Raw genomic sequence first — 57,671 nt, 5'->3', positions numbered from 1 at the left:
CGCCCTGTTTTCTTACTTAGTTTGCCCAGCAAGTCCGAAACAATATCTCCGCTCAGATCCAGCCCCTCCCTCTTCTTCGGGTTCTATCCAATGTATGTCTAATGCACGGAAAAGGTTTTTAAATCAGGCTATGATGACATTCAAATTAATTTATTCATCGTCTATTGACAATATTGCTCCACCGTTTTAGTATTCAACATGTACTGAATAGTCCTCGTTAGGTGAGGCTCCTATACAAACATAGGCCACTGCCCAGAAATATCGAAAGATGCCCATGGGTAGAACAGGGATTGCCGGATTAAGGCTTTTCATAAGGTGGCTAAGAGCTCTGAATCTCTTTACGTTGTATAGTGCCAAAACTCGACTAGGGGGAGCCCGAATGTTTATTTTTGTATGCATTCATGAAACCCTCTAGTGTTCTCTGGAGGGTTTTTTCATTTGCAAAAAAAGGGGGGACACCCACATGGAAGGCAGTCCAGGTAGTAGTCGAATGTACAGCAAGCAAAAACGAACTGTAAATCGGGAGAACCATGTTCTCTATGCTCTCATTTGTTATTTATGCTCTTTTTTCCGCCCATCACCTCTAAAAACGTGGGTGTATTTAAGTATGCGTAATTGACGTTTCGAGTCATGGAGAAAAATAGGTTCGAGCATAAAGCTCTCCCGATTACAGGGGGAGCTTTTCTATTTTTCTCACTCGGGAGGTACCCACCATGAAAATGAAAAAAACAATGAAACCAAACACTACGATTTTGAACAGCAACAATGCGACTCGACTGATCGGAGCCTCAACGTCCCAATTGGATTACGTGTTGAAGGATTACGATACTTCACACCAAGGACTCTCTGAAGCAGAGGCTGCCAAAAGGCTCGAAACATGCGGAAAAAATCAAGTCGCCCAAGAAAAACCGCCAGCTTGGTACATGCAATTGCTTCTCTGCTTCAAAAATCCTTTTATTCTGATTTTGCTTGGTCTTGATGTATTTTCTTATTTTACGGATGATATCGAGGCCTCCATCATCATCACTACCATGGTGTCGATCAGTGTACTGATTACCTTTACACAGGAATTCCGCTCCATGAAAACGGCTGAAAAGCTAAAAGAAATGGTGAAAACGACTGTATCTGTCATTCGACAGTCCCCCGCAAAGGAAATAGACATGGAGCAATTAGTTCCAGGAGATGTTATTCACCTATCAGCAGGAGACCTGGTGCCAGCAGACGTGCGAATTATCTCGTCCAAAGATTTGTTTGTCAGTGAATCGGCATTGACCGGAGAAGCTCTTCCTGTAGAAAAGCAGGACTCAACAGATCAAACATCGACCAATGTCCTTGAACTGGAGAACATTTGCTACATGGGAACAAACGTAATCAGCGGAACAGCAACTGCAGTAGTCATCTCCACTGGTGCTTCCACTTATTTCGGTTCCATGGCTAAAACTTTAACAGGGAAGCGTCCACTAACCAGCTTTGATCGGGGAGTAAACAGCGTCACTTTTGTGCTCATCCGCTTTATGATGATCATGGTTCCCGTCATTTTCTTTATCAACGGGTTTACCAAGGGTGATTGGATTGAAGCATTCTTCTTTGGTCTGTCTGTGGCTGTCGGGTTAACACCTGAGATGCTCCCTGTGATTGTAACTGCAAACCTGGCGAAAGGCGCCATCACCATGGCCCGTAACAAGGTTGTCGTAAAAAAACTGAATGCCATCCAGAACTTTGGGGCAATGGACATCTTATGTACAGACAAAACAGGAACGCTGACACAAGATAAAATCATTTTGGAAAAATACCTGGACATTCACGGAAATCAGGATGAATCCGTTTTGAAGTACGCATACTTGAACAGCTATCATCAAACCGGCTTGAAAAACCTCATGGATATTGCAGTATTGACTCATGCCGAGCTGACTGGTGTACTAGGTGCGGAAAAAAACTTCAAAAAAATCGATGAGATTCCTTTCGATTTTGATCGGCGGCGGATGTCGGTCGTCTTGGAGGAAAAAGGCGGCGAGCATCTTCTCATTTGCAAAGGGGCAATGGAAGAGCTTTTGAGCATCTCCACCCATTTGTCTGAAAACGGCCAAATCGTTCCACTCACATCGCAAATGACAGAAAAGATTCAACAAATCGTAAATGAGCTTAATAAGGATGGACTCCGCGTCGTCGCTGTAGCGGTTAAAAAATCAGAAGCGCTGGACAAAGCCTATAGCGTGAAAGACGAAAGCGACATGATACTGGTTGGCTACATCGGTTTCCTCGATCCGCCGAAGGATAGCGCTGCTACTGCGATTAAAGCTTTAAGGGAAAACGGGATTAACGTTAAGGTATTGACCGGTGATAATGCCGCAGTAACCCGCAAGGTTTGTAGAGATGTCGGCCTGGAAGTAAATGAAATCGTGCTTGGCAGTGAAATAGACAAACTGACAGATAGCGAACTCGCTTATCTGGCTGAAAAAACTACTGTCTTTGCCAAATTGAATCCACTGCAAAAATCAAGAATCGTTCAGGCGCTGCAAAGCAAAGGACACACCGTCGGATTCATGGGTGACGGAATCAATGACGCTGCCTCCCTGCGCCAGGCAGATGTGGGAATATCCGTTGATACAGCCGTTGATATCGCAAAGGAATCCGCTGATATTATTCTTTTGGAAAAAAGCCTGATGGTATTGGAAAAAGGCGTCATTGAGGGCAGAAAAACCTTCGGCAATATCATTAAGTACATTAAAATGACAGCCAGCTCGAACTTTGGCAACACATTCAGTGTATTGGGTGCAAGCGCATTTCTTCCCTTTTTGCCTATGCTTCCGATTCATCTTTTGATTCAAAATCTATTCTACGATATTTCACAGCTTTCCATTCCATGGGACAACATGGATCGAAAATTTCTGAGCACCCCGCAAAAATGGGATGCCAAATCTGTTGGTCGGTTTATGCTTTTTATTGGACCCATCAGCTCCATTTTTGACTACGCTACCTACCTGCTCATGTATTTCGTATTTGCAGCCAACACGGTAGCTGAGCAATCCCTGTTCCAATCTGGATGGTTCATTGAAGGACTTCTGTCGCAAACGCTAATTGTACACATGATTCGCACAGAAAAAATTCCTTTTATTCAGAGCAGAGCGAGCTTGCCAGTCATGCTCCTAACGGGTGCCATTATGCTAGTCGGTATTTACATTCCATTCTCGGCGTTTGGCTCAAGCATAGGCTTACAGCCATTGCCACTGGAGTACTTCCCATGGTTAGTAGCTATCCTGCTCGCGTATGCCCTGTTGACTCATTTGGTTAAAAAATGGTACATTCGCAAATTTAACGAGTGGCTGTAATCTTTATTCATTTTTTCGGAGGTGACACAGATGATCCTGGAAATGGTTCTGAAATTGAGTCTTGCCCTATTGTTCGGGTTATTGATTGGAATTGATCGTCAGTTAAAAAATAAAAAATTAGGCTTAGAGACCAGTATGGTCATCTGTGTCGCTAGTTGTTTGGTGACGATTGTTTCCATCGAAGCTTTCGCCAAATTTTCCGGCCCATCCCATCCGAATATGGACCCGATGAGACTTGCTGCACAGATTGTAAGCGGGGTCGGTTTTCTCGGAGCAGGGGTCATTTTGCGCAGAAATAACGAAGTCATCTCCGGTTTAACCTCCGCCGCACTCATTTGGGCAGCATCCGGTCTGGGAATCGCAATCGGAGGAGGCTTCTACGCAGAAGCAGTCTGTGCGGTAGTTCTGCTGATGCTCGCAGTGAACGTGATTCCTCAATTAATGAAGCTGCTTGCACCAAACACGCTAAAGAAACGAGACATTGGATTAAAAATAATTGTAGAGTCGAATAACCGCATGACGGATTTGATCAAAATGATCGAACGAAAAGGTCAAGATCAAGCGGAAAACAAAAAGGGCGAACATAAAATTCGTCATATGAGGATAAAAGATTTAGAAAATAACAATCAACAAATCAACCTAATCCTGTCTTCACCTGAAAACCGCTACACAACGGAGATTTATTACTACATCAAAAAAATTGATCATGTGCTCTCCGTTGAGATCGAACAATTATAGCAATTCCTATTCAACAAAAAGGCAGTGGTTGCGTTGGACCAGATCAAAAGGTCCCAAACAACCACTGCTTTCTTTACACGCCTTTCATCTGCTTGGCCAGCTCAAAGATGGTTTTGCTCCCTAGCGACTGCTCCATTTGTCTCTCTGCGTCCATCACAATCTGTTGAATCAGGCACTCGCTGCCATGATTAAAACTACATTCAAAAAGAGAGGTCGTTCCCTCGATCGCATGAATGACGTCCAGAAAAGAAATTTCCTCATAGTTGCGCTTGAGTCGGTATCCGCCATTTGCGCCTGATACGGAGTGAATCAATCCAGCCTTGACCAGCTTGGTCAGCATTTTGGAAAGATAGGTCTGCGAAACGCCCAGCTTTTCTGCTAAAATCTGCACACTCACGGGTTTGTCTGGAGCCTCAGCTACCAAATAAAGCATCACATGAAGCGCATAGTCGGTTGCCTGTGTGAACTTCATAAGACACCTCGATTATAGACTTTACAAATCCATAATAAGGTTCATTCAAGCAGATAGCAAGTGCAAGGTATGCCTTGACACCGATAAAATAACGGATATTATAGATACTATAAATCTTTAATAGAAGAGCGCTCTTACGATTAGTGATAGTTGATTCTGCTTGATCTTCATTAAGATGAAGCTTTTCTTTCATTTTAATCACGGATATAAAACGTCTTTAATATCTCGGAAGGGAGTTACTGTTATGATTTACGATTGCGCGATTGTTGGTGGAGGGTCAGCCGGGTTGAATGCCGCTCTGGTACTCGGCAGAACACGGAGAAATGTCGCCTTGCTCGACACCAATCAGCCCCGAAATGCCGTCACCCATGCCTCCCACGGTTATCTGACGAGAGACGGAGTGACGCCTGCCGAGTTTCGCCGCATCGCCTATGAAGAAGTGCTCCGCTATCCATCTGTTCATCATCTCCATACAGAAGTCGTTTCCATTACAAGGCTCGACTCAGGATTTGAGGTGCATGATTCATCGGGCGCTCGGATTCAAGCACGAAAGCTGATCCTGGCTACAGGCTTAAAGGAAATCTTTCCTGAGATCGATGGCCTCCACTCTTTATATGGAAAAAGTCTGTTTAATTGCCCGTTTTGTGATGGCTGGGAGCTGCAAGATCAACCTCTTGTCGTGGTTTCCGAAGATCCGTCCGTTTTCCATACTACCAAGCTGCTTTTGAATTGGACCCGCGATTTAGTCGTCTGCACCAATGGTCAACATCCACTTTCAGATGAACAAAAAGAACAGCTTCTTTCCAAAGGAATCGTGGTGATCGAGCAGCCTGTCGCCGCCTTCCTCGGAGAAAACGGGCAACTATCGCATGTACGTTTTGCGGATGGAACAACGATCGCCAGGACAGGCGGATTCGTAGCTCCTAAATTTATTCACAGCGCGCCATTTATCGAGAGCTTGGACTGCGAAAAAACTCCATTGGGCGGAATCAAGACAGATCAACTAGGTAAAACCTCCATCCCTGGTTTGTTCGCCGCAGGGGACACATCGTATGTCGCGCCTTCTCAACTGATTTATGCTGCTGCCACCGGAAGTAAAGCAGCTATGAGTGTAGTCAAGGAATTAACGGAAGAAGATTTCCATGACAAATGATAAAAGTCGAGTCTCATTCACGATCTTGGCGTTAGTCCAATCGACTTTAATCTTCACGATCGCGCTGATTATGATTCCAATGCCAAAGATTGCAAACGATTTCGCCTTGAGCTCGTCACAGCTACTACTGCTTCAAGTTGCTTACGGCCTGCCCTTTAGCGGTCTGCTGCTGTTTGGCGGTCGACTGGCGGATAGATACCGTGGCCTGCGGATGTTCGTAATCGGGCTGATTGTTTTCGGAGCCTCTTCTCTTTTCGCAGCATTCTCCCCCAGCTTCGAGATTCTGGTCAGCATGCGCTTCTTACAGGGTATCGGAGGGGGTGGGGCCTCTTTGCTGGGATTGATCACGACACTGCCTATGCTTCAGGTCTTTTGCCTGGACAGATTATTCTGGGTGCCAGTATATCGCTGATTTTCTCTGGAGCCGCCGTGCTCTCGACAGTAAATGTACCAGAGCACCAAACGGGGCTTGCCGGCGGCGTCATGAACACGGCTATGGAACTCGGTCCGACCGTGGGGCTGGCAATCCTGATGTCCGTGGAATCCATACAGGCCGAAGTTGTAAGAGGCTACGCCTCGGCATTCGGAACGGCTGGCGTGTTTTTTGTGGTGGCGGCGGTAATCACAATCGTACTGTTCAGGAGATCTCCGGTTGTGGCTGAGAAATCGACAAACAGTCGAAGTTATTTATCCCCACTTGCTTTTATGAGTGAAATTGAATCGAACTGAATTCGGGAGGGATTTGAAATGGAATTAAGAATGATTCACAACGAAGTAAACCCTGCTGCTTACGAGGCCATGAAGAGCCTTGAATCTTTTGTACTTCAATCCAGTTTGGATGAGGCTATCCTTGATCTAATCCAGCTAAGAGTGTCTCAAATAAATGGTTGTTCCTTTCATATGAATGTAAACGGAAAAGCCCTGTACGACAAAGGAGATCAATTTGAGCGTATTTTACTCCTGAACGTATGGCGTGATGTACCGAACTTCAGCAAGAAGGAAAAAGCAGCACTTGAGCTCGCAGAGCATCTTACTAAGGTTTCCAAGCTCGGAGTACCAGAGCAAGTATACAAGCAAGTCCGCGAACACTTCAATGAGCAACAGTATATCGACCTGGTGATGGCGATCAATGTGAGCAACTGCTGGAATCGACTCACAATTGCTACCGGTATGACGCCGGGTTGTTCATTGGAGAAGTAAATACGTAGTTTCATTCTGAAAGATATTAATAAAGGAGAGATTCAAAATGGCGATTTTCCATGTAACAGATGCTGCATTTAAGAACCAAATGCAAGCGAAAGGACTCACTTTAGTCAATTTTTGGGCGCCTTGGTGCGGACCGTGCCGGATGTTTGCGACCGTCCTTGAAGCATACGTAGCCGAAGGAAACCATGATGTCAAAATCCTCAAGCTCAATGTAGATGAAGAAACCGAGGTTGCCAATCAATTTGGAGTCATGAGCCTGCCCACTAGCATCCTGTTTAAAGATGGCCAACCAATCGACAAAGTAATCGGTGCCCTTCCTCTCAGTGATCTGAAAAAATTCGTTACCAGATAAAAGCAGCAAGACAGATGAAAGCCGACACATTCGCTGTGTCGGTTTTGCTGTTTATATATTCACCAGCTTTCGTATGCGTATGTCTGCGAGTTCTTGTTATTAAAAAGACATTATCATTTTTGATAGATCGTGTGCTTCTTCGATTGCTCGTATACCCACTCATCTAGAGCTCGTTTGGAAAACCGATATATGCTGTTGATCTGCAGAGCAGGAATATCCTTACTATCCAAAAGTTTGGCGAGAATCTGCTCAGCAATGCCTAAGTATTCAGCCGCCTCTGCTGCATCAAATATTTGTTTGTCTTCTGAGGCTTTCTTGTCGTTCAAACCATTTAATTCATTGCTTATCGTCACGAGGATGCTGGCAATCTGTGCCGTATTGTGCGTTGCTGAATCACCATATGCGGCTATGCTCTTTGTTACATCAGAGATCATCCATGACCCTATTAGCAAAACGACGCATAAGCAAAACATCCAAACGTTTTTCATGTCTCTCATATCACCATTCTTCCGTTAGATTAACATACCAGAAAAAGGAAAAACCGACACGATTTTTCGCGTCGGTTTCTCTGTTCTCTCTGTTCTCTATGTCAGCTGGACAAGCCGTCCTTCCAGCTTTACGCGATCATTCACCAGCATGCCAATGACCTCTACCAGAAGCCCGTGCTCTACTTCATGAATGCGCGCTGCCAATGTTTCTTTTGTATCTGTCTCTTGCACGGCTACAGGGAGCTGGGCGATGATTGGACCCGTATCGAGACCAGCATCAACCACATGCACCGTTACCCCCGTAATCTTTACCCCGTAGTCCAGTGCCTGACCAATGGCATCTTTCCCGGGAAACGCTGGCAAAAGGGACGGGTGTAGATTGATTATTTTTCCTTCGTAGGCAGACAATAGCGTCTCGCCAACCAATCGCATGTACCCCGCCAGCACAACCAAGGATATTTCGAGTTTTTGCAGCTCTGCCACAATCTCTGATTCAAAGGCAGCCTTGTCGGCATACTCCTTTGGCTGAAAAACAAAAGCAGGAATCCCTAAACGTTCTGCCCGCTTCAGTACCTTGGCACCCGGCTTATCGCAAACGAGAAGCGCGACCTCGACACCATCAAGTCGACCAGCCTGTACGGCTTGCACGATGGCTTCGAAGTTCGAACCGCTACCCGAAGCGAAAATGGCTAGCCTTCTCACCATTCCACCCCGTTGTATACGACTTTGCGCTCGCCAGCCGCAATGCTTCCGATCACATACGGCTCTTCGCCAAGGTCTTTCAGCTTTGCTACAACTGCATCAGCATCATCTGCTTTAACAACCAGCATCATACCAATTCCCATGTTAAACGTTTTGTACATGTCAGGATAAGAAATGTTGCCAGCTTCCTGAACTAGTTGGAAAATCGGAAGAACAGGCCAAGAACCTACTTCAATAATCGCTTGTGTACCTTCAGGCAGCACACGCGGGATGTTTTCTGTGAATCCGCCGCCTGTAATATGCGCCAGCGCTTTGATCTCATGAGATTCCAGTACAGACAGCACTTGTTTTACATAGATGCGAGTCGGAGTCAAGAGCTCCTCTCCGAGCTTTTTGCCAAGCACATCTACATGATCGTGCAGCGACATGCCTTTGTCAGCCAAAAGCACTTTGCGTACGAGTGAAAAGCCATTGCTGTGTACACCGCTGGAAACAAGCCCGATCAATACATCGCCAGCCGCTACAGAGGCACCCGTGATCATTTTACTCTCATCGACGACACCTACGGTAAAGCCAGCAATGTCGTATTCACCCTCTGCGTACATCCCTGGCATCTCAGCTGTTTCTCCACCAATCAGGGAGCAGCCTGCCTGCGAGCAGCCTTCTGCAATTCCTTTGACAATGGCTTCAATTTTGCCAGGAATGACCTTGTCGACTGCCAAGTAATCGAGGAAAAAGAGCGGCTCTGCCCCTTGTACAACCACATCATTGACGCACATCGCTACGGCATCAATCCCGATCGTATCGTGCTTATCCATCGCAAAGGCAAGCTTCAGCTTGGTACCTACCCCATCTGTACCAGAGACGAGGATCGGCTTTTCATACTTGGTTGTATCCAGACGGAACAAGGCACCGAAGCCGCCCAAATCCGTCATTACCTCTGGACGGAACGTGCGCTTCACGTGTTTTTTCATGCGTTCGACTGCTTCGTTCCCCGCATCGATGTCGACGCCTGCTTGTTTATATGCTTCACTCATCGTTTCTCCCCCTACCAGAGGTTCCTTGTATTAGCATTTGAGCGCAGGTAGCGCCTCTTCAAATTCAATTTCAGTCGGATATTCCCCGGTAAAGCATGCGAGGCAGTGTCCTTTATTCGGAGCCGAATCCTGACGCCCGATTGCTTCGATCATGCCTTCCACAGACAAGAAGGTCAAAGAATCTGCTTCAATGATTTGGCGGATTTCCTCAATGGATTTGGTTGCCGCGATCAGTTCATCACGGGTCGAGGTGTCAATGCCATAGAAGCAGGAGTTCATGACTGGTGGAGAGCTGATGCGTACGTGAACTTCCTTGGCTCCCGCCTCTCGCAGCATGCGCACAATCCGATTGCTGGTCGTGCCGCGAACGATCGAGTCGTCAATCATGACCACGCGTTTGCCTTCTACGACCTTGCGTACAGCCGAGAGCTTGAGGTAAACAGCACGCTCACGCAGCTCCTGGCTCGGTTGGATAAACGTGCGACCGACATAGCGATTCTTGATCAAGCCGATCTCATACGGAATCCCTGTCGCTTCCGCAAAGCCAATCGCCGCGGAAATACTGGAGTCAGGTACACCCGTCACAACATCTGCCTCAATCGCCGATTCCAAAGCCAGCTGTTTGCCGAGACGCTTGCGTGCCATGTGTACGTTGATTCCATCAATATCGCTGTCAGGACGTGCAAAGTAAATGTATTCAAAGGTACAGATCGAGCGTTGTGTAGTCTCGGTGAACTTTGATTCGCTCACGCCGTTTTTATCAATGACAATCAACTCGCCTGGCTGAACATCACGCCAGTACTGCGCTCCGATAATGTCAAAAGCACAGGTCTCGGAAGCAACGGTAATTGCGTCTCCCAATCGTCCCAAAGACAGCGGACGCAATCCATTCGGATCAAGGGCGATAACGAGTTGATTTTCGTTCATAACGAGAAGCGCATACGCACCTTTAATGTGCTGCAGGGCATCTTTTACAGCCCCAGGCAAGTCACGGCTTTCGGAGCGCGCGATCAGGTGGGCAATTACTTCGGTGTCGCTGGTCGTTTGGAAAATGGAGCCTTTTGCTTCCAGCTCTTTTCTGAGAACAGCAGCGTTCACCAGGTTACCGTTGTGAGCGACAGCCATGCTGCCTTGCGCATAACGGAAAAATAAAGGTTGTGCATTTTCGATCTTGCTGGACCCGGCCGTTGTGTACCGAGTATGACCAATGGCGATATGACCACGAAATTTCTCCAGATCACCCTTACCAAAAGCTTCAGATACGAGTCCCATTCCGCGATGCTTATACCACTTCTCGCCGTCGGAGGCGCAGATACCTGCGCTCTCCTGACCGCGATGCTGAAGGGCATGAAGCCCCAGATATGTTAATTGGGAAGCTTCCTGATGGTTGTAAATGCCAAAGACGCCACATTCTTCGTTCAGTTTATCCCAGATTAACCGATCAAACATGGAATCGCATCCTTCCAGGCTGCTTTCACCTCTTGAATAGAAGCATTGATCGCTTCACTTCCGTTCACATTCACTACCAGACGCTCGCCACCGATTGTTCCGATCTCTTTTGCCGGTACGCCATGCTCACCTGCCAATGCGAGAATCGCTGCTACCTGCTCTTTGGATGCACTGAGCAAAATGCGAGACTGTGATTCACTGAACAAGAGAACATCATGACGCAGCTCGGAGTCCAGCGATACTTGCGCACCTACGTTTTTGCCAAAGCAAGACTCTGCCAAAGCAACACCCAAACCGCCCTCGGACAGATCGTGAGCCGAGCTGACCAGACCTTTGCGGATAGCAGCCAAAACGAGCTTTTGAACAGCCGCTTCCTTGTTCAGATCAATTTGTGGCGGACGACCGGAGATCGAGCCTGTAGCCAGCTTTTGATACTCAGAGCCACCCAGCTCTGCGAATGTTTCGCCGAGCAAGATGATGACATCGCCTTCGTTTTTGAAATCTTGCGTTGTAATATGGTCAACATCTGTGATCAAACCAACCATGCCGACAGTTGGAGTCGGATAGATGGCGTCACCGCTGCGTTCATTATAGAAAGAAACGTTTCCGCCAATAACTGGTGCGTCCAGTGCTACGCACGCTTCGCTCATGCCCTCGCACGATTTCTCGAACTGCCAGAATACCTCCGGCTTTTCCGGGCTTCCGAAGTTGAGGCAGTCTGTAATCGCAAGCGGTTCTGCACCTGAGCAAACAACGTTGCGCGCAGATTCTGCTACAGCGATAGCTCCGCCTACTTTTGGATCCAGGTATACGTAGCGTCCGTTGCAATCGGTGGACATCGCGAGTGCTTTGCGTGTACCACGCACCATCACGACAGCAGCATCAGAGCCTGGTTTTACGGCTGTATTGGCACGAACGATATGGTCATACTGCTCATAGACCCATGCTTTGTTTGCTACAGTCGGTTGAGCGAGCAAGCTTTTCAAGGCTCCGTTCAAGTCTGCTGGCTCAGTGATTCCTGCAATAACATCTACGTTTGCGTTTGCTTCATAGTAAGCAGGTACCGCAGATGGACGATGGTATACAGGAGCATCATCAGCCAAGCTGTCTACGGGTACTTCCGCTACGACCTCGCCTTTATGCAGCAGACGCAGCTTGCTGTCTTCTGTTACTTTACCCACGACAGCAGACGCCAAGCCCCATTTGTCAAAAATCGCAATGGCTTCTGCTTCCTTGCCTTTTTCCACGACCACGAGCATACGCTCTTGGGATTCGGAGAGCATCATTTCGTAGGCAGACATACCAGCTTCACGCTGTGGCACCAAATCCAGATTCATTTCGATACCGTTGCCTGCTTTGGAAGCCATTTCGGAGCTGGAGCTAGTCAAGCCGGCAGCTCCCATGTCCTGAATTCCTACGACAATACCGGTGTCGATCAGCTCCAGGCATGCTTCAAGAAGCAGCTTTTCCATAAATGGATCGCCTACTTGTACAGCAGGACGTTTTTTCTCGGATTCTTCAGTCAGCTCTTCAGAAGCAAAGGTCGCTCCGTGAATACCATCGCGTCCAGTGCTGGAACCAACGTAAATCACTGGGTTGCCAATACCGGAGGCTACGCCTTTTTGAATCTTTTCGTGGTCAATCAGACCCACACACATCGCGTTGACGAGAGGATTTCCTTCATAAGTAGGGTCAAAGTTGACTTCGCCGCCTACGGTAGGAATCCCGATGCAGTTTCCATAGCCAGCGATACCGGCAACTACATGCTCAAACAAATATTTTACGCGAGGAGTAGTCAGCTCCCCGAAGCGAAGCGAGTTCAGTACAGCAATCGGACGAGCACCCATGGAGAAAACGTCACGGATGATTCCGCCTACACCTGTAGCAGCACCTTGGTACGGCTCAATTGCAGATGGGTGGTTATGGCTTTCGATTTTGAAAACAACGGCTTGGTTATCGCCGATGTCTACAATACCAGCACCTTCGCCCGGTCCTTGCAAAACGCGAGGTCCCTTAGTCGGGAAGCGGCGCAGAACAGGCTTGGAGTTTTTATAGGAGCAGTGCTCAGACCACATGACGCTGTAAAGACCTGTCTCCGTCCAGTTCGGTTTGCGGCCGAGGATATCGACTACACGCTTATATTCTTCCTCTGTCAGACCAATTTCACGGTAGATCTTTTGCTGCTCAATTTGTTCGGCTGTCGGTTCTTTATGCGTGAGTTGTGACACTGCTTTTTTCCCTCCACGTCTTCAGGATCGAGGTGAACATGCGGCGGCCGTCATCAGAAGTCATCCATGTATGCACAGCGCGCTCTGGGTGAGGCATCATGCCCAGCACATTGCCCTCTTCGTTGCAAATTCCTGCAATATCTTCAAGAGAGCCATTCGGATTTTCGCCATGGTAGCGGAATACAATCTGATTGCCCGCTTTGAGCTTTTCCAGTGTCTCTTCGTCACAGTAGTAGTTTCCTTCGCCATGCGCGATCGGAATATGAATTTCTTCCCCTGCCGCGTAATCACGAGTAAACGCGGTTTGGTTATTTTCTACACGCAGTCCCGACAGCTTGCAACGGAACTTGAGTGAAGTGTTGCGCAAGAGAACGCCTGGCAATAGGCCTACTTCGGTCAGGATTTGGAATCCGTTACAGATTCCCATAACCAGTTTGCCTTCTTCTGCAGCCTTCACCACTTGCTCCATCACTGGAGAAAAGCGAGCGACTGCACCACAGCGCAGGTAGTCGCCATACGAGAAGCCACCTGGCAACAGAATCGCATCATACTGGGAAAGATCGGTATCAGAGTGCCACACATAATCAACCGGCACACCCATTACATCTTCAACTGCGTTGTACAAGTCGATGTCAGCATTGGAACCTGGAAAAACGATAACCGCTACTCGCATCTATTAGCCCTCCACGATCTCAAAGCGATAGTCTTCAACCACCGTGTTGGCCAGCAGCTTTTCGCACATTTCACGTACACGTTCTTCTGCCTGAGCACGGTCAGCTGTATCCAGCGTGAGCTCCATATATTTACCGATGCGAGCATTGTTTACTTCATCAAATCCGAGTGTGTGCAAAGCACCTTTTACCGCATGGCCTTGTGGATCAAGCACGCTCTCGCGCAAAGTTACATAAACAACAGCTTTAAACATGTACGTCTCCTCCCAGTCTCTTAAGCATTTCTTGATACGCATCTTCTACGTTGCCCAAATCCCGACGGAAGCGGTCTTTATCCAGCTTCTCGTTCGTTTCTGAATCCCAGAACCGGCATGTGTCCGGCGATATTTCATCGGCGAGGAGAATTTCCCCATCCGCAGTTTTGCCAAATTCAAGCTTAAAGTCGACCAGTGTAATGCCTCGCTCACGTAAATAAGGACGAAGGACTTCATTGACTTCAAGTCCCATGCGCTCAAGAGTCGCTTGGTCGCTTTCGCTAGCGATGCCGAGCACCTTGATGTGAGAAGCATTCACCAGCGGATCACCTAGTGCGTCATCCTTGTAGTAAAACTCAACAACCGGCTGTGGAAGAGCAGTCCCTTCTTCCATTCCCAGGCGTTTGGCGAGTGAGCCAGCCGCGATATTGCGCACGACTACCTCCAAAGGAATAATCTCCACTTTTCGTACGACCTGCTCGTTTGCAGACAACAGGCGAACAAAATGGTTGTCGATGCCACTCTCTTTCAGCATCGTGAAGAAAATAGCGGTGATGCGATTGTTCAGCTCACCTTTTCCGGTGATTTGCGCCCGTTTCTCTCCATTGAATGCCGTTGCGTCGTCTTTATACTCCACCCAGTATTGATCAGGCACTGATGTCCGATAAATACGTTTCGCCTTGCCTTCGTAGAGTTGTTCTTGTTTTTCCACTGTAGGAGTCACCTTCCTAGGTAAAAAGGTTAAGTTACGGTAAATACACGAACGTTTCAAATACATTAAAACACAATCATACGCATTTATCAACGAAAAAAGAGGAAACACACTTCGACAAACGTTCGGTTTTTGACGTAAATTATATTGTGTTTTATTTGTAAACATTCGTTTACATACCCTCCACACTAGCTCTACACTTTCTCCTTACAATAGTCCCTAGTAGCATTGTTATTTTGATTAGGGGGATTTTTCTTGAAGACTCAGACATTATTTTCTACTCTTCTTTCACCTTTTTTCCAGCTCAATAGACGTACCAGGCTCCGCACGAAAATGATTCTCCCACTCCTTGCCATTCTCCTTACTGCTTCCGGTATTATCGGAGGAACCTTTTACTTTCAAGTGAAGCAGATGATCATCACCCAAATGGAAGGAAGGCTCGATTCAGAAACCGATAAAATCATCGAAAAGATTTCCCTCATGAAATTCATGTTTTCTGCAGATGAAGAAACCTATCAAAAGCGTCTGGAATTCGAGCTAGGGCAGCAGCGGCAAAGTCTCGCTCAAGAAGGTCTTTCCGTTCAGCAGTTTATGGTACATGGTGGCGCGTTTCACCCCATTGATAACGTAACGATCGGACCGATCACAATACCCAAGGAAGTAGCCCCTCAACTGGAAGCTGAGCGCTTTGGTGTCCTTCACTTGCCTGTTGACGGCGTCATACATACATTGGCTTTTACCCATTCGCCTGAAGAAAATATGGTTTATGTACTGGATGTCTTGCAGGATCAATACTTGGGACCACTGCATCAAACAACCCGACTCATCCTGCTGACGGTAGCTGGCAGTCTCCTCGTCTCTGCCGTCATTTGCTGGTTTATCACCAAAGGAATCACCGCTCCCTTTTCCGTCATGATCAAAAGCATGCAGCAGGTAAGCTTTGGAGATTTGTCGCAGCGATTGGACATGCAGCATGAGGGACCAGAAATCCGCGCTATCTCAGACAGCTTCAATCATATGATCACGCAGATGGCTCAGATGATTCGGGAAATGCAGAAGATGATGGTTGAGCTAGGGCAAGGCGGGGTACAAATCCAGCAAAATGCCGACGATACGAGCCAGCTGTCCTCTCTTCTGGCAGTTCGACTTGAATCCGTAAATAAGGGTGTCGAGCAAACGGCTGTCTCCACAGAAATAGCTAACAACACCTTTCATGAAATGAAAAAGGGCTTGGATGAGCTTTTCTTTCGAATTAACTCCATTTTGCAAGCAGGTGTACAGATGGAGCAGGCAACGAAAACCGGGCATGAGCGAATTTCCAACCTAACCTCAACGATCGCAGTCTTTGCCGAGACCTATGCCCAGTTGGATAATCGGATGACACATCTTCGCCTGCAATCAGAATCAATCGGTCAGATCATTTTATTAATACAAGCGATTGCCAAACAGACCAAGCTGCTTGCGATGAACGCAGCGATCGAAGCGGCACGTGCAGGAGAGTATGGAAGAGGCTTTGCTGTGGTGGCTGATGAAGTAGCCAAGCTGGCTAACGAATCGGAAAAGGCGACCATTCGGATTACTAGTATCATGACGCAGGTGCAAACCGAGACCGATACAATCTCTAGTGAAAGTATTCTGGCTAGTACCCAGCTTCAGAAAAGTAAAAGGAAGCTTTCCGAAGCAGAGCAGTCTTTCCGGCAAATGAGAGAAGCTGTAGATCAGACAACTGGCGAGCTTCACGCTGCCCATGCAGAACTTGAATTGATCTCGATTGGCCTGAAAGAAGTGGATCAATCGCTGGAAACCTTCGTCGCCATCTCCCAGGAGACAAAAAGCAGCACAGAGGAGATGTGGCAGGCATCGTGCGAGCAGCTTTCTTCTATAGAAAGATCGCGTCAGCTAGCTGATGATTTGCAGGTATTATCAAAGCGTCTTCATGAGATTAGCGAAAAGTTTCGGGTAGCATGACTGACGTAAGCTCGTGAGCTCGTACCCTTTTATTTGTGATACACTAAGGTTCGGTGTAAACCTTTACGCGAAAGAAGGAATAAAAGATGTTTCCGTTTGAGGTATCTTTTCCTACCCTTATCTACTTTGGCATGGGCGAAATTCAACGTTTGGGGCAGGAAGCCAAAACGCTGGGTCAAAAAGCCCTGCTTGTCACGGGCGGAAGTGCTGCTAAGCGTACCGGTCTTCTGGACCGCGTGCAGATTCTACTAGAAGAAGCACAAGTAGAATTTGTCTTGTTTGACAAAATCGAGCCTAATCCGCGGACTGCTACCGTAGATGCTGGTGCAGCACTGGCACGTGAGCACAGATGTGACTTCGTGCTGGCAGTTGGAGGCGGATCTGTATTGGATGCGTCCAAAGCGATTGCAGCTGCTGCCAAGTCCGGTCGCCCAATCTATGACTACATGCGCGGAAACCCTACTGGATCAAACCAAATGCTCGTACCTGTACAGGATGCACTGCCACTACTGACAGTACCTACCGTCGCTGCTACAGGCTCTGAAGCAAACAACATCAGTGTTCTGACTCACTGGGATACGCATGAAAAATCTTCGATCAACGGACCAGCTCTTTATCCGAAAATCGCAATTCTCGATCCTTCTATCACTTTCACGGTTCCGGCTCGTGTCACCGCTGAATCATGTGCAGATATTTTTTCCCATCTATTTGAAAGCTATTTGATCAGCGCTGACAAAACGAATGTGCAGGATGGCATTTCCGAAACATTGATTCGCCTCGTAGTGGAGCATTCGCTTACTGCTATCGAGCAGCCGAACCATGAAGAAGCGAGATCGACCCTTTTATGGGCAAGCACGCTTGGGATCAGTCCGTTCGCAGCAGGAGGTCGCGGTGCTGGCATGCCTCTGCACGGGATTGAGCACCCGCTGAGCGGAATTTTTGACATGGCGCATGGTCGTGGACTAGCCATCCTGTCCCTCCCGTATTTCGAGCAGGTCATTTTGCCTGATCGCCCGGAACGACTGGCACGCATGGGACGAAGCTGCTTTGGTGTCATGGAAGAAGACACGCGAGCTGCTGCTCGTGCTACTATCGATGCTGTTCGTCACTGGTATGAGAATATGGGCATTACCGAGAAGCTCTCAGACTTTGGGGTGACACGTGAGGTCATGCCGCATATGGCTGCCGAAGCAGTCCACATCGGTGGAAGAGGCGTCGGCCACTTGCCAAGCTCACGAAAGCTGAATGCAGAAGACATCATCGCGATCTACGAAGCTTGCTTGTAAGCCCTTGCATTATTCACTGGCGAGCCTGTAGGCAGATATGCCATAATAGCAGTAAAAAAACTTCTATCGATGTATACTCTAGGTGGAGCGACCGCGTTTAGTGGAAAGTTTGTATGCGTTCCAGAAAGTTTAAACATGATTGCTTTCATACGGTGAAGAACTTAAACTTTCTTGCACGTGAAAAAAACTTCTATCGACGACACTGCTTCACACGATGGAGTTATAGAACTATCTTACTCGCTACATATTTTCTAATTATGGAGGTTGCGTAAAAAATGGCAGATCCACGCATTAATGAATTAGCCAGTCGTCTTGTCCGTTATTCACTCCATTTGCAAAAAGGAGAAAAAGTGCTGATTGAAAATACAGGTCTGCAGCCTGAATTAGTACGCGCACTCGTCCGCGAGTCGTTTGCGGTTGGCGCTCTCCCGTTGGTCACTCTGAAAGATCAGGAAATTCTTCGCGCGCTCTACCAAGGAACAAGCGAAGAGCATATGACTCTCATGGCTAAATACGAGTATGACCGGATGAAGGACATGGACGCATACATTGCAATTCGCGCCTACGACAACATCAATGAGCTTGCAGATGTTCCAGAAGACAAAATGGGCATTTACTCGCGCATCCTCTACCAGCCAGTACATACGAATGAGCGCGTGCCGAACAAACGCTGGGTAGTGCTTCGCTATCCGAACAAATCCATGGCTCAGCTGTCTGGCATGAGTCTGGAGAACTTCGAAGACTTCTACTTCTCTGTCTGCAATCTGGACTATGAAAAAATGTCCAAGGCGATGACACCATTAAAAGAATTGATGGATCGCACCGACCGTGTGCGTATCGTCGGTCCAAACACAGACCTGCGCTTCTCCATTAAAGGCATCAACGCTGTAAAATGTGATGGGAAACGCAACATTCCAGACGGTGAGGTATACACCGCTCCTGTGCGTGACTCTGTAGAAGGAACGATCTTTTACAACGCAGCAACGAACTATCACGGCATCTCCTTCACGGATGTTCAGTTCACATTCAAAGAAGGAAAAATCGTGGAGGCAACAAGCTCGAATACAAAAGCACTGAACGAGATTCTCGATACAGATGACGGAGCGCGCTACATCGGTGAATTTGCGATTGGCTTTAATCCGCACATCCTGCACCCAATGCTGGATATCCTGTTCGATGAAAAAATCGCAGGCAGCTTCCACTTCACGCCTGGTAATGCGTATACAGTAGCCGATAACGGTAACCGTTCCTCTGTTCACTGGGATCTGGTGCAAATCCAACGCCCTGAATACGGCGGCGGCGAAATCTGGTTTGACGATGTACTGATCCGCAAAGACGGACGCTTTGTACTGCCAGAGCTAGAAGGCTTGAACCCAGAAAATCTCGTGTAAATTATCCTTAACTACAAGCAAAAGCTACCCACTTGATTGATGTGGGTAGCTTTTTGCATATAGTAGCATTTAGGCTTGAATAAATGCATCCAGCTTTTCCTTTTGACGCAAATGATGGACAAAATGCATAAAAATCAGCTGGTACCATTCGGCAGCATTCAAATACCCCAATGCGGGATGTGGCATTCTTTGATCAGGCGAAATCGTTGCCAGAGTCGGTTCAAGCTCACGCACCTGATTGATCAGTTGAAGCAAATTATGTTTTACTTCTTCTGTTGATTCAGCGTTAGCTGGCGTGTACTCCGGTGAATCAGGAACCTTAATCGCGATTGGCGGAAATTTCCCAGCCTCGATAATCTTTTCACCATTCTCTGTTTTGCCTTCTCCCACTACACCATTCCCGGATGCACATTGCTCAATTGCTCGGATTTGCATATGAACAGCCGATTGTATCAGGTGATTGTACAGCTGCCCGAGCGACCATTCATCTGCTGCAGGCTTTTTCGTGAACTGCTCAGCAGAATATCCTTCCAAAGCTTTTACATATTGCTCGGCAACCTCTTCAAACTGGCTCAACATTTCCACTGTATTCATCTAGGAACACCCTTTCTCATTTCAGCTCATCCGTCTATAGGGCTATCATATCGCAGCGCTACTGACAGCATCATGTCAGTAGCATTTGCAGACATGTAAACAATTTGATCTGGTCATGTGTTCAGAATCGGATAAACTTGGATTATATCACCCCGGCAAAAGGAGGTATCCTCTCGTGAATAAAACGGACCGGCTGCTGGCCATCGTACTCGAGCTCCAATGCAAGCAATTGCTTCGGGCAGAAGATCTGGCCGAAACCTTTGAGACCAGTGTCCGAACCATTTATCGTGATATGCAGGCGCTGAGCGAGGCTGGCGTCCCCATCGTCGGCTCCCCTGGCCTCGGCTATTCCCTGATGGAGGGCTACTTTTTGCCTCCTGTGAGTTTTTCGATTGAAGAAGCCGTCACCCTCTTGATCGGCACAGGACTTGTGGAGCAAGCATTTGATCCTTCATACGGGGAGCATGCCAAATCCTCTCAACGCAAGCTGGAGTCGCTCCTGTCAGATCCGGTACGTCAAGAGACCGCTCGTGTCCGCTCCACCTTTCGCCTGCTGGGCAACTGCGGATACATGGCAAAAGGGCAAACGCATGATTATATGGAAACGCTCAGGCAAGCGATCTTAAACCGCCAAAAGGTACGCTTCCGCTACAAAAAAAACATCCCGGAGGCAGATGGCAACCGGGATAGCGTACGGGACGTTGCTCCTTATGGACTCGTCCTCATGCGTGGCTCATGGATACTCCTCGCTCAATGTGATTTGCGTCAGGACATCCGTAACTTTCGGCTGTCACGAATGAGCGGGCTTATCGTTTTGAACGAACATTTTACGTGCCCCGCGGATTTTGATTTGGAGTCGTATAGGCCAAAGGATGATCGGAAACTGCTCGTACGAATACAAATAAGCAGCGCAATCGTCGACAAGGTAAAAGAATCCAATCAATTTTTTATCGAAGAAATCGCGGAGCATCAGGAAGCAGTAATCGTCACACTGCGTGTGCGGCAAATCGAGGAAATCATTCCCTGGGTACTCGGCTGGGGAGCACAAGTCGCCGTTCTGGAACCAGATTCACTACGTACACGCATTCGTGAGGAAGCAGAAAAAATGCTGAACCACTACTTCCCTTCCCCAAACAATCCCGCGAGCTTTTGATACGTCGGAGGAAATTCTGCCTGATAGCGCAAAAAGGACGGGATCGGGTAGCGCACTCCCCCTTTTTGTGTCCCAGCCAGGCCTTCTACCAACTCAGTCGCATCGCGGAAATGAAAACTGAATGCCATCTCATGGTCTTGCGTCTGGGCAAACAATCGATCTCCATAACACGGAACAATGACCTGCGGCTCGCCTGTTTGCAACGGCTTGATAGCGATATCGGCACAATCAGCCCGGGCAGAAAACGTCGATGGAATGGAGCCGCCCCGCTTGTAGAGCATCCCTGCTACCAGACGCATAACCTGCGCTGCATTCCCGTAAATCACAACCACGTCTGGATCGACCTCTGCTCGCTCCAGCGGATACGATACATAGAAGCCGCTTTCCTCTGCGGAGAATTTCGGTACGTCCAGTTCACTTTTCGCACCTGCCTCAAGCGTATCCGTATACATTCCACAGGCGAGATTGCCTTCTGCATAAAATGCCGGCTGCTCTTCATACCCAAAGGCAACCTGCGCGATCGGACAGGACAAATCAGCCCCATTCATCGCAATACTCCAGCCATAGCGGCGCGAAAAACTGACGGACTGGCAAATCGTAATCTGATAGCCCAGGTCTCGCTGCGGCCGTTTTGCTCTGGCTGGCAGCGCTGCTTCTTCTTTTATAATTTTAACCCCAACTGGAAAAGTCTCTGTTCGCACATACGATTGAATCGCCTGATTCAGCTCTTTTGCATTCATGTTCTTACCTCCCCCAAATGGCTGTACTCCGAATTTTTCGTCTTCTCCAGAGTGAATCCCTGCTCACTCAACTTTTTTTGTTAGCCCAGCTTACAAAAACGTAAGGTTCGGGAAAGGTAAATCCATTTCGACTTGATCCATTCCTTGCTAGGATATATATAACTACAGGAACGGCTTGGAGGATCGAAATGAAAAAGCTCGTGTATGTCAGCTTGTTCGTATTCTGCTGTCTACTGGTGGGATGCACCACACAAAAACCATTGGAACAAGTCCAAGGTCTTGGCAGAGAAGAAGCTGCACAAATTGCCGCTGCCGCTGTCAGAAAGTACTATCATCTGCAGGTAGATACTCAGGACCGTGAAATCACGCTCGAGGACCCATCCAAATTAGTAGATTCCGCTACAGGGAAGCCCATTTACAAAGGCATTCCCGTACATGCCATATTGAAGAACAAGCCAGTCGAAGGAGATATTTACGGCTTCCACGCGATCATCGAGCCACAGACAAAACAGGTTTTATCACTTTCTGTTGATGTCATCGGATCAAATGGTGAAAAAGCGACACAAGCGATCGCAGAAGCAGATTTGGAGAAAGCTGCTGCCGATTTTATCCGAACGCAAAAGCTCCTCGCCCCTACTTCTTTTGAACTCGTCAAAACATCTGATACGAGTACACACAATTCCAAGCGCTACTTCTACTATTCTGATGGCCAAAATGCTGTAGCCATCGGTGTCGATACAGACCTCCAGCAGGTCGTTACTTTCAGCTACGATTAAATCAAGCTTCCTCCTGAGTAATCATTTTCCTGCAAGGGAAAAGTAATGATGAAATGGAGGTGAGAAAATGGCAGATATTAAAGTGCTGGATAACGGCCCTCTGCTTGTCACTGGCGAAGTTACACTGCTGGATGGTGAAGGGAATCCGATGGAGTCAAAAAACCAGATGTATCTCTGTAGATGCGGTCTATCCACCAATAAGCCTTTCTGTAACGGCGCCCACAAAGGCAAGTTTGAAAGTACGGTACGCGCGTAGTGAAAATGACTTACTCGGGATAGACCTGTTTGTGACAACTGTTAGGAGTAAGAAAAAGTGGTTGAGCAGAAATGTTGACTCTGTTCAGCCACTTTTTTATGGTTGAAACCTATGGAATCTCAAGTGTCATCATCATATAACGAGTACCCGATTCACAATTCTTCCAATAATCAACGTTTGGACAACTGGAAAAATAATGATAGAGTAGATAGGAGGGAGGGATCACTCGATGAAAGCAATATTGGTTGATGATGAACAGCTACCTTTACTGCATCTGCAAAAAGTGCTGGAACGCGACATAGCTGGCATTGAGGTGATCGGAACGTATTCAGATCCTCTTATGGCTCTCGAAATGGTGAAAAACCTCAAACCAAACGTCGTGTTCCTCGATATTAACATGCCTGGCATCAGCGGCCTTGAAATCGGAGAGCAGCTTCAGGCTTATGATTCTCCCCCTGAGATTGTCTTCGTGACGGGCTATGATAAATATGCAGTTGAAGCATTTGAGCTTTGCGCACTGGACTACATCATGAAGCCTGTGCAGCTCAATCGCCTGCAAAAAACGATAGAGCGCCTGAGAAAGCGTCTGAAAAGTGATCACGAGGTAAATGTCGAACCGAAGCCTTTGATTACGATAAAATGCTTTAATCATCTTCAGTTTCAATACCAGGATCAAGAACCGCGCGTCATAAAATGGCGTACGGCTAAAGCACGAGAACTATTTATTTACCTCTTGCATCACCGCAATCGGATGATAGACAAAGACACACTGATTGAGCTGTTGTGGCCGGAATGCGATCTGTCCAAAGGCGTAACACAGCTTTATACAACGATCTATCTCATCCGTCAAACGCTGAAGCAGCACGGACTCGAAGGTATTACGATCACCAAAGGAAACTTGGAGAACGGGTACAAGCTCAGTGTAGACTCCGTTCAAATCGATGTAGAGGAATGGGAAAATCACGCTTCCCAGTTAAGTCCCCCCTCGCTACATAATGCCCAAGTGTATGAGCGCATTTTGGAGATGTATCATGGTGACTACTTGGGAGAGCATGAGTACTTATGGGCTGAGTACGAGCGTGAGCGGCTGCGTAGATTATGGCTGCAGCTGGCGAAAAATTTAAGTAATTTTTACTTTGAGCAAGAGATGATACATGCGGCTGTAAAAGTAAATCTGCTCATGCAATCTCTCCATCCGCTCATGGATGACAGCTACTTCCAGCTAATGCGGCTGTATGCAATGACAGGTAATCATGCTGCTGTAGAGGAACAATACGATCTGCTCGCCTCCAGATGGGAACAGGAGCTGGACTCTCCTGTTCACCCCGATATCACTGCCTGGTACGTCGCTTGGAAGCGATCTTGATGCAAAGTAATATCGCAGCCGACCAACCCAAAAACCCTTCTCTCGACATCACGTCAAAGAAGGGTTTTTTCTACTTTCTCAAAGCACAAAATCTTCCAACTACAAATAAGCCTATGAAATCATAGCCTCTAGCGACAATATCTTCATTTGTTACTGTGCTATTTGACCTTTATTGTCGTTTTTCTGTCCTGGCCTATTGCAGGTACATATCCGTCCCGAAGACATTTTGGATCGCCCATTCAATCCGCTCCGTCTGAAGTGGCTTTGCGATAAAATCTCTTGCGCCAGCCTGAATGGCCTTAATGACCGTTTCGCGGTGCACGAGTGCAGAACAGATAATAATCTTCGCTTCACTGTCTATCTCCATAATTTTGCGCGAGGCATTCAAGCCGTTCATTCCTGGCATGGAGATATCCATAAATACGAGCTCGGGCTTAAACAAGCAATAGTTTTTGACCGCATCCTCGCCTGTATCGGCTTCGGCAATCACAACAAACCCCAAAGACTCAAATATGTTTCGCAGCACAAGACGTGTAAACGCTGTATCATCTACAATCATAATACTCCTCATGGAATAGCTTCTCCTCTGGCATTTAGGTTATCGTAATACTTGTCGGTAATCATCCTTAAAGGAAAATAAGCTCCTTTCTTTATTCTACTCCCCCCATCTCAACCATTTCTGAACAAGTAAGACTTGGCTCTGAAAACCATCCAGGAAAGAGGTGTCACCATGAGAGAATACACGAGGCTAGCTGAGCTAAAAGAAGAAATCGAGCGTCACGCGATCTGTCTGCTGTTTATTAAAATGGCAAACTGCGGTGTATGTGATGCGACCTATGAAAAAACAACGAAGCTGTTGGAAAGCTATCCGCAAGTAGTCGGGGCTGCTGCATCTATCGAGAAGATTCCGAGTATATCTGGCGAGTTCCTCGTATTTACAGCGCCAACCGTTCTCCTATTTATAGAAGGAAAGGAAGTGTTCCGCCAATCCCGGATTGTCGCATTCCAGCCATTTGAGAAAGTAGTGAAGCAGGCTGTTGAAGCATCTACGAGACCGTCTAGCTGGCTATGATCCAGCCGCACAAAAAAAGATCGTACACCCCCAATTGGTGTACGATCTTTCTCTTGCAAATAAAGCTTTGTTCTACCCTACCACGCCGCAATAGCGCTGTCAGTCCGCATATCGGTTCCGCCGCTCAGCACGCCATTTTCATCGCGCCAAATAATCTGTCCACGGCCAAAGTAGTTTCCAAGCTGTGCCCACTTGATAGTGTGACCCTTGCGCTCCAATGCCAACGCCAGATGCTCTGGGAAATGACGCTCCAGCTCCACTGTCTTTCCTTCTGTCCATTGCCAGCGCGGTGCATCCAGCGAGGCTTGTGGATTGAGGTGGAAATCGATTGTATTCATTACTACCTGCACATGTCCTTGTGGCTGCATAAAGCCGCCCATTACCCCGAATGGTCCTACTGCTTTTCCATCCTTGGTCAAGAAGCCTGGAATAATAGTGTGGAATGTTTTTTTGCCAGGCTCCAGGCAGTTGTCGTGCTCAGGATCCAGCGAGAAATTGTGACCGCGGTTTTGCATAGCAATACCTGTCCCTGGAATCACAACTCCAGAACCAAAGCCCATGTAGTTGCTCTGGATAAAGGAGACCATGTTACCCTCGCCATCAGCAGTCGCCAAGTAGATGGTACCGCTTGATTTCGGCTGTCCTGGCTCTGGTGTCAGTGCTTCGTCGCCAATCAGGGCACGGCGAGTATTCGCGTATTCTTCGGAGAGCAAATCCGCTACCGATACTTTCATCTTACTTTCTTCTGTGATGTATTTCAGTCCATCTGCAAATGCCAGCTTCATCGCTTCGATCTGTTTATGGTACGTATCTACTGTTTCTTTTGCGGCAAAATCATAGCCCTTCAGAATGTTCAGTGCCATCAAACCGATCATGCCTTGACCATTCGGTGGGATCTCCCATACATCGTAGCCACGGTAATGAACACCTACTGGCTTCACCCATTCAGGCTGGTACGCTGCCAGGTCTTCCTTGCGCAAATAGCCACCGCACTCACGAGAGAAGGCATCAATCTTATCCGCCAGCTCTCCACGATAAAAGCTTTCTGCGTTAGTCTGTGCGATTTGGCGCAGCGTCTGGGCATGACCTGGTGATTTCCAGATGTCCCCTGCCTTCGGTACTTTGCCGTCAGGCGTGAATGTTTTGAACCAGTGAGCGTACTCCTCGCCTGTGCACAGCTGCGAGAACTTTTTATGCGCTACCTTCCAGTAGTGAGCCAAGGTCGGGGATAGCGGGTATCCATTTTCCGCATAGTCGATCGCTGGTTGCAATACTTCTGTCAGAGGCAGACGGCCAAAACGTTTGGACAGCTCAGCCCACGCTGCCGGTGCACCCGGTACAGTTACAGGAGTCCAGCCGTATGTTGGCATTTCCTCGAGACCTTTTGCTTTGAGCGCTTCAATCGAGATGCCCTGTGGAGCCGGACCGCTCGCGTTCAGCCCGTGTAATTCATCCTTGATCCATACAAGAGCGAATGCGTCTCCGCCAATGCCATTCGAGGTCGGCTCAACTACAGTCAAGCACGCAGCCGTAGCAATTGCTGCGTCAACCGCATTTCCGCCTTTTTTCAAAATATCGAGGCCAGCCTGTGCTGCCAATGGCTGCGAAGTAGCTACCATGCCATTTTTTGCATAGGTGGTCACACGCTTAGATGCGTAGGGATAATCCATTGCGTCGTAGTTAACCATCGTTCATTGCTCCCTTTTCCAAAGAGGAAATTCAAAAAGTCCGGGAAACCTGCTTCTTTTTGAACATTCTCAGTTAGTAGATTCTATCCGATGAAAATGAACCCGTATACCATCGCTGCTACCATCACAATAGCAGGATGCACCTTCCATGTTTCGAGCAGAAGATAGGAAGCAACAGTCAAAATACCTGTTTGCATCCAGCCAATTCCTTCGACTGCGCCCATGAGAAATTGATAGGTCATCGTTCCCAGCAATACGGTCACGATCGGCCGAACTGATTGGGTCATCGCTTTTACCTGTGGTGCATTGCGGAACAGATTAATAAATTGAAGCAGCAGAATCATCGCAATCGCCGTTGGCGCTACCGTAGCAAACAGGGCCACAGTTGCACCCGGAACTCCCGCTACTTGATAACCAATGTAGCCCGCTAATTTCGTTGCGATCGGACTTGGTAGTGCATTTCCTACTGCGAGTACTTCACCGAATTCCTTGATCGTCATCCATCCATAATGATCGACCACTTCGTTCTGAATCAACGGAATGCTTGGAGGGCCGCCTCCGTACCCCAAGATGTTAGAGATAAAAAAGGCCCAAAACAGTTGCAAGTAAATCATGCTGCTCCCTCCTTGCCGTCCTTCTTCTTACGCTTGCGGACAGACCAGGTAGAGTAGCCAAACGAAAGAATGAGGGCTATCCCTACCACGATGCCAGGATGCCAATCGAGGAAGAGCAGCGCGATCAAAGACAAGCCGAGTGAAATACCCACGCCTGTTTTGCTGGATGCACCCTTCCACCCTTTGGAAAGAAACTCCCACGTCAGAACACCCGTCATGACAGCAATAACTGGCCCGATCGCCTGTATCATGCCATATACACCCGGAGCGTCCTTCCATTGATAGATCACCTGCAACAAACCAATCATCACGAGAACGACAGGCATCACTACGGCGATATTCGCCACGAGTGCACCTGTCCAGCCTTTCACCCGATAGCCGATAAATGCTGCCAGCTTGGTCGCAATCGGCCCAGGAAGCGCATTTCCAAGCGCCAGGTTATCCGAAAAATCCTCGTCGGTAACCCATTTATACTTTTTCACGCACTCGGTGTAAAACAGGGGGACCATAGTTGGCCCTCCCCCGAAACCAAAGATGCCGATACGGAAAAAAGCGATAAACAAATGCCAGTAAACCATATTTGTACCTCCGTCCTTGCCTAGCGGAAGATCTCACCTGATTGCACAAGATGGCAGGAGACCAGTTGTCCGTCACCGATGTCTGACAGGCTCGGCACCTGAGACTTGCACATATCCGTCGCATAAGGACAGCGAGGGTGGAATGTACAGCCACTTGGTGGATTCGCCGGACTTGGCAAATCTCCTGTCAACAGAATTCGTTCCCGCTTTTGGCGTGGCTTGGCGAGGGGTACCGCCGAAAGCAAAGCGCGTGTATACGGGTGACTCGGATTTTCAAATAACGTCCGCTTATCAGCAATTTCTACTACACGGCCCAAGTACATGACCGCAATTCGGTCGCACAAATGTTTGACTACCGACAAATCATGCGAGATGAACATCAGGGTAAGATTGAACTCTTTTTTCAAATCCTTCAGGAGATTGAGCACCTGCGACTGAATCGATACGTCCAGTGCTGATACCGGTTCGTCGGCAATAATCAGCTTTGGCTTCACAACCAGTGCGCGTGCGATTCCAATCCGCTGACGTTGTCCACCAGAGAAGTCATGTGGATGGCGGTTCAAATGCTCTTTACGCAAGCCCACTACCTGAATGATTTCTTCAATCGTGCGCTCCCGCTCCTCCTTGGTGCCGATATTGTGCACCATCAGAGACTCCATCAAAATTTGTTTAATCGTCATGCGTGGATTCAAGGAAGCGTACGGATCCTGGAAAATCATTTGCAGGTCTTTGCGCATCTGTCGCATTTCTTCTTTTGGCAGCTTGGCCAGATCCTTGCCATCAAACCATACTTCACCTGCAGTCGGCTCCAATAGCCTTAGAATCGTCCGACCTGTCGTCGACTTTCCGCAGCCTGATTCTCCTACGATGCCGAGCGTCTCACCAGGGTAAACGGTCAGATCAATGCCATCGACTGCCTTCACATGTCCTGTCGTCCGCTTTAAAAATCCGGCTTTGATCGGAAAATGCTGTTGCAATCCTTTTACTTCTAGCAGAGGTGTTGTCATGCCTCTTCCCCCTTATCCGCGTACAACCAGCAGCGGCATTTTTGCCCGTCCAGTTGCAAGAGTTCAGGCGGCTGTTCGTGACAGATAGGCAGCACCTTCGTGCAGCGCGGGGCAAAACGGCAGCCGACCGGCATTTGATGCGGCAATGGAACCGCTCCTGGAATGGTTTCCAGATACTCTCGTTCCTCATCCAGCTCAGGGATCGAGTTTATGAGCCCGATTGTATATGGATGCTTTGGACTTTCAAACAATGTATCGACATCTGTTTCTTCCACCACCTGCCCCGCGTACATGACGATGACACGGTCGCACATTTCGGCAACAACGCCCAAGTCGTGCGTAATCAGCATGATCGAAGTTCCAGTCTTTTCTTTCAAATCACGCATGAGATCAAGAATCTGCGCCTGGATCGTCACGTCCAGCGCTGTTGTCGGTTCATCGGCGATAATCAGCTTTGGATCACAAGACATAGCCATAGCAATCATGACACGCTGGCGCATCCCGCCGGATAGTTGATGAGGAAACTCTCCGTAAATATCTTCCGCTCGCGGCATTCCAACCGCTTTGAGCATGGCAATTGCCCGCTCTTTTGCCTGTGCTTTGCTTACCTTCATATGCAGCATGACTGCTTCTTCAATCTGCTTGCCTACCGTATGCAGTGGATTGAGGGAAGTCATTGGCTCCTGAAAAATCATGGCGATTTCGTTGCCCCGAACGCCCTGCATTTCCTTTTCCGACAGCTCCAATACGTTTTTTCCGTTGAAACGAATGGTTCCGCCTGTGCTTCCGTTCGGCGGCAAAAGGCGCATGATCGACAGGCTGGTTACGCTTTTGCCACAGCCTGATTCACCCACGACGCCAAGCGTTTCGCCGGCACGGATGGAGAAGTCGACACCGTCAACAACACTGACGACACCGCTGTCCGTACGAAACCGGGTTCTCAGTTGTTCTACTTCCAAGATGGTCGTCATCTGCTCCACTCCTTTTATCCCGTGTTAGGACATTTATTATTTGCGTGCGCGTGGATCTAGAACCTGCTGCAGGCCATCCCCTAACAAGTTAAAGCCGAGCACGACTAAAAAGATTGCAATACCTGGATAAAACGTTGCATACGGTGCGACAGACATGAGTGTTTGCGCTTGGTTCAACATGCTTCCCCACGATGGAGTCGGCGGTTGAACACCTAATCCAAGATAAGACAGTGACGCTTCGGCAATAATACCGGACGCCATTGCCAGCGTAGCTTGAATTACGATCGGATTCAGCGCATTCGGCAGGATATGGCGGAAAATAATTCGCGCATCCTTCACCCCAACAGAACGTGCCGCATGAATGTACTCCATATTTCGCAAAGAGAGCACCTGACCACGTGTGATACGGACAAAAGCTGGTGCAAACCCGATTCCGATCGCCAGCATGGCATTGCCGAATCCGGAGCCAAGCACCGCCGAGATTGCGAGTGCCAGAATCAAAAACGGAAAGGCTTGCATGGCATCCACACTGCGCATGACGACCCACTCATCCCAGAAACCGCGGTAATACCCAGACAATAGACCAATCGGTACGCCAATCAGCATGGCAATCCCGACAGAAATGAGTGCGGCTTCAATCGAGATGCGTGCGCCATAAACGACGCGGGAAAATATATCGCGCCCCAGATCATCTGTGCCAAAGTAATGCTCACCATCTGGAGCAATCAGGATTTTGTTATAGTCTTGTGCATTTGGGTCAAATGGAGCGATTTGTGGTGCAAAGATAGCCACAATAATCAATCCGAGGATAATCACCGCTCCGATGACGCCCAACCCATTTCGGAGAAACTTGCGTACGGTTTTCATCACTCACCTGCTCCTTTCCCAGCCTTGATGCGCGGATCAATTACAGCGTACAAAATGTCAACAGCCAGGTTCACGACTACTACGAGAACCGCAGATACCAGAATGGCACCTTGCACAGTTACATAGTCGCGTTTAAACACGGACTCAACGATCAAACGGCCAAAGCCAGGAATCGAAAAGATAGATTCTGTAATGACCAAACCACCAAGTAAGCCTGCAATCATCAAGCCGGAAGTCGTCACCACAGGAACCATCGCATTACGCAATGCGTGTCCCAGGATCGTTCTTGCTTCGTTCAATCCCTTCGCTTTCGCTGTCCGAATAAAGTCCATGCTCACTACATCAAGCAAAGAAGAACGCAGCATTCTCATCAATACCGCCGACTCCCTAAGGCCTGTCGCCAAACAAGGCAGTACCATCGCCAGCAGGTTTTGCGTCGGATTTTCCATGAAAGGTACATATCCCGAAGAAGGAAGCCATTGATTATTTACTGCAAAAAAGATAATCAGCATCATTGCCAGCCAAAAGCTCGGGATACTCATACCGCCCAGGGCAGTAAAGGTGCTTGTGTAGTCAATCCAGGTGCCGCGGCGAACAGCCGCCAGAATTCCCGCCGGAAAAGCGATCAGAATCGCTACGAGAAACGTTCCAATCGTAAGCTCCACCGTTGCGGGTAACCTCTGCATAATTAATTGTGAGACCGGCACACGGTCTGTAATGGAAATTCCCAAATCACCCTGTATCACTTTTCCCAGCCAGGAAAAATATTGCACTACGATCGGCTGATCTAATCCCAGCTCGCTTCGCAGTGCCTGATATGCTTCCGGTGTCGCTTCTTGTCCTAAAATGACCCGGGCAGGATCGCCCGGGATCATATGGATCAAAGAAAATGTCATGATCGACACCAGCAGGAGAATCGGGATTGTCAGCAGTAGGCGTCTGAACACGAACATCATGACAATTCCTCCTAGCTCTTGCTGTTATAGTGTAACGGCTTTATTGCTTGTCCATTGTTGCTGTACGGATGATACCATCTGGTACAAATGTAAATCCGGTTACCTTTTTGTTCATACCAAGAAGCACGTATTGATGGTACATGTATGCATATCCAGCTTCATCTTGGAGAAGCTTTGCTGCTTCATCATACAGTGCCTTACGTTTTGCCTCATCCAGCTCTCCGCGAGCTTTCAAAATAAGCTCATCCAGTTGTGGATTCGCGATACGTCCATTATTATTGGGAGCGCCAGTTACAACGAAGTCATGGATGTTCAGGTCTGGGTCCAAACGGCCGGACCAACCAAGCTGCAGAGCATCGAATTCGCCTTTGTCGCCTGTTTCAATCAATTGACCGTATTCCAATTTTTCCAGAGTTACGTTGATGTTGTATTGCTTCAGCATGTTTTGCAGTACAGCACCCAGCTGTTCGTTCTCAGGAGAAGTCGAGATGTAGAGCTTGAAGCCAAATCCATCCGGCTTGCCACCTTGTGCCAACAGATTCTTGATCTCATCCGCGTTAGGAGCAACAGGTGTGTTCAGTTGTTCATTGTATGCCAAGCTGCCTTTTGAGAATGCAGTATGTGCTGGTGCAGCGTAGCCGTTATACAGTACTTTTACGATCGCTTCGCGGTCAATCGCGTGGTCAACAGCCTGACGCAGGAATTTGTTATCAAACGGCGCACGGGAGTTGTTCAGATAGATACCTTGAAATCCGAGTCCGGATTCTGCGATAAGCTGCAGATTCGCATCGCCCTTCACTACTGGAATTTCTTTTACAGGAGTATCGTCGATGATATCGAGCATACCGGAGCGCAGGTTTTGTACCTTTGCAGTACCGTTTGTGAATACTTTGTAGTTCACTTCATCAACTTTTACGCTACCATTCCAGTAGTTTTCATTCTTCTTCAGTGTTACATGATCGCCTTTCACTTGTTCAACAAAAGTGAACGGGCCAGTACCTACTGGGTGGTTGAGATATTGGTCGCCATGCTCCTGAACCGCTTTCGGAGAAACGATGATACCCGCGCGGTCTGTCAATACAGACAGGAATGGAGCGAACGGTTCTTTCATCTGGATTTTCACTGTTTGAGCATCTACAACGGATACGGAATCTACGAATTTCAATTCGCCTTTCCGACGGGATTTTTCACTAGTCATATTGCGCTCGAAGTTGAATTTGACTGCCTCAGCGTCAAAATCAGTTCCATCGTGGAATTTTACGCCTTGCTTCAGCTTGAGTGTGTAGGTTTTACCATCTGGTGTTACTTCGTAAGACTCAGCCAGCATTGGTACTACTTTGCCATCTGCATCGATGTCAAACAGCTTGTCGTAAAGACTTGCGTATACTTGACGATCGTAGAGAGAAGTAGAGCTGTTCGGGTCCATAGATGGAGGATCTGCTTTCAACCCGATGTTGATTACTTTCTTGCCTGTAGCTGGTGCTGGAGCAGCTGCATTGCCGCCTTCTGTGCTCGTACCAGCATTAGTGCCTCCGCCTCCACATCCAGTTACCAAAAGCATAGTCCCCAGAACGGCACTGAGCATTGCTTTGCTCATCTTGTTAGAAAACATGTAAATGACCCCTTTTCTTTTTTCTGTGCTTTCTTTTGTGATAAATAGTTTTGAAAATTGCAATCCCAGCGGAATCTAACTCTCCGATGGCATTCCCCCTTCCAAGGTAGTTCCTCTCATTAGCGGACGAAGTTGTACTTCGATTTCAATATTTTGAGTTCGTTAATAACATTCATGCGAGTGATCCCAGGAATCTTGTTTAGCTTTTTCATCAAAAATTGCGACAATTCATCGTAGCTTCTGACCAGCACCTGTGTGAACAACTGATATTCGCCTGAGGTTAGTACAATCAAGCGAACTTCTATGATCGCGTTCAGTGCCGCAACGACTTCATCTAATTTATCTGCTTCGGTCGCGATATGAATAATGGCTTGTACGTGTAAACCAGCTTTGACTGGATTGACGATGCCAACAAGACTCAGAATCCCTTCGTCTTGCATTTGCTGAACACGCATGCGTATGGTCTTTTCCGTGACGCCGAGGTCTTTTGCGATCTGGGTAAATGGCAGTCTGGCATTTTCCTGCAAAGCTCGAATAATGCCGTAATCCGTATCGTCCAATTCGGGATAAAGCGAACGCCGGAACATCTCTTCCATATAATCACACCTTTATTCGTCTTGTTTTTCAAAAATAAAACCTTCAAGCAGTAAATATATATTAAATACAGTCGAATTACGTAATTATTGTTGTTACTATAATACGAATTTCGACAATATGCAACATGTATTCAGAAAATTTATTGTTGAAAGCATTTTCATTTATTTATTTTCATTAACGATATTATGTAGATAAATAAAAATATCACTGAAAAAAACACGTAAAAAAGCCTCTTCTTTTCGAAGAGGCTTCCGTTTTTCATCTTTTTTACATGGAACGTTTCAGATGGAACAAATAGCGGTTGCGGATGATCCAGAAGTAGATGCCCTGTACTACCACGAAGCTAATCAGCACGATAGCCGTCGGCTTTACAACTGATGTGATCATGATGATCTTTAGCAAGCTTTGCAGCGAGACAAACGCTACGATGCTGTGAACAATCGCCACTACAATCGGAACGAAAAATAACAACGCAATCTGTGTCGTCACAATCCGGGATAGCTCCCGATCAGATAATCCGATTTTCGATATCGCTCCATACTGTCGCTTGTCATTCTCCAGATCCGTATATAGACGGAAGTAAAGAAAGCTGGCTGCTGCTACAAAGAACAAAACTCCGACAAACAATCCGATAAACAGCATCGTATTTGCCATTTGCTTCATTTCCCGATAGATCGGAGCACGCGCAGTATAGAAGTGATTCTCATTTAAATGTGCGATCTGCTCTTGTAGCTTTACACTTAACTCCTGTGTTTCCTTCCATCTCGGTACAGCATAGTTATACCTTGTTTCTTCCTTCAATCCTGTCAGGTAATCGTATACATGGTTCGGCACTACCGCCAGACGGTCGAAATCAAGTCCACCCAAAAGCGGGTTTAACTTCGCATCCGTTTTAACCATCAAAGTCGTATTTCCTACATTCAATGTTTTCGTTTCGATGTCATCTCCAAACCATCTGACGAGCATAAACACTTCATTGTCGGCAACCTGCAGCTGCCCTGCATTGGCTGCAACCGCAATCTTGTTGTAGTCCGCCAGCTTGACCACGCCTATGCTTTCTTCCTTTTCTGTTTTCGGTAATACCTTTATCGAGACCTCATATTTTTCAAAAGAAAAACCGCCCTGCTGAAGGCTTGTTTCAATCAAGGAAAGATCCTTTGCCGCTTCAGGATTTCCTTGTTTGGTTTGATATTCAAAAGCAAACGGATTCGTTTTCAAGACCGTTTCCTGTATCGACCCTGCCAATGCAGCCAGAGTTCCAATTGCACAAAATGCTACCGTTGAAACGATACACACCAGGAAAAACATCCGGGCATTGTCCTTCATGCGGTAGCCCAGATCCGACAACGTAATCAGGTTCGTCTTCTTCCAATAAATAGATCTTTTCTTTTTCAAAATTCCAATCAAAAACACACTCAATTGCGTAAAGAGCAAATAGGTGCCCGCAATTGTAATAAAGGTCACTGGAAAAAGCAATACCGCTACATACATCCCGTCAGCAGTTAGGGCTAGCGTGTACGCCGTACCCATCAAGCCAATAGCCAAAATGGACAGGAACACAGATGCCTTAGGCTCCCGCTTCGGGCGCTGGCTCCCTTGCAACAGGTCCAATAGACTTCGTTTGCGCAAGAGCAGCACCGTGAATATCGAGATTGCCGCATACAGGATCATAAAAGCAACGAACGTCAAGCCAATCGCCTGCCACGGAAGGTAAAAGGGCAGGGCCTTTACGTCAAGCAAAAAGCCCGCAAATTGGAAAAACAGCTTGGCCAATACTAGCCCAAGTCCAATCCCGCAGATGATCGACACAATCCCAATCAGCATGTTTTCCAGAATGACGAGCCAGTTTCGCTGCATCGGGGTCATCCCATGTATGAACAATATGCCGAATTCTTTTTCTCGCTTCTTCAAAAAAGCACCCACACAATAAAACAAAAAGAAAAACGAAAACAGAAAAATGATGTATTCTGCAACCATCATTCCTGTAGCAACCGATTCATGGATTTCCTCATCCGCAATGGCAGGATGGTAGATAAACATCGCGTAAACGAAAAAGATCATAACGGAAAAGACACTACTCAAGAAAAAAGCTGCGTACGTGCGCTTATTCCGCAAGACGTTATTACACGCGAATTGTCGAAAGGTCATACGTATTGCCCCCTAGGAACGACAATGCGTCAATGATTTTCTGGAAAAAAACCTGACGGCTCTCGCCACGATACATTTCATTATGCAGCTGACCGTCTTTGATAAAAATGACACGATGACAGTAGCTTGCTGCCAGCGCATCATGTGTTACCATCATCATCGTGGTATTTTCCGACTTATTTATAGCCTCCAGCGTCTCCATCACATTACGAGAAGACTTGGAATCGAGATTGCCTGTCGGTTCATCCGCCAGCAAGAGCGATGGTGTATGAATAATGGCGCGCGCAATCGCGGCTCGCTGACGTTGACCGCCAGAAACCTCGTAGGTGCGCTTCTCCAAAATTTCCGCAATCCCCAGCTTGGCCGCCAGTGCTTGCAGCTTTTCTTCAATCGTCGTGACATCCACACCATCGAGGGTGAGCGGCAAAACAATATTTTCCCCAATCGTCAGTGTATCCAAGAGATTGAAGTCTTGAAAAACAAAACCTAATTCACGCCTGCGAAATAACGCCAGCTTTTTCTTTTTCAGTTGATGAGGGTTCGTTCCGTTCAGTAAGACAGCGCCAGAAGTAGGGCTATCAATCGTGGAAATCATATTCAAAAGCGTGGTCTTTCCACTCCCTGACGGACCCATGATGCCCACAAACTCTCCTTTGCGGATCGTAAAGTCGATATCAGTCAACGCGCGGTAAGTTACCTTGCCCCCGTATATTTTGCTTAGGCTTTTTACTGCAAGCATTTCCATGCGATTCACCTTTTTTCTTTCTTCATGCTCCAACTATACGTAAATCGTGTGTTACCTAGCTATCGAATTAACTTTCAGGAAGCTTACGATCTTGTAAGATTGGAACAACCGCAGATAAGACAATCCGAATCGTCGTACCTACACCTACCTCTGATTCCATCTCTACGCCGTGCTGCAAGCGACCGCAAATTTCTTTGACCAAATACAGGCCCATCCCCGTCGATTCCGGGTACTTACGTCCATTTTCTCCCGTAAAATACGGTTGAAATACGCGCCGAATATCTTCAGGTGGAATCCCGATTCCGTAATCCTGAACCTCCAGCAACACGCTAGCTCCTCGTTCATAAGCACGGATCGTCACCTTATTGCTTTTGCCAGCTGAATATCTCACCGCATTCGTCAAGAGCTGATTGAGCACAAAAGACAGCCACTTATCGTCTGATTCCACTCTCCACTGCTCGTCGATTTTTACCTCAGGATAAACCTGGTTGCGAATAAACAGGCGTTTGTTTTCAGCGAGTACGTTTTGCACCAGACACCGCAGAGATACGGGCTCAATCAGGAAGTCCTGCTCGAAGCGATCCAGACGCGCTATGTACAGTACGGTTTCAAGCCCGCGTTTAATTCGATCAACCTCTTCCCGAATGCTCTCGGCAGTCGAGTCATCCTCATCCTGGAGCAAAAGATGAATAACCGAGATCGGCGTTTTCATCTGGTGCACCCATTGCTGGATAAACGTCGTGTAATCGCGCTGCTTGTTCTCATAGGCATGCAGCTGTTCTTTGTACAAGCGGTAATGCTCCAGGCAGTTTTCATCCAGCGCGCGGCACAGGGCGGCGTTGCCATGTGTTTGTGTCAGCTCTTCCAGTGATTCCACCGGTTTGCTTAGACGCTGATAGATCGTTCGGTGGGTCAAGTACCGAACAACGAGAAAAGCTCCTGCAAAAAACAGAGACAAAAAAACTACGTAAATGATTAACGATTCATTCCAATAGCCATCCATAGCAAAAATCAAGATTAAAAGAATCAGCTGGACGAGAAAAAAGGCAGCGAAAGCCCATTGATCCCGAAGGAACAAACTCATTGCCCATCCTCCCAAACCGTCCGCAAGCGGTAGCCAGAACCACGAACCGTTTCGACGGCTCCCTCCAGACCCAAATCCTTTAATTTTCCGCGCACACGCGTGATGTAGACATTCAACGTATTTTCATCGACAAACTGCTCATCCCACAGCTTTTCCAGCAACCGCTCCCGACTGACGACACGCGGATACTGATTCATCAGCGCCTCCAGCAGAAGCGCTTCTTTTTTGCTCAGCTCCACCTTCTGATCCTGCATGCTCAGCTCCATCCGCTCTAAAAACAGCTTGAGACCAGACACCTCTACCGTCCGCTCTCCCTCCTGGGGCGCGTACAAGCCATAGGCACGACGCAGTTGGCTGCGGATTTTGGCGAGCACAACATCATAATCAAACGGCTTTGTGATGTAGTCGTCCGCCCCGTTTTCGAGCGCCATCACCTGATCCATCTTGCTTTCACGAGCAGAGATAAACAGGATCGGGCACTTGGATTCCTGCCGCATCTGCCTGCACCAATAGAACCCGTCAAACTTGGGCAGGTTTACGTCCAGCAAGACAAGATCCGGGCGCGCGCTTACAAACACGTCCATGACACGATCAAAATGCTCAACATTTACTGTACGAAAGCCGTATTTCTCCAACTGACTTTGCAGAAGTTGGTTAATTTTCGGATCATCTTCCACTATCATAATGGTTGACATCAATCGTTCCTCCCACTTTGAGTCTCCATTTGTTTATTACTCTCTACTATATAAGAAAACCTTGATCGAGGCTAATCGAGGATGAGCGACCGCGATTTAGCGGTAAGTTATTCTTGCTGAATCAGGTATGCAGGTACCGGGAAGCGTTTGCTTTCTGATTCAGTAAGAAAACCTTGATCGAGGCTAATCGAGGATGAGCGACCGCGATTTAGCGGTAAGTTATTCTTGCTGAATCAGTTATACAGGTACCGGGAAGCGTTTGCTTTCTGATTCAGTAAGAAAACTTCTATCGAGGCTAATCGAGATGAGCGACCGCGATTTAGCGGTAAGTTATTCTTGCTGAATCAGGATGTAGGTACCGGGAAGCTTTGCTTTCTGATTCAGTAAGAAAACTTCTATCGAGGCTAATCGAGGCTAATCGACCGCGGTTTAGCCGATGAACAAAGGCGTCTTTGTTTGCTGTTATTCGTAGTTTTAGTGGTGGGGAGGAAACAGGGGAAAACGCTCCAGGTACTTGGGCCTCTAGCAGGGAGCGTGCACTGTCCGCTTACGAGAAAAAAGAGAAACCGCGTCCAAAGTGGTCCTCACAAAGATGATTGCTCAGTGGTGGACGCTTAAGGGCGTGTTTCCCTTTTTCCCCTTCAGCTCGGTAGGAGTCCCAAAGACCTTCGCTTTTTTCCCCTGTTTCCTTTGCAAGCTGTAGAGACAGTTGAAACTTGAATTACATACCTAGATCTCTTTGCAAGCTAGCTTTGTCCCAAAAAGCAAAGTTGCTGATGAGGAAAGAGGAGAAAAAAGCGTGAGCTCTTTGGGATACCAACCGAGGTGCAGAGGAAAAAACGAAACACGCCTTTAAGCGTCCACCTTTGAGAAGCTTCACGAAACAACCACTTTGGACGCGGTTTCGTTTTTTCCTTGGAGCTGGGCTCGGACACTTCCAGCTAGTATCCCAAGAAGCTTGAGCGTTTTCTCCACTTTCCTCTCCTCCACCAAAAGCCACGATCAAGTATTCTTTACTTACTTCCTTCTCCTGAACTGTTGTACAGATATTCGAGGGGAAAGAACATAGCTTGTCAATCGCGAGTGGAAGGTTCTAACTAGGCAGGACAGAGAAGCATTTTTCAAGCTATGTGATTCGAGCAGTTCGCTCAAAAAAAGGGAGGACTATTGTCCACCCTACGCATGAGCCACCATCATTTGTTGCAGCTTTTTAATTCCACGGAAGTGCAAAATTTTTACCGAAGCTTCTGTTTTCCCCAGTATCTCCGCGATTTCATTCATTCTCAGGTCAGCGAGGTAACGAAGCGAAATGACGTTGCGCTGGTCTTTGGTCAAGGTATGTACCTTTTGCCACAGTACCTCAGTCGACTCCTGCGTCAGCAGGCACTCTTCCGGCAGCTGATCGGTCGCCTTCATCGTAGCGAATGTATCCTGGTCCACCGGGCACTCTTTCTTTTTGCGCATGTAATCGATCAATGAATTGTGCGCAATTCGGAAAATCCAGGCTCCGAACGGATGACGTCCATCGTACTGCTCCAGCTTGGAGTATACCTTAATAAATACGGTCGTGGTCAAATCCTCCACATCCCAAACATTTTTCACGCGATAACGGAAATAGCGATATATTTTGGCAGAGTACTCTTCGTAGATTTGCTGATGATTTAGTATTGGATATATAAGTGCAGTCTTCATAATCGATCTCCCATTTCATGATCCGTATGAGTTGATTTCATTCTAAAACGGATGCAGAAAGGGAACCATCGAGTTAACTTTCAAGAAGCTTACACTTTTGTAAGGTACTTATAGAGCGCTTGTAAGCTCTCGCATGTATAGGTACGGGAGAGCCCTTCATTTCGTTACAGTTTGAGCCAATCAGAAAAATAATCTTTTACAAGCTAAATAAAGACGCCCCCAAACACTGTCAGGGACGTCTTGAATGATCGATTACATGAACGTAAGCTTACAACAAACCAAGACGCTGGAAAATCGTATCCACATGCTTCAAATGGTAGCGATAATCAAAGCACTCATCCAGCTCTTCTTTGGACAGCGTCGAGCTGACAGTCGCATCCTCGTCCACAATCGCACGGAAGGAGCGCTGTTCTTCCCAAGCCTGCATCGCGCGCGGCTGTACAGTATCGTATGCCTGCTCGCGGCTCATGCCTTTTTCGATTAGCTTCAGCATAACTTGCTGAGAGTAAATCAGGCCAAAGGTACGATCCATGTTGCGCTTCATATTTTCAGGGAAGACAGTCAGGTTTTTCACGATGTTCATAAAGCGGCGCAGCATGTAATTCAGCGCTTGTGTTGCATCTGGCAAAATCACGCGCTCAGCAGAAGAGTGGGAAATATCCCGCTCATGCCAGAGCGATACATTTTCATAGGAAGTAAGCATATGCCCACGGATGACACGAGCCAGACCACAGATGTTTTCGCTGCCGATCGGGTTGCGCTTGTGAGGCATTGCCGAAGAGCCTTTTTGTCCTTTAGCGAACGCTTCTTCAACCTCACGCATTTCGCTCTTTTGCAGACCGCGAATTTCAGTCGCAAACTTCTCCAGGGATGTCGCGATCAGTGCCAATGTTGCCATGTATTCCGCATGACGGTCACGCTGCAAGGTTTGAGTAGAGATCGGAGCCGCAGACAATCCCAGCTTTTCGCATACATAAGCCTCTACGAATGGATCGATGTTGGCATACGTACCTACTGCACCAGAAATTTTACCGAAAGCTACTTCTTTTTTCGCTGCCTGGAAACGAGCCAGATTGCGCTTCATTTCTTCATGCCACAGGGCGAGCTTCAAGCCAAAAGTAGTTGGCTCAGCATGTACGCCGTGGGTTCTGCCCATGCACACTGTATCCTTGTGCTCACGAGCCTTGTCCGCCAAGATCGTGATGAAGTCTTCGATGTCTTTTTCCAAAATCTCGTTTGCCTGGCGCAGCAGGTAAGACAGAGCCGTATCTACCACGTCTGTGGATGTCAGTCCGTAGTGCACCCATTTCTTTTCTTCGCCCAATGTTTCAGAAACCGCACGAGTAAATGCCACTACGTCATGGCGAGTCTCTTCCTCGATTTCATAAATCCGATTAATGTCAAAGCTAGCGCCTTCCCACAGCTTCTTCACGTCTTCTGCTGGAATCACTCCGAGCTTGGACCATGCTTCACATGCGAGGATTTCTACTTCCAGCCAAGCCTTGAATTTGTTTTCTTCGGTCCAGATAGCACGCATTTCTGGTCGGGAATAACGTTCAATCATGATGATACCTCCGTTTTATTGGTCCAGATTTCGAGTTCTTCAATACGGGCAAGCGCTTCCTCTACAGTAGGGGCCAGCACGTTGATATGTCCCATTTTCCGCTTCACCTTGCTCTCTGCCTTTCCGTACAGATGAAGCTTGGCAGAGCGTGGCAGCTTGTCGATACAATCGATGACAGGCTGTAGATGCTCTCCCAAAATATTAACCATGACGACGGGCGAGAGCAACTCTGTTGATCCCAAAGGCAGATTGCACACCGCACGGACATGTTGTTCGAACTGCGAGGTCACGCACGCATCCATGGTGTAATGTCCGGAATTATGCGGGCGCGGAGCCAGTTCATTGACGTACAGCTGATTATCCTCGGTCAAAAACAGCTCAACCGCAATCAAGCCGACCACATCGAGCTTCTCCACGATTGTACGGGCGATTTCCTCGGCACGCTTCTTTACTTCGTCCGAGACGCGCGCAGGTACAATACTCAAGTGCAAAATGTTTTCCTCGTGAATGTTTTCGGCGGTTGGAAAAACAGCCAGCTCTCCTGCAGGATTACGTGCGGCAATGACGGAAAGCTCCATCTGAAACGGAATAAACTGTTCAACGATCAGCTCTGTTCCCGCCTTCGCCAATGTTTCGTACGCTTCCGCAAGCTCGGCTTCGCTTCTCAGCACCCATTGTCCTTTTCCGTCATAGCCACCTGTGGCGGTCTTCATGACGGCTGGCAAGCCCAGCTCGCGAACGGCTTCCTGCAAGTCCTCCAGGCTGTTCACTACGCAAAAAGGAGCAACCGGAATCCCGATCTCACGGATTGCTGTTTTTTCCCGAATTCGGTTTTGGGTGATGCGCAAAAGTCGGCTTCCCTGTGGTACGTAAGCCTGACTTTCCAAAACCTCTGCCACCTGTGCATCCACATTCTCAAACTCATATGATATCACATCACTGACAGCAGCGAGCTGCATAGCTGCATTTACATCATCGTAGCTGGCGACAATTTGCCGGTCGGCTGCCTGTGCGCATGGTGCATCCTCTGTTGGGTCCATCGTGACAAAACGGTAGCCCATAGCTCGTCCAGCCAAAGCAATCATGCGTCCGAGCTGTCCACCGCCAAGTATACCAATGGTCGATCCTGGTTTTATCAGCTTGCTATCCCTGTTTGTCATACCAGTTCACTAGCCTCCAGCACTTTATTCCGAACCTCGTCCCGTCTGACGACAAAGCGCTCCTGAATGTCCGGATATTTAATTCCCAAAATTTGCGCTGCCAACAGTCCGGCATTGATCGCTCCCGCTTTTCCGATTGCTACAGTCGCCACCGGTACTCCGCCAGGCATCTGCACGATAGACAGAAGCGAATCCAAGCCATTCAGGTTTGAAGATTTAACGGGTACACCGATGACAGGCAGTTCCGTTTTGGCAGCTACCATCCCAGGCAAATGTGCTGCGCCACCTGCTCCCGCGATGATGACCTCTAAACCGCGGTCTTTGGCGCTTTCCGCGTACGTAAACATCAGGTCCGGTGTACGGTGAGCCGACACTACCTTCTTTTCATAGGGTACTTGCAGCTCATCCAGAATCGCGCAAGCTTCCTTCATCGTTTCCCAGTCCGACGTGCTGCCCATAATAACCCCAACCAACGGTTTGACCATGCACCCTTCGCCCCCTACTTTTTTCATAAAAGTGGATGACCGCTTGTGATCAAACAAAACGGTCATTCCGTTTTGTATCCTCAAAAGAAAACCCAACCGACTAACGGCTTTGTCCGCCGTACTCATCGCCTGGGCTATTCGTACTCGTTTGCTTTCAACATATTCAGTTTAGCAGGGAGAAAGTTTGCCTGTCAACCTCGCTTCCGAACATTGCAAAAAGAGTTTCAATCCATCATTCGTGTTTAACTCTTTTCATCCATTCTTCCGCTTGTGCTGCCTTATCCAGCTTCAATCCAAGCCAGTAATCAAAAAATGAGGTAGCATCCGCACCTGAAGCCTCCGAGAACATCTGTACAAGCCGTTTCCCGCTCGCTTGGCGATATTGATTCTCTACTACGTAATTTCGCAAAATCTGATGCAATCGCTCAGCGCCCCACGCTTCCTTCAAAGTCAACCACATGATGCCCGCACGCCCATAAACGAGATCGTTGTAGCTTTTCCAGTCGGGGTATTGATCGACACTGTTCCACGCATTCAAGCCACGAGAAGCATAGGCCTCGGCCGCACGTGATTGACTGCGCCTCAGATGAATATAGCTCTGTGCGCGAGTTTCATCCAACTGCTCCAAAAATGCCATCGTTGCATAGTCGGTCAATCCCTCATCCAGCCAGGCTTCTCGCACCTCGTCACTGCCAATCAGCCCGTAAAACCATTGATGTGCAGTTTCATGCGCCACAACAGCTTCTCCGATCGGATCGCTTCGATTAAACAGGTCATCTTGGATAAAAACGATGCAAGGATACTCCATCCCTCCAAAAAAACCGCCCGTTTTGACAACATCATACTCTTTGTAAGGATAGAGGCTAAACTGCTTACTGTAATAAGCCAGTGATTGCGTAGCTACTTGATGGAGCCTGTCGACAACAGCAGGATCATCTCCCAGCTGCCACCATGTGTTTACAGTTGTATCCCCTACTTTGCTGCTCGTCTGGCGATACGTATCATCCATAATCACCATGGCAAAATCACGAACGTTCCACGCGTCCAGCTCATAGGTACTTCGGCGCTCGGGACGTGTCTCTGTGACGACTGCTATACTCTCAATTCCGCTTGTAGCGAGTTGATAGCCTGCCGGAAGATGCACACGCAGATGATAATTAGCCATGTCACTGTAAAAGGGATCGCCAATAGAGGAATAGGGGTCAAGACGCCATCCATCCCCGTCCTTGATGGAGAGAATCGGCAGCCAGTTGCCCAGCCACATGGCGTGATCGTTGAATGACAGACGCCCGTTGTTATACGGCACCTGCAACCGAAAGCTCATCTCTACCTCTGTCTGCTTCAACGACTGCCAGGTGGCTGCGAGTGGGACTCGAAGCAGAGTATTTGTCTTCCCTTCATAGTCCACACCAACTACCTGACCGTCTACCCGAACATCTGTGACAGATATTCCACCTGGCTCACGCTGCTTCCCGAGTACCTGCTCCCAGTTTTGGCCGCTCAAGTCGGCATTTGGTTGAAAGGCATTTGGGTACAAGTGAAAAAAGGCCTGGTCATCCTGTGGAGCAAACCGAACGGAAAGCGTACCGGTTACAACCTTTTCCTTCATATCCATCCATATATCCGCCCGGTATGTTACTGGGGCTGGCGGCGGATCTGGTAGCTTGGGGTTCTTTTCACCCGCACCTGCAAGTCCGGACCATGGCTTTCCCCATAGAAATCCGGCCAGCACCACTCCGACTATTACACTGAGCACCCACCTTTTCCGCCACATGGCGATCCCCTGCCTTTACATGTCTCCATGTACTCTATCCTTACCGCTTCAGTTATTTTCGTTGCCGCTCTAGCCAAGCTGCTGCTTTTTCCTGTTGACTCATATCAAGCTTCAGCCAGTAATCGAGGAAGCTACTAGCGTCTTCTCCTGCCGCATCAGAAAGCACTGTCTTCCATGCTTCTCCATCGGCAATTCCTAGCCTGTATTTGTCGACGTACTGGTGGAGCACATCATGTAATCGCTTCTCTCCCCATGCTCCTCGCAGCATCCAGAGCATGGACGACGTACGCGAGTAGACCAAATCGCTGTAGCTCTGATTGTCAGGAAAGGCAGCGAGCTCTTGCCAGGGACGCAGCTCTTCCTGCACATAGAACGGTACAATCATTCCATACATCAACCGTTTTCGGACGCGCTCGCCCCCGACCTCTGGATATTTGTTAGATAGAAAAGCGAGGGAGGCATATTCTGTGAACCCTTCATCTAACCAGGCTTCGTGAATTTGATCATTTCCGATCAAACCGTAAAACCACTGATGTGCGGTTTCATGCACGACAGTTGCTGTGGCATTTGTCCCACCGAATGTGAAATGGCTGCCATCCAAAAAGACTAGGGCAGGGTATTCCATGCCATTAATCTCTCCTCCGACACGTACCACATCGTATTCCTTATAGGGATAGGTCCCGAACTGGCTATTGAAATATTCCAGTGACGCGGCTGCTGCATCATGAACATGCTTTGCTCCATCTGCGTCATCTGTATTTCGCCACCACGTTCTGATAACAGTATCCCCAACTTTTCCCTCCAGTCGTTTATAAGTTCCGTCCATGATGACAAGGGCAAAATCCCGTACGTCAGCTGCTCGCAAAAGATAAGTCCTGTCTCCCGACGAAGATGTCTTTACTTCAGCAGTAGAATCTGTTGCCGAGCTAGCAAGCTGATAGCTCTCAGGCATAGTTACATCTACTTCATAGTCTGCGTTCTTGCTGTAAAAGGGATCGCCGGTTGGCTCGTACGGGTCGAGATGCCAGCCATGCTGATCCTCTACGGCCAGGATTGGCAGCCAATTGCCTAACCATATGGAGTGATCATCATAGGACATCCTGCCATCGTTATGGGGGAGCGTCAAATCGAAGTCTAGCGCAATTTTCGTTGGCGTTGATCCAGCCTTCTCGTTATCCGCCTCAGCCAATGGCACTTCGAGTATCGTTCCCGTACGCTTTCCTTCTACCGGCTTTCCATCTACAGAGAGCTTTGTACTAGCATACGTCGCAAGTGTTGGATGATTGCCTAAAAGTTGGTCCCATTGCGCACCAGAATGTTCGCTCGCAAAGGCGTATGGGTAGAGGTGGAGATAGGCGTGCTTGGTATCCTTTGGCCAAAATGTAATGTCTACACTGCCTGTGATGTGTTTCCTCTGAGGGTCGATATTCACTTTTGCCTGATAAATTGCTTTGTCAGAACCTGCATGGTCCTCCGCTTGTACGGGAACCACCAGCCCCCAAAATAACGCCATACAGCCTAGCACAAAGACCGATTTCCTCACGCCATCGCCTCCCTTTTCCCCTATCCTACCTGAATGTGGAAAAAATGAATACCACCTTATTGAGCTGAATAAAGCCACTGCTGCATCTCATCCAAAGGCATGACCTGCTCGGCCCCACGGCGCATATCCCTTATTACGATATTCCCGCTACTAGCTTCGTTTTCTCCATAAATCGCGACAAAAGGAATTTGTTCTTTATTGGCATAATCCAGTGCTTTTTTCAGGCGTTTGCCCGTTAGCTCCAGCTCTACCTTCATTCCGCTGGCCCGCAGCTGGTTGGCTAATGCGAGACTTGCCGCTTCTGTCCCGAGCGGCACAACCAGCACATCAGCCGCACGCTCTTCCAAAGCCGCTGGGAGCATCGCAAGCGCCGTCAGAATCACATCGAGTCCAAATGATATTCCTACTGCCGGATACTCTCTGCCATCCCCGAGAAACCGCCCAATGATTTCATCATATCGTCCGCCGCTCCCAATACTTGAGGAGATGCTGCGATCCTGTAAAAAGATTTCGTATACCGTTCCTGTGTAGATACCCAATCCCCGCGCCAAAAAGGGTGTAAACCGAACATCGCCATTCACCCCGGCTTCTTGTACATAGGCGAAAAGCTGCTTGAGCTCAGCAGCGCCTTCCTGCACAAGTGACGAAGAAAATTGTTCGGTCAGCTGCTCCAGGGACAGAGCACCACTTTTCAAAAAGGAAGTGATCGCGGCAACGATGGACTCCTCCACTTTTCTTTCACGCAGATCCTCCTGCACACCATCGACACCGATCTTTTCCAGTTTATCGAGCGACAGCATCACATCGCCCGACAGTTCTTCGGGAACACCCAGCTCTTGCAGGACACCAGAGAGCAATTTTCGATTATTGACCTCAACGTAAACCTCGAGGTCCAGCTTTTGAAAGGAAGCAAAAGCCATGCTGATTAATTCTGCTTCCGCTAGCATCGAGGACGTCCCGACAATATCGACATCACACTGGATAAATTCGCGGAATCTGCCTGGCTTGACGGGGCCATCGCGAAAAACCTTCCCGATTTCATAGCGTTTGAAAGGCAGACGCATTTCTGGATTCATACCAACCACTTTAGCCAGTGGCACGGTCAAATCATAGCGTAGTGCCAGTTCCCGCTCCCCCTGATCGCTCAAGCGGTACACTTCCTTCAAAATTTCCTCTCCGCCCCCGTACTTCGATGCGAGCAGGTCGTAGTACTGAATCATGGGTGTCTCCAATGGCTTGCATCCGTACGCTTCAAACACACCCTCCAGTGTGCGCCGAATCCGGTTTCGTATCATTTGCTCCTGTGGCATGAAATCCTTGGTTCCTTTTACGCTTCTCAATATTCCGTTTTCCATGGTCGATTGCTCCTTCTCTTCTTTTGTTTTCATTTGTGAAAATGCAAAAAGCCATGCAAGGCAGCTACATGCCCGCATGGCTTAAAAAGTCACCACCGCAGGCACAAAGCACAATAAGCGCTTGCACCTGCGGAAAAATTTCCGAAGATACAAACGCTCTAGCCGTGGTGATGCTGTTGAAGGAATACGTTATTACATCTCATCGTGGATCCCTCTTCAAAAAGATTTTTCCCATCATACATCAGATAGAGGCAAATATGCAAGCACCGGAGTTCAGGGAAATAAAACGGTCATAACCATTTTTCACAGAAAAAAACGGCTCCCGTCCATAGACAGGAAGCCGCTATTCTATTCTCCTATTCGCGCAGCCAGATAAAGTAGGCCAGGAAGACGAAGAACAATACGTACATGGCTGGATGTACTTCACGCGCTTTGCCTTTCAATACCTTCATCACTGGATAAACGATGAAACCAGTAGCAATACCTGTTGCGATACTGTAAGTCAGCGGCATCAAAAGTATGGTCAGGAATGCCGGGAACGCCTCGTCCAAATCCTTCCAAGCAATATGCGCAACGTGGGAAGCCATCAGTACGCCAACGATGATCAATGCTGGCGCTGTAACAGCTGGTGTCACAATCGCAAGAATCGGTGAGAAGAACAATGCCAAAAGGAACATTACCCCTACAACAATCGCAGTAAAGCCAGAGCGACCACCTGCAGCTACACCCGCTGTCGATTCAACATAAGCGGTAGTTGTTGATGTACCCAAAACTGCACCTGCCATACCGGCAACCGCATCAGAAGCAAGCGCTTTTCCTGGACGTGGCAGATTGCCATCCTCTTTTAGTAGGCCAGCTTGACTGGCAACACCCAAGAGAGTACCTGTCGCATCGAAGAAATCAACAAACAAGAACGTCAGGACAACAATCAGCATGTTCACAGTGAACAAAGCAGACGGGTCACCGAGGTATTGGAACGCTGCACCAAATGTAGGCGCAATACTTGGAACTGGCGCAACGATACTGCCTGGTAGACTTACCAATCCAAAGATCATCCCAACCACTGCAGTTACGACCATACCAATAAAAATACCTGCATTGATTTTACGTGAAAGCAGAACAACGGTAACAATCAAACCAAAAACAGCAAGGAGCGCATTTTTCGCAGCTAGAATGTCTTCTGGCTTCATTCCTTCATGGAAGAAGGTCAGGTGCCCCAGCGCTACAAACGTTGCGTCATTTGCAACCACGATCCCTGCATTTTTCAAACCGATAAAAGCAATAAAAAGTCCAATCCCTGCAGATACAGCATATTTCAAGCCTTGTGGAATCGCCCGAATAATCGCTTCACGAACACCTGTAAGTGACAAAATCAAAAAGATGGTACAAGACAGGAAAACGCCGGCGAGAGCCTGTTGCCAAGGAATTTGCATCGTCAAAACAACTGTATAGGTGAAAAAAGCATTCAAGCCCATACCTGGTGCCTGTCCAATTGGCAAACGTCCGAGGAATCCCATCAACAAAGAGCCAATTGCTGCTGCTAGAGCTGTTGCGGTAAAGACGGAATGGAATTCTGGATAGTTTGCTTTCAGTTCAGGCGGTAGATCAGCACCACTAAGTATGAAAGGATTTACTGCCAAGATGTATGCCATTGCCAAGAACGTTGTGATACCCGCGATAATCTCGCGGCGGTAATTGGTGCCTAGTTTGTCGAACTCAAAATACTTCCGCACCTCTAGTCCCCCCATGTTATGGTTGTGGTAAAAAAAGGCCGAGACGCTCATAGTATGCGCCTGGCCTTTTCACAAAACACATCGGGAACAATTTCAAAAATAATAACAATAACGCATCCCGTTGACATTTTGTTCGTAGCCAGGTCGTTAATGGCGACCCCGTAGAAACTCTCGAGCCATATTCCCGAGAATATACGAACCTTCCTATGTTACCTCTTACACATTGAGAAGTGTAACAGGTGCGCATACATATGTCAACGAAAATACGAACGTTAATTTTTACTTACCAACAAACATCCGTGTTTTTACTATTCCCACTCAATTGTTGCTGGTGGTTTGGACGTAACATCATAGACGATACGGTTTACGTTATCTACTTCGTTTACGATACGAGTGGAGATTTTCTCCAATACATCCCAAGGAATGCGTGCCCAGTCAGCAGTCATACCATCAATGGAAGTAACGGCACGAATACCAACCGTGTAAGAGTACGTACGCACATCACCCATTACACCGACCGTTGTCATGTTCGGCAGGGCTGTGAAGTATTGCCAGATTTCTCGATCAAGACCCGCTTTGGCAATCTCTTCACGAAGAATCGCATCGGATTCACGAACAATTTTCAGCTTTTCTTCAGTTACTTCACCCAAAACACGAATACCAAGTCCTGGACCTGGGAACGGTTGGCGCCATACGATCTCATCTGGCAAGCCCAGCTCTGTACCCAGCTTGCGAACCTCATCCTTGAACAGTGTTTTCAATGGTTCAATCAAAGTGAATTTCATGTCTTCAGGCAAACCGCCTACGTTATGGTGCGATTTAATCGTTTGAGCTGTTGCCGTACCGCTCTCAACGATATCTGTATAGAGTGTGCCTTGTGCGAGGAAGTCCATGTCTGTGAGCTTTCCAGCCTCTTCATCAAATACGTAAATAAACTCGTTACCGATGATTTTACGTTTTTGCTCTGGGTCGGAAACGCCTTTCAACTTACTCATGAAGCGTTCGCGAGCATCAATCTTGATTACCTTCATGGAAAACTTTTCAGAGAATGTTTCCATTACGCCTTCAGCTTCTCCCTGGCGAAGCAGTCCATGGTCAACGAACATGCAAGTCAGTTGATCGCCAATGGCTTTGTGGATCAGTGCCGCTACTACAGAGGAGTCTACTCCTCCGCTCAGTGCACACAGTACTTGCTTGCTGCCAACTGTTTCACGGATATGAGCAATTTCATCCTCGATGAACGTAGTCATGCTCCAGTTTGCTTCACATCTACAAACGTTAAACAGGAAGTTGCCAATAAACTCCGTCCCTTTTGCCGTATGGCGAACTTCCGGGTGGAATTGAACACCGTACAGCTTGCGTTCTGGGTGGCTGATCGCAGCTACCGGGCAGCTGTCGCTCACTGCATCTACGCGGAAACCGGTTGGGAGCTCTACTACTTTATCAGAGTGGCTCATCCATACGATTTCATTTGCATCCCATTTTTCGTACAGGCTGTGTGCGTCTTGCAAACGAAGCTCTGCTTTACCGTACTCGCGTTTACCAGCGCGCTCAACCTTTCCTTCGAGCATGTGGCTCATCAATTGCATACCGTAGCAAATACCCAGGATTGGCAAGCCCAGTTCAAAAATAGCAGGGTCTACTTTTGGCGCTCCTTCTTCGTAGACACTCGCTGGACCACCGGAGAAAATAATCCCCTTTGGCTTCATTTCCTTGATTTTCTCCACGGGCGTATTGAATGGTACCAATTCGCTGTAAACACCCAGATCGCGTACACGGCGTGCGATCAACTGATTGTATTGGCCTCCGAAATCAAGTACGACAACCATTTCCACTGACTTGTCCATGACTTCCCCCTTCTCCTGTAATGCACAGGACGTGCAAGTTTCCGCTTCCCCCGGATGTAGATACAAGTTGTCGCATATTTGCAAAAAAACCGGGACTGTTACCTCCGAAAAATCATACGGAGGCAGCGTCCCAGCTTGTGTACACATGTGCGGTTGCATGTACAAAAATCCGAAGTGCTATCCTCGTAGTCGCTCAATTTACGGTTGGGCGGTAGAAACTTTCAGGCCATATTCCTGAACATTATACGAGTCTCATTGATCGTCATTCTAGCAGATGAAACGTCATTGTTCAAGGCTTCAGTTGACGGATCAATCTTTCTATTACTTGCTCTGCCACTGTACGTGCCTTTTGTTCCATCTCCTTGAAGCCGTAAATCGCTCGTTCGTACATCTCAGTTAGATAACGCAGATCCTGTCTTTTGTCGCCCGGAATCGTGAGCCTATTTACATACTCGCGCAAGGTTTCCCCTGCTTGCCTGCGTGCGTACACGCTCTCTACCATCCGCATTAACAGGTTGAATCGGTCTTTATATTGCGTACTCCGCTCATTATGAATTTGCCTGCGAAGCCACCAAACCTGAATATCCTTTTTGCGACGATAGGCTACCACGCCCGCCACTGCAAGCAATGCAACCACTCCAGCATTTACCTGCCACGGGATCGAAAAGCGTTTGCCAGATACCTGATCTCCCTCTTCCAAATTGTCGAGGCGACCGTCGCCACGATCTGGCGTTGCTGTATTCCCCAAATCGGGTAACGGAATCGGAATTTGTGGCTGCGAGGTTTGGAGATCGTAATGAAAACGAACAGGAGACATAAAGGTACTTGTTGCTTCAAACGGAATCCAACCATGTCCCGGGAAGTACACCTCTACCCAGGAGTGGGCATCCTTGTTGCGTATCTCCATAATCTCGTTGTTTTGGCTATCCGTGCCTACGCGCTCACCTGGAGCAAAGCCTTTTACCCAACGTGTCGGGATATCGAGCGTCCGCAGCATAACCGCCATTGAGGTAGAGAAATGGTCACAATAGCCTCTCATGCTGTCAAACAGAAAGTGGTCAACAAAGTCCTGGCCTTCTTGCGGGACAGGAACATCCTTCGTTTCATACTTATATTTTCCACTCGAGCGCAAGTAATTCTCGATTGCTCTTACTTTTTCATAAGGAGTCTTCGCATCCTTGGTCACAGTCTGAGCCAGTTCCTTGACACGTGGAGGCAAAGTAGCTGGCAGCTGCAAGTAGCGCTCCCTAATGTCCTGAGGATAGTCTGTCCCTGCTTGTGTGACTGCTTTTTCACTGACAATCGGCACTTCTGCTTCTAAGTTATACTGATTCAGCTTCAGAAGCGTTCCGTTTGGCCTGGTCACGGACTTCTCATGTTCGCCTTCGATCTGAATCAAGGTTGTCTTTCCTGCATGCACTTCCAACTGCTGGTTCATCATGTCATAGACCACCGTAGCATTTGGCGGCGCGTAGTTGCTGACCTTTTGCAGCTGTCCCGGATAAAAGACGGTTGCGAACTGTTGAGGTCCCTTGAATTCAAGCGAAGCATTCACCTTTTTAGTTTCAAACCCGTGGAATAACGTATCCTTCCACTCGTGCTTCTGAGGGTCCAGGATGGACTCATACTGAGCCTTTTCCTTTTCCCAGCCGACACCCGTATACACATCCTTGGAATCGCCACGCCAGTAGCTCCGCTCATTGGTGGTAGCTATAAACACCAGCGTATTATCCTGTAAAAACGGTCCGCCAAGTCGCTCGTCATTGTTGTCATAGCCAACCTTCTTCATGACACCGACAGGTGCATTGTTATCGCTCCCCGTCAAAAAGGCGACTGGGTCCGGCCAGCTGGCATCCTTTTTCGGAGCAGCATAACCAATCCCTACACTCACTCCTATGACTAACATAGATGCCAACAGCGAGTTCCCCAATATTCGTGCCCTCTTACCAGATAAGGAAGCCATGCTGGTCATTTTTGTAAAATGACTGACCATTAAGAGCAGAAATCCATAGATGAAGGCACGAACAATCCCCGCACTTGCATCATAAGGAAGGAACGTATCCAGCACACATAAATAGAGCTCTGTTAAAAAGACAAACCAGAGTCCTTGGCGTTGCTCCAAAACCAGATACGTCAGCATCGAGATCAAAATGAGCAGAGCCAGATCAAACATGGCATTGCGCGAAACGAGCGACATATCTGCCCAGTTCTGATGCATGACAAGCGGGAAATCCCGGACGATATTTCCATATAGCTCAGCAAGCCATTCCGTCTCAAACAAAGGGGTATCAAACAAGGTTGCATGCAGCAGCCATAACAAGCCCAGCAGCTTGATCGGGAATGTCATCCAGCGAAACGGTACAAGTACGTCAATGATCAAAACACCAGCAGAAATAATAAAGAACGGCCACAAAATACCCGTATCTGTCAGCTCTTGCATCGGGAATAACCATTCACGCAGCAGCAGGAACAGTAAAAGGGCAGAGACCCATTCCAAGAGCGCTGGTCGTTTCCATACGTTCATGAGTCTAGGCACCTCCAATACGCTTCCACTCGTGGTTTTCCATGTGGATCGATGTACATGTGACCTTGTTAGCCATAAGCAGCTGCAGCACATGCTTTTGCTCATCAGAGAGCGATTGTTCAGCATGTACATAAAACAACTGAACCCGCCGCCCCTTTTGAGTCAGGGCAATCAATCTGCTAATGAGCCCTTTCTCCACACGCGGAGTCACGATGACAAGGGTCACACCCTGTGATTGCTCTAATGCTTCGCGCCCGATAATTTTTGCAAACGGGTCGCCTCCCTCAGGCATTACTCTCGCCAATTGATCAAACACTCGTACTAGATGGGCATGGGAGAGAGAAGGTGCCAGCGAGGTCCGCTCTATTTGCTTATAGACCAGCCCGTAGTGATACTGATTGCGGTTTGCATAGGCTATCAGACTCGCTGTCAGCTTTACGGCCGTCTCGAACAATTGTGCAGGCTTATCACGATAGCTCTCTCTTTCCACGTCGAGGAAAAAGACAGCCTGATTCATCGCCTGATGCTCAAACTCTTTTGTTTTTAAACCAGTTCCACGTGCAGATGCTCGCCAGTGAATCTGACTGAGCCGGTCTCCACGATGATATTCCCGAACTCCGCGAACGGCAGCCACATCATCTGATCTCCGATGAGACACGTGCACATTTCCACTAAAGCTCCCATCCCCTAGTGCCCAATGTGTCAGCTCTTTGTATCTCGGGTAGACGAGAAACTCATCGGAAAGCGGAAAGACTTGTCTTCTTTCAAAAAAGCCAAAAAAATCTCCGCCACTCACCGTACAATTCGTCAGACGATAATGACCACGCGGTAAATTCGGAATGACGTAGCGAAATTCTACTTCCCGCTTAAACCAAGGAAAGAGGAGCTGCCGATGTGGCTCGTAAACGCCCGCAAGCCGGTCGGGCAACGGCTCCACAATCATATTCCAGCCTAATGGAAACCTGATCCGTCGTCGCAAGCGAATGGTGACGATTACGCTATCCCCGTCCTGCAATCGGTTCCGATCTACTTCTCGCACTACCTCCAGAGTTGCAAACATCAAATAGTATGCCAGCATTTCGTATACCAAAAAGCCTAAGCTAGCGTAAAATAAAAACCAGCTAGAAAAACCGCCTTGAAACTTCGCGAAGATATATGTGACAATTACGAGTCCAATAATTTTGGCTTTGCCCCACCTTTGCTGTCTCATTCATAGTCACCGCCTCAACTTACTGGAACGCGGGTTTCAGACAAGATCGCCGTCAAAATCCGTTCCACAGTCGATCCTTCCAGACGAGATTCCGGCTTAACCAACATCCGGTGAGCAAAAATGAGTGGCACAAGCTCCTTCACATCATCGGGAATCACATACTCCCGTCCACGAACAAATGCCAATGCCTGTGAAGCCCGATAAAGCGCCAGTGAGCCACGAGGACTTACCCCTAAATAAACGTGATGGTGGTCCCTCGTACGATGACACAAGCGAACGATATACTCTTTTACGCCCTCTGATATCTTCACTGCCGATACTTGCTGCTGGAGCTGTGTTAGCTCCTTAGCCGTCATCACTGGTTCCAGCTGTTCTAATGGATTGGCGTCGGAGAATCTGGAGAGCATGCGCATCTCCTCTTCGACACTTGGATACCCCAGGCTTAATTGCATGAGGAAACGGTCTAGCTGTGCTTCAGGCAACGGAAAGGTACCCTCATACTCCAACGGGTTTTGCGTGGCCATGACAAAAAAAGGCTCTGGCAAACGATATGTGACACCATCCACAGTGACCGAGCGCTCCTCCATTGCCTCAAGAAGGGATGATTGCGTTTTTGGTGAAGTCCGGTTGATTTCATCTGCCAGAACCACATTGGCAAAGATCGGACCTTGGCGAAATTCGAATTCGAGACTCTTTTGATTAAAGATAGCGACCCCCGTAACATCAGTAGGCAGCAAATCGGGCGTAAACTGAATCCGCTTGAATTCTCCACTCACTGATTTCGCTAAAGCGCGCACCAGCATGGTTTTCCCGACACCAGGGACATCCTCCAGCAGAACATGTCCATTAGCCAATACCGCTGCTACCATCATTTCGATGACCGATCTTTTGCCGATTAATACTTTTTCTATATTGTCTATTAATTTCAATACGGCGGGATGCGTATGTTCCATTTTTATTGGATTCATGTAGATACAACTCCTGTTCCATTGTATTCTTCAGTCAGGTGTATAACAGCAACTACATAGGCAAAATGTGCATCCTCATTCTAAAGTAATAGATGAGACTAGGAGATACAAGGGAAAAATACTTAAAATTTGTAAAATTATGAAAGGAATTATACAAAAAAGAGTAGGACAGATTCCTACTCTTCGATTCCATATGCTATAGTGGCGTGCCCTGAGAGATTCGAACTCCCGACCTTTTGATTCGTAGTCAAACGCTCTATCCAGCTGAGCTAAGGGCACAGATGGAGCGGACGAAGGGTCTCGAACCCTCGACCTTCGCCTTGGCAAGGCGACGCTCTACCAATTGAGCTACGTCCGCATGCTAGATGTTAGCATTCTTGCAATAATTGTTATGTCTTCTGTTTAAAAATGGTGCGGGTGAAGGGACTTGAACCCCCACGGTTGCCCGCCAGAACCTAAATCTGGTGCGTCTGCCATTCCGCCACACCCGCATATAAGAAACAGAAGCAATATCATCATTGCCTTTTTAATTGTAAAAACTGGTGAGCCATGAAGGACTCGAACCTTCGACCCTCTGATTAAAAGTCAGATGCTCTACCAACTGAGCTAATGGCTCGTGAAAATGGCTGGGGTACTAGGATTTGAACCTAGGAATGACGGAGTCAAAGTCCGTTGCCTTACCGCTTGGCTATACCCCAATAGTAATGGTGCCGGCAATAGGACTTGAACCCACAACCCCCTGATTACAAGTCAGGTGCTCTACCAATTGAGCTATACCGGCACGTTTGTAAAGTATGAATGGTGGCTCGGGACGGAATCGAACCGCCGACACGAGGATTTTCAGTCCTCTGCTCTACCGAC

The 57,671-nt window shown here is 47.9% G+C and carries 53 protein-coding genes, 6 tRNA genes and 3 riboswitches (1 of these 62 running past the window's edge); of the genes, 15 read left to right on the top strand and 44 right to left on the bottom strand.

Annotation, left to right across the window (positions count from 1 at the left end; translation table 11 throughout):
• Positions 1-32 carry the beginning of a hypothetical protein gene (locus tag ADS79_RS00875; RefSeq protein WP_236699837.1) on the bottom strand. It extends 319 nt beyond the left edge of the window, so the window shows 32 of its 351 coding nt (coding positions 1-32); it begins with the start codon at positions 30-32; its stop codon lies off the left edge, out of view.
• A gap of 174 nt (positions 33-206) precedes the next feature.
• A riboswitch (M-box (ykoK) riboswitch) is annotated at positions 207-379 on the top strand.
• 334 nt (positions 380-713) lie between these two features.
• Between ADS79_RS00875 and mgtA the strand changes: the two genes are divergently transcribed.
• Entirely contained in the window at positions 714-3,329 is a 2,616-nt protein-coding gene (gene mgtA / locus ADS79_RS00870; protein ID WP_201783393.1) for a magnesium-translocating P-type ATPase, read from the top strand.
• A gap of 30 nt (positions 3,330-3,359) precedes the next feature.
• Positions 3,360-4,067 (top strand): MgtC/SapB family protein, encoded by a 708-nt coding sequence (locus tag ADS79_RS00865; protein ID WP_049736536.1) that lies wholly within the window; start codon positions 3,360-3,362, stop codon positions 4,065-4,067.
• A 73-nt stretch (positions 4,068-4,140) separates the two neighbouring features.
• On the opposite strand, the gene ADS79_RS00860 is transcribed toward ADS79_RS00865, so the two are convergent.
• Positions 4,141-4,539: an RrF2 family transcriptional regulator gene (locus ADS79_RS00860; protein ID WP_049736535.1), complete on the bottom strand. Its 399-nt coding sequence runs from the start codon at positions 4,537-4,539 to the stop codon at positions 4,141-4,143.
• Positions 4,540-4,783: 244 nt separating this feature from the next.
• Here ADS79_RS00860 and ADS79_RS00855 point away from each other — a divergent pair, with 244 nt between their 5' ends.
• Genes ADS79_RS00855 through trxA form a run of 5 tightly spaced genes read left to right on the top strand, consistent with a single transcriptional unit; the run spans position 4,784 to position 7,250 of the window.
• Positions 4,784-5,692: an NAD(P)/FAD-dependent oxidoreductase gene (locus ADS79_RS00855; RefSeq protein WP_049736534.1), complete on the top strand. Its 909-nt coding sequence runs from the start codon at positions 4,784-4,786 to the stop codon at positions 5,690-5,692.
• Entirely contained in the window at positions 5,682-6,104 is a 423-nt protein-coding gene (locus ADS79_RS35825) for an MFS transporter (RefSeq protein WP_049736533.1), read from the top strand. The genes ADS79_RS00855 and ADS79_RS35825 overlap by 11 nt, the downstream gene beginning before the upstream one ends.
• A gap of 17 nt (positions 6,105-6,121) precedes the next feature.
• A complete protein-coding gene (locus ADS79_RS35820) occupies positions 6,122-6,421 on the top strand; it encodes a hypothetical protein (protein ID WP_049736532.1) in 300 nt (99 codons plus the stop codon).
• Between the two features lie 18 nt (positions 6,422-6,439).
• The gene (locus ADS79_RS00840) at positions 6,440-6,892 is read left to right on the top strand and encodes a carboxymuconolactone decarboxylase family protein (protein WP_049736531.1); all 453 of its coding nucleotides are present in this window, start codon (positions 6,440-6,442) and stop codon (positions 6,890-6,892) included.
• A gap of 46 nt (positions 6,893-6,938) precedes the next feature.
• Complete coding sequence (gene trxA, locus ADS79_RS00835; RefSeq protein ID WP_049736530.1) at positions 6,939-7,250, top strand: thioredoxin; 312 nt, start codon at positions 6,939-6,941, stop codon at positions 7,248-7,250.
• A 113-nt stretch (positions 7,251-7,363) separates the two neighbouring features.
• Here the strand turns inward: trxA and ADS79_RS00830 are convergent, their stop codons facing one another.
• The 8 genes from ADS79_RS00830 to purC all read right to left on the bottom strand — a co-directional run bounded on the left by ADS79_RS00830 (position 7,364) and on the right by purC (position 14,791).
• On the bottom strand, positions 7,364-7,738 hold the full coding sequence (locus ADS79_RS00830) for a helix-turn-helix domain-containing protein (RefSeq protein WP_236699836.1): 375 nt from the start codon (positions 7,736-7,738) through the stop codon (positions 7,364-7,366).
• A 96-nt stretch (positions 7,739-7,834) separates the two neighbouring features.
• Positions 7,835-8,443 carry a phosphoribosylglycinamide formyltransferase gene (gene purN / locus ADS79_RS00825; RefSeq protein ID WP_049736528.1) on the bottom strand — a complete coding sequence of 203 codons (609 nt, stop codon included), beginning with the start codon at positions 8,441-8,443 and terminating at the stop codon, positions 7,835-7,837.
• Entirely contained in the window at positions 8,437-9,477 is a 1,041-nt protein-coding gene (gene purM, locus ADS79_RS00820) for a phosphoribosylformylglycinamidine cyclo-ligase (RefSeq protein ID WP_049736527.1), read from the bottom strand. The genes purN and purM overlap by 7 nt, the downstream gene beginning before the upstream one ends.
• A gap of 30 nt (positions 9,478-9,507) precedes the next feature.
• Positions 9,508-10,926, bottom strand: coding sequence for an amidophosphoribosyltransferase (purF, locus tag ADS79_RS00815; protein WP_049736526.1), 1,419 nt, complete (start codon positions 10,924-10,926; stop codon positions 9,508-9,510).
• Entirely contained in the window at positions 10,911-13,154 is a 2,244-nt protein-coding gene (gene purL, locus ADS79_RS00810; protein ID WP_049736525.1) for a phosphoribosylformylglycinamidine synthase subunit PurL, read from the bottom strand. The genes purF and purL overlap by 16 nt, the downstream gene beginning before the upstream one ends.
• Entirely contained in the window at positions 13,135-13,827 is a 693-nt protein-coding gene (purQ, locus tag ADS79_RS00805; protein WP_049736524.1) for a phosphoribosylformylglycinamidine synthase subunit PurQ, read from the bottom strand. Before purQ ends, purL begins: the two co-directional genes overlap by 20 nt.
• Positions 13,828-13,830: 3 nt before the next feature.
• Positions 13,831-14,079, bottom strand: a complete 249-nt coding sequence (gene purS, locus ADS79_RS00800) for a phosphoribosylformylglycinamidine synthase subunit PurS (protein ID WP_049736523.1) — start codon at positions 14,077-14,079, stop codon at positions 13,831-13,833.
• A complete protein-coding gene (gene purC / locus ADS79_RS00795; protein WP_049736522.1) occupies positions 14,072-14,791 on the bottom strand; it encodes a phosphoribosylaminoimidazolesuccinocarboxamide synthase in 720 nt (239 codons plus the stop codon). Before purC ends, purS begins: the two co-directional genes overlap by 8 nt.
• 255 nt (positions 14,792-15,046) lie before the next feature.
• Here purC and ADS79_RS00790 point away from each other — a divergent pair, with 255 nt between their 5' ends.
• The 3 genes from ADS79_RS00790 to ADS79_RS00780 all read left to right on the top strand — a co-directional run bounded on the left by ADS79_RS00790 (position 15,047) and on the right by ADS79_RS00780 (position 19,436).
• Complete coding sequence (locus tag ADS79_RS00790) at positions 15,047-16,759, top strand: methyl-accepting chemotaxis protein (protein WP_049736521.1); 1,713 nt, start codon at positions 15,047-15,049, stop codon at positions 16,757-16,759.
• Between the two features lie 86 nt (positions 16,760-16,845).
• Positions 16,846-18,045: an iron-containing alcohol dehydrogenase gene (locus ADS79_RS00785; protein ID WP_049736520.1), complete on the top strand. Its 1,200-nt coding sequence runs from the start codon at positions 16,846-16,848 to the stop codon at positions 18,043-18,045.
• A 275-nt stretch (positions 18,046-18,320) separates the two neighbouring features.
• The gene (locus ADS79_RS00780) at positions 18,321-19,436 is read left to right on the top strand and encodes an aminopeptidase (RefSeq protein WP_049736519.1); all 1,116 of its coding nucleotides are present in this window, start codon (positions 18,321-18,323) and stop codon (positions 19,434-19,436) included.
• Between the two features lie 69 nt (positions 19,437-19,505).
• Here ADS79_RS00780 and ADS79_RS00775 read toward each other — a convergent pair whose 3' ends face one another.
• Positions 19,506-20,030 carry a DinB family protein gene (locus ADS79_RS00775; RefSeq protein ID WP_049736518.1) on the bottom strand — a complete coding sequence of 175 codons (525 nt, stop codon included), beginning with the start codon at positions 20,028-20,030 and terminating at the stop codon, positions 19,506-19,508.
• Positions 20,031-20,205: 175 nt separating this feature from the next.
• Here ADS79_RS00775 and ADS79_RS00770 point away from each other — a divergent pair, with 175 nt between their 5' ends.
• Complete coding sequence (locus ADS79_RS00770; protein ID WP_049736517.1) at positions 20,206-21,183, top strand: helix-turn-helix transcriptional regulator; 978 nt, start codon at positions 20,206-20,208, stop codon at positions 21,181-21,183.
• Here the strand turns inward: ADS79_RS00770 and ADS79_RS00765 are convergent.
• On the bottom strand, positions 21,147-21,923 hold the full coding sequence (locus ADS79_RS00765) for a DUF169 domain-containing protein (RefSeq protein WP_049736516.1): 777 nt from the start codon (positions 21,921-21,923) through the stop codon (positions 21,147-21,149). The two genes, ADS79_RS00770 and ADS79_RS00765, sit on opposite strands and share 37 nt — an antisense overlap.
• Before the next feature lie 188 nt (positions 21,924-22,111).
• Between ADS79_RS00765 and ADS79_RS00760 the strand changes: the two genes are divergently transcribed.
• The 3 genes from ADS79_RS00760 to ADS79_RS00750 all read left to right on the top strand — a co-directional run bounded on the left by ADS79_RS00760 (position 22,112) and on the right by ADS79_RS00750 (position 24,321).
• Positions 22,112-22,699, top strand: a complete 588-nt coding sequence (locus ADS79_RS00760) for a hypothetical protein (RefSeq protein ID WP_049736515.1) — start codon at positions 22,112-22,114, stop codon at positions 22,697-22,699.
• A 67-nt stretch (positions 22,700-22,766) separates the two neighbouring features.
• A complete protein-coding gene (locus tag ADS79_RS00755; protein WP_049736514.1) occupies positions 22,767-22,955 on the top strand; it encodes a CDGSH iron-sulfur domain-containing protein in 189 nt (62 codons plus the stop codon).
• Positions 22,956-23,184: 229 nt separating this feature from the next.
• Positions 23,185-24,321 carry a response regulator gene (locus ADS79_RS00750; RefSeq protein ID WP_049736513.1) on the top strand — a complete coding sequence of 379 codons (1,137 nt, stop codon included), beginning with the start codon at positions 23,185-23,187 and terminating at the stop codon, positions 24,319-24,321.
• Between the two features lie 193 nt (positions 24,322-24,514).
• Here the strand turns inward: ADS79_RS00750 and ADS79_RS00745 are convergent, their stop codons facing one another.
• Positions 24,515-24,892 (bottom strand): response regulator, encoded by a 378-nt coding sequence (locus ADS79_RS00745; protein WP_049736512.1) that lies wholly within the window; start codon positions 24,890-24,892, stop codon positions 24,515-24,517.
• A gap of 159 nt (positions 24,893-25,051) precedes the next feature.
• Here ADS79_RS00745 and ADS79_RS00740 point away from each other — a divergent pair, with 159 nt between their 5' ends.
• Positions 25,052-25,393, top strand: coding sequence for a thioredoxin family protein (locus ADS79_RS00740; RefSeq protein ID WP_049736511.1), 342 nt, complete (start codon positions 25,052-25,054; stop codon positions 25,391-25,393).
• A gap of 77 nt (positions 25,394-25,470) precedes the next feature.
• Here ADS79_RS00740 and ggt read toward each other — a convergent pair whose 3' ends face one another.
• From ggt to ADS79_RS00580, 31 genes are all read right to left on the bottom strand, one after another.
• Complete coding sequence (gene ggt / locus ADS79_RS00735) at positions 25,471-27,081, bottom strand: gamma-glutamyltransferase (protein ID WP_049736510.1); 1,611 nt, start codon at positions 27,079-27,081, stop codon at positions 25,471-25,473.
• 83 nt (positions 27,082-27,164) lie between these two features.
• Positions 27,165-27,695 carry a chromate transporter gene (locus ADS79_RS00730; protein WP_049736509.1) on the bottom strand — a complete coding sequence of 177 codons (531 nt, stop codon included), beginning with the start codon at positions 27,693-27,695 and terminating at the stop codon, positions 27,165-27,167.
• Complete coding sequence (locus tag ADS79_RS00725) at positions 27,692-28,273, bottom strand: chromate transporter (protein ID WP_049736508.1); 582 nt, start codon at positions 28,271-28,273, stop codon at positions 27,692-27,694. The genes ADS79_RS00730 and ADS79_RS00725 overlap by 4 nt, the downstream gene beginning before the upstream one ends.
• A gap of 20 nt (positions 28,274-28,293) precedes the next feature.
• Positions 28,294-29,280 (bottom strand): ABC transporter ATP-binding protein, encoded by a 987-nt coding sequence (locus ADS79_RS00720; protein WP_049736507.1) that lies wholly within the window; start codon positions 29,278-29,280, stop codon positions 28,294-28,296.
• Positions 29,277-30,251, bottom strand: coding sequence for an ABC transporter ATP-binding protein (locus tag ADS79_RS00715; protein ID WP_049736506.1), 975 nt, complete (start codon positions 30,249-30,251; stop codon positions 29,277-29,279). Before ADS79_RS00715 ends, ADS79_RS00720 begins: the two co-directional genes overlap by 4 nt.
• 36 nt (positions 30,252-30,287) lie before the next feature.
• Complete coding sequence (locus tag ADS79_RS00710) at positions 30,288-31,118, bottom strand: ABC transporter permease (RefSeq protein WP_049736505.1); 831 nt, start codon at positions 31,116-31,118, stop codon at positions 30,288-30,290.
• Entirely contained in the window at positions 31,118-32,074 is a 957-nt protein-coding gene (locus ADS79_RS00705; protein WP_049736504.1) for an ABC transporter permease, read from the bottom strand. The genes ADS79_RS00710 and ADS79_RS00705 overlap by 1 nt, the downstream gene beginning before the upstream one ends.
• Before the next feature lie 40 nt (positions 32,075-32,114).
• Positions 32,115-33,686 carry an ABC transporter substrate-binding protein gene (locus ADS79_RS00700; protein WP_049736959.1) on the bottom strand — a complete coding sequence of 524 codons (1,572 nt, stop codon included), beginning with the start codon at positions 33,684-33,686 and terminating at the stop codon, positions 32,115-32,117.
• Positions 33,687-33,805: 119 nt separating this feature from the next.
• Positions 33,806-34,282 (bottom strand): Lrp/AsnC family transcriptional regulator, encoded by a 477-nt coding sequence (locus tag ADS79_RS00695; RefSeq protein WP_049736503.1) that lies wholly within the window; start codon positions 34,280-34,282, stop codon positions 33,806-33,808.
• Between the two features lie 268 nt (positions 34,283-34,550).
• Complete coding sequence (locus ADS79_RS00690) at positions 34,551-36,431, bottom strand: FtsX-like permease family protein (protein WP_049736502.1); 1,881 nt, start codon at positions 36,429-36,431, stop codon at positions 34,551-34,553.
• Positions 36,406-37,176, bottom strand: a complete 771-nt coding sequence (locus ADS79_RS00685; RefSeq protein ID WP_049736501.1) for an ABC transporter ATP-binding protein — start codon at positions 37,174-37,176, stop codon at positions 36,406-36,408. The genes ADS79_RS00690 and ADS79_RS00685 overlap by 26 nt, the downstream gene beginning before the upstream one ends.
• A 67-nt stretch (positions 37,177-37,243) precedes the next feature.
• Positions 37,244-38,260, bottom strand: coding sequence for a sensor histidine kinase (locus ADS79_RS00680; protein WP_049736500.1), 1,017 nt, complete (start codon positions 38,258-38,260; stop codon positions 37,244-37,246).
• Positions 38,257-38,955, bottom strand: a complete 699-nt coding sequence (locus ADS79_RS00675) for a response regulator transcription factor (RefSeq protein WP_049736499.1) — start codon at positions 38,953-38,955, stop codon at positions 38,257-38,259. The genes ADS79_RS00680 and ADS79_RS00675 overlap by 4 nt, the downstream gene beginning before the upstream one ends.
• A 1,176-nt stretch (positions 38,956-40,131) precedes the next feature.
• Positions 40,132-40,647, bottom strand: coding sequence for a sigma-70 family RNA polymerase sigma factor (locus ADS79_RS00670; protein ID WP_049736498.1), 516 nt, complete (start codon positions 40,645-40,647; stop codon positions 40,132-40,134).
• 268 nt (positions 40,648-40,915) lie between these two features.
• Positions 40,916-42,211: an adenylosuccinate lyase gene (purB, locus tag ADS79_RS00665; protein ID WP_049736497.1), complete on the bottom strand. Its 1,296-nt coding sequence runs from the start codon at positions 42,209-42,211 to the stop codon at positions 40,916-40,918.
• Positions 42,208-43,371: a 5-(carboxyamino)imidazole ribonucleotide synthase gene (gene purK, locus ADS79_RS00660; RefSeq protein WP_049736496.1), complete on the bottom strand. Its 1,164-nt coding sequence runs from the start codon at positions 43,369-43,371 to the stop codon at positions 42,208-42,210. Before purK ends, purB begins: the two co-directional genes overlap by 4 nt.
• On the bottom strand, positions 43,368-43,856 hold the full coding sequence (purE, locus tag ADS79_RS00655) for a 5-(carboxyamino)imidazole ribonucleotide mutase (protein WP_049736495.1): 489 nt from the start codon (positions 43,854-43,856) through the stop codon (positions 43,368-43,370). Before purE ends, purK begins: the two co-directional genes overlap by 4 nt.
• 232 nt (positions 43,857-44,088) lie before the next feature.
• Complete coding sequence (locus ADS79_RS00650; protein WP_049736494.1) at positions 44,089-45,630, bottom strand: M1 family metallopeptidase; 1,542 nt, start codon at positions 45,628-45,630, stop codon at positions 44,089-44,091.
• Positions 45,631-45,682: 52 nt separating this feature from the next.
• Entirely contained in the window at positions 45,683-47,173 is a 1,491-nt protein-coding gene (locus ADS79_RS00645; RefSeq protein WP_049736493.1) for a M1 family metallopeptidase, read from the bottom strand.
• A gap of 56 nt (positions 47,174-47,229) precedes the next feature.
• The gene (locus ADS79_RS00640) at positions 47,230-48,528 is read right to left on the bottom strand and encodes a histidine--tRNA ligase (protein ID WP_049736958.1); all 1,299 of its coding nucleotides are present in this window, start codon (positions 48,526-48,528) and stop codon (positions 47,230-47,232) included.
• A 356-nt stretch (positions 48,529-48,884) separates the two neighbouring features.
• Complete coding sequence (locus ADS79_RS00630; RefSeq protein WP_049736491.1) at positions 48,885-50,261, bottom strand: NCS2 family permease; 1,377 nt, start codon at positions 50,259-50,261, stop codon at positions 48,885-48,887.
• A gap of 116 nt (positions 50,262-50,377) precedes the next feature.
• Positions 50,378-50,479: riboswitch (purine riboswitch) on the bottom strand.
• 90 nt (positions 50,480-50,569) lie between these two features.
• Positions 50,570-52,108 carry a glutamine-hydrolyzing GMP synthase gene (gene guaA, locus ADS79_RS00625; protein WP_049736490.1) on the bottom strand — a complete coding sequence of 513 codons (1,539 nt, stop codon included), beginning with the start codon at positions 52,106-52,108 and terminating at the stop codon, positions 50,570-50,572.
• A gap of 166 nt (positions 52,109-52,274) precedes the next feature.
• Positions 52,275-52,377, bottom strand: a riboswitch (purine riboswitch).
• Positions 52,378-52,397: 20 nt separating this feature from the next.
• A complete protein-coding gene (locus ADS79_RS00620) occupies positions 52,398-54,632 on the bottom strand; it encodes a transglutaminase TgpA family protein (protein WP_049736489.1) in 2,235 nt (744 codons plus the stop codon).
• A gap of 4 nt (positions 54,633-54,636) precedes the next feature.
• The gene (locus ADS79_RS00615; RefSeq protein ID WP_049736488.1) at positions 54,637-55,842 is read right to left on the bottom strand and encodes a DUF58 domain-containing protein; all 1,206 of its coding nucleotides are present in this window, start codon (positions 55,840-55,842) and stop codon (positions 54,637-54,639) included.
• 14 nt (positions 55,843-55,856) lie between these two features.
• Complete coding sequence (locus tag ADS79_RS00610) at positions 55,857-56,810, bottom strand: AAA family ATPase (protein ID WP_049736487.1); 954 nt, start codon at positions 56,808-56,810, stop codon at positions 55,857-55,859.
• Positions 56,811-57,012: 202 nt separating this feature from the next.
• Positions 57,013-57,089, bottom strand: a tRNA-Arg gene (locus ADS79_RS00605).
• 3 nt (positions 57,090-57,092) lie between these two features.
• Positions 57,093-57,168, bottom strand: a tRNA-Gly gene (locus ADS79_RS00600).
• 51 nt (positions 57,169-57,219) lie between these two features.
• A tRNA-Leu gene (locus ADS79_RS00595) sits at positions 57,220-57,301 on the bottom strand.
• 49 nt (positions 57,302-57,350) lie between these two features.
• Positions 57,351-57,426 (bottom strand) — tRNA-Lys (locus ADS79_RS00590).
• Positions 57,427-57,433: 7 nt separating this feature from the next.
• Positions 57,434-57,508, bottom strand: a tRNA-Gln gene (locus ADS79_RS00585).
• Positions 57,509-57,515: 7 nt separating this feature from the next.
• Positions 57,516-57,591 (bottom strand) — tRNA-Thr (locus ADS79_RS00580).
• Positions 57,592-57,671 lie beyond the last annotated feature (80 nt).

Source organism: Brevibacillus reuszeri, from assembly GCF_001187725.1.
GTDB classification, from domain to species: Bacteria; Bacillota; Bacilli; order Brevibacillales; family Brevibacillaceae; genus Brevibacillus; species Brevibacillus reuszeri.
Note: the sequence above shows the minus strand (reverse complement) of the source record. Positions and strands in the feature narration are given on the sequence as shown.

Excerpts from the sequence above, each read along its gene's own strand:
- mgtA (WP_201783393.1), top strand. The coding sequence starts at position 714 with ATGAAAATGAAAAAAACAATGAAACCAAACACTACGATTTTGAACAGC.
- ADS79_RS00865 (WP_049736536.1), top strand. The coding sequence starts at position 3,360 with ATGATCCTGGAAATGGTTCTGAAATTGAGTCTTGCCCTATTGTTCGGG.
- ADS79_RS00860 (WP_049736535.1), bottom strand. The coding sequence starts at position 4,539 with ATGAAGTTCACACAGGCAACCGACTATGCGCTTCATGTGATGCTTTAT.
- ADS79_RS00855 (WP_049736534.1), top strand. The coding sequence starts at position 4,784 with ATGATTTACGATTGCGCGATTGTTGGTGGAGGGTCAGCCGGGTTGAAT.
- ADS79_RS35825 (WP_049736533.1), top strand. The coding sequence starts at position 5,682 with ATGACAAATGATAAAAGTCGAGTCTCATTCACGATCTTGGCGTTAGTC.
- ADS79_RS00840 (WP_049736531.1), top strand. The coding sequence starts at position 6,440 with ATGGAATTAAGAATGATTCACAACGAAGTAAACCCTGCTGCTTACGAG.
- trxA (WP_049736530.1), top strand. The coding sequence starts at position 6,939 with ATGGCGATTTTCCATGTAACAGATGCTGCATTTAAGAACCAAATGCAA.
- ADS79_RS00830 (WP_236699836.1), bottom strand. The coding sequence starts at position 7,738 with ATGAAAAACGTTTGGATGTTTTGCTTATGCGTCGTTTTGCTAATAGGG.
- purN (WP_049736528.1), bottom strand. The coding sequence starts at position 8,443 with ATGGTGAGAAGGCTAGCCATTTTCGCTTCGGGTAGCGGTTCGAACTTC.
- purM (WP_049736527.1), bottom strand. The coding sequence starts at position 9,477 with ATGAGTGAAGCATATAAACAAGCAGGCGTCGACATCGATGCGGGGAAC.
- purF (WP_049736526.1), bottom strand. The coding sequence starts at position 10,926 with ATGTTTGATCGGTTAATCTGGGATAAACTGAACGAAGAATGTGGCGTC.
- purQ (WP_049736524.1), bottom strand. The coding sequence starts at position 13,827 with ATGCGAGTAGCGGTTATCGTTTTTCCAGGTTCCAATGCTGACATCGAC.
- purS (WP_049736523.1), bottom strand. The coding sequence starts at position 14,079 with ATGTTTAAAGCTGTTGTTTATGTAACTTTGCGCGAGAGCGTGCTTGAT.
- ADS79_RS00785 (WP_049736520.1), top strand. The coding sequence starts at position 16,846 with ATGTTTCCGTTTGAGGTATCTTTTCCTACCCTTATCTACTTTGGCATG.
- ADS79_RS00780 (WP_049736519.1), top strand. The coding sequence starts at position 18,321 with ATGGCAGATCCACGCATTAATGAATTAGCCAGTCGTCTTGTCCGTTAT.
- ADS79_RS00775 (WP_049736518.1), bottom strand. The coding sequence starts at position 20,030 with ATGAATACAGTGGAAATGTTGAGCCAGTTTGAAGAGGTTGCCGAGCAA.
- ADS79_RS00765 (WP_049736516.1), bottom strand. The coding sequence starts at position 21,923 with ATGAATGCAAAAGAGCTGAATCAGGCGATTCAATCGTATGTGCGAACA.
- ADS79_RS00760 (WP_049736515.1), top strand. The coding sequence starts at position 22,112 with ATGAAAAAGCTCGTGTATGTCAGCTTGTTCGTATTCTGCTGTCTACTG.
- ADS79_RS00755 (WP_049736514.1), top strand. The coding sequence starts at position 22,767 with ATGGCAGATATTAAAGTGCTGGATAACGGCCCTCTGCTTGTCACTGGC.
- ADS79_RS00750 (WP_049736513.1), top strand. The coding sequence starts at position 23,185 with ATGAAAGCAATATTGGTTGATGATGAACAGCTACCTTTACTGCATCTG.
- ADS79_RS00745 (WP_049736512.1), bottom strand. The coding sequence starts at position 24,892 with ATGAGGAGTATTATGATTGTAGATGATACAGCGTTTACACGTCTTGTG.
- ADS79_RS00740 (WP_049736511.1), top strand. The coding sequence starts at position 25,052 with ATGAGAGAATACACGAGGCTAGCTGAGCTAAAAGAAGAAATCGAGCGT.
- ggt (WP_049736510.1), bottom strand. The coding sequence starts at position 27,081 with ATGGTTAACTACGACGCAATGGATTATCCCTACGCATCTAAGCGTGTG.
- ADS79_RS00730 (WP_049736509.1), bottom strand. The coding sequence starts at position 27,695 with ATGATTTACTTGCAACTGTTTTGGGCCTTTTTTATCTCTAACATCTTG.
- ADS79_RS00725 (WP_049736508.1), bottom strand. The coding sequence starts at position 28,273 with ATGGTTTACTGGCATTTGTTTATCGCTTTTTTCCGTATCGGCATCTTT.
- ADS79_RS00720 (WP_049736507.1), bottom strand. The coding sequence starts at position 29,280 with ATGACAACACCTCTGCTAGAAGTAAAAGGATTGCAACAGCATTTTCCG.
- ADS79_RS00715 (WP_049736506.1), bottom strand. The coding sequence starts at position 30,251 with ATGACGACCATCTTGGAAGTAGAACAACTGAGAACCCGGTTTCGTACG.
- ADS79_RS00710 (WP_049736505.1), bottom strand. The coding sequence starts at position 31,118 with ATGAAAACCGTACGCAAGTTTCTCCGAAATGGGTTGGGCGTCATCGGA.
- ADS79_RS00705 (WP_049736504.1), bottom strand. The coding sequence starts at position 32,074 with ATGATGTTCGTGTTCAGACGCCTACTGCTGACAATCCCGATTCTCCTG.
- ADS79_RS00700 (WP_049736959.1), bottom strand. The coding sequence starts at position 33,686 with ATGTTTTCTAACAAGATGAGCAAAGCAATGCTCAGTGCCGTTCTGGGG.
- ADS79_RS00695 (WP_049736503.1), bottom strand. The coding sequence starts at position 34,282 with ATGGAAGAGATGTTCCGGCGTTCGCTTTATCCCGAATTGGACGATACG.
- ADS79_RS00690 (WP_049736502.1), bottom strand. The coding sequence starts at position 36,431 with ATGACCTTTCGACAATTCGCGTGTAATAACGTCTTGCGGAATAAGCGC.
- ADS79_RS00685 (WP_049736501.1), bottom strand. The coding sequence starts at position 37,176 with ATGGAAATGCTTGCAGTAAAAAGCCTAAGCAAAATATACGGGGGCAAG.
- ADS79_RS00680 (WP_049736500.1), bottom strand. The coding sequence starts at position 38,260 with ATGAGTTTGTTCCTTCGGGATCAATGGGCTTTCGCTGCCTTTTTTCTC.
- ADS79_RS00675 (WP_049736499.1), bottom strand. The coding sequence starts at position 38,955 with ATGTCAACCATTATGATAGTGGAAGATGATCCGAAAATTAACCAACTT.
- ADS79_RS00670 (WP_049736498.1), bottom strand. The coding sequence starts at position 40,647 with ATGAAGACTGCACTTATATATCCAATACTAAATCATCAGCAAATCTAC.
- purB (WP_049736497.1), bottom strand. The coding sequence starts at position 42,211 with ATGATTGAACGTTATTCCCGACCAGAAATGCGTGCTATCTGGACCGAA.
- purK (WP_049736496.1), bottom strand. The coding sequence starts at position 43,371 with ATGACAAACAGGGATAGCAAGCTGATAAAACCAGGATCGACCATTGGT.
- purE (WP_049736495.1), bottom strand. The coding sequence starts at position 43,856 with ATGGTCAAACCGTTGGTTGGGGTTATTATGGGCAGCACGTCGGACTGG.
- ADS79_RS00650 (WP_049736494.1), bottom strand. The coding sequence starts at position 45,630 with ATGTGGCGGAAAAGGTGGGTGCTCAGTGTAATAGTCGGAGTGGTGCTG.
- ADS79_RS00640 (WP_049736958.1), bottom strand. The coding sequence starts at position 48,528 with ATGGAAAACGGAATATTGAGAAGCGTAAAAGGAACCAAGGATTTCATG.
- guaA (WP_049736490.1), bottom strand. The coding sequence starts at position 52,108 with ATGGACAAGTCAGTGGAAATGGTTGTCGTACTTGATTTCGGAGGCCAA.
- ADS79_RS00620 (WP_049736489.1), bottom strand. The coding sequence starts at position 54,632 with ATGAACGTATGGAAACGACCAGCGCTCTTGGAATGGGTCTCTGCCCTT.
- ADS79_RS00615 (WP_049736488.1), bottom strand. The coding sequence starts at position 55,842 with ATGAGACAGCAAAGGTGGGGCAAAGCCAAAATTATTGGACTCGTAATT.
- ADS79_RS00610 (WP_049736487.1), bottom strand. The coding sequence starts at position 56,810 with ATGAATCCAATAAAAATGGAACATACGCATCCCGCCGTATTGAAATTA.